General features: G+C 33.9%; 41 protein-coding genes, 4 tRNA genes and 4 pseudogenes (1 of these 49 running past the window's edge). 43 read left to right on the top strand and 6 right to left on the bottom strand.

From position 1 onward, the window contains the following. Positions 1-51, bottom strand: partial view of an N-acetylmuramoyl-L-alanine amidase family protein gene (locus tag ACZLO7_RS14505; RefSeq protein ID WP_464939130.1) — the 5' end (the start) only. It extends 699 nt beyond the left edge of the window; 51 of the gene's 750 nt are visible here — the first part of the coding sequence; its start codon is at positions 49-51; its stop codon lies off the left edge, out of view. 305 nt (positions 52-356) lie between these two features. Between ACZLO7_RS14505 and ACZLO7_RS14500 the strand changes: the two genes are divergently transcribed. After that, positions 357-1,196 (top strand): polysaccharide deacetylase family protein, encoded by an 840-nt coding sequence (locus ACZLO7_RS14500; protein ID WP_464939131.1) that lies wholly within the window; start codon positions 357-359, stop codon positions 1,194-1,196. 872 nt (positions 1,197-2,068) lie between these two features. Here the strand turns inward: ACZLO7_RS14500 and ACZLO7_RS14495 are convergent. After that, positions 2,069-2,836, bottom strand: a complete 768-nt coding sequence (locus tag ACZLO7_RS14495) for a glucosaminidase domain-containing protein (RefSeq protein ID WP_464939132.1) — start codon at positions 2,834-2,836, stop codon at positions 2,069-2,071. A gap of 463 nt (positions 2,837-3,299) precedes the next feature. Next, entirely contained in the window at positions 3,300-4,265 is a 966-nt protein-coding gene (locus ACZLO7_RS14490; RefSeq protein WP_464939175.1) for a DMT family transporter, read from the bottom strand. Positions 4,266-4,444: 179 nt separating this feature from the next. Between ACZLO7_RS14490 and ACZLO7_RS14485 the strand changes: the two genes are divergently transcribed. The 9 genes from ACZLO7_RS14485 (at position 4,445) to ACZLO7_RS14445 (ending at position 10,741) form a co-directional block, all read left to right on the top strand. Next, complete coding sequence (locus ACZLO7_RS14485) at positions 4,445-5,011, top strand: helix-turn-helix domain-containing protein (protein WP_464939133.1); 567 nt, start codon at positions 4,445-4,447, stop codon at positions 5,009-5,011. 106 nt (positions 5,012-5,117) lie between these two features. Then, a complete protein-coding gene (locus ACZLO7_RS14480) occupies positions 5,118-5,810 on the top strand; it encodes a DUF4163 domain-containing protein (RefSeq protein ID WP_464939134.1) in 693 nt (230 codons plus the stop codon). Between the two features lie 472 nt (positions 5,811-6,282). After that, a complete protein-coding gene (locus tag ACZLO7_RS14475; RefSeq protein ID WP_464939135.1) occupies positions 6,283-6,681 on the top strand; it encodes a hypothetical protein in 399 nt (132 codons plus the stop codon). 217 nt (positions 6,682-6,898) lie between these two features. Further along, on the top strand, positions 6,899-7,120 hold the full coding sequence (locus ACZLO7_RS14470; RefSeq protein WP_464939136.1) for a sigma-70 family RNA polymerase sigma factor: 222 nt from the start codon (positions 6,899-6,901) through the stop codon (positions 7,118-7,120). A 40-nt stretch (positions 7,121-7,160) separates the two neighbouring features. Then, positions 7,161-7,736: a DUF6434 domain-containing protein gene (locus ACZLO7_RS14465; RefSeq protein WP_464939137.1), complete on the top strand. Its 576-nt coding sequence runs from the start codon at positions 7,161-7,163 to the stop codon at positions 7,734-7,736. Positions 7,737-7,897: 161 nt separating this feature from the next. Beyond that, a complete protein-coding gene (locus ACZLO7_RS14460; RefSeq protein ID WP_464939138.1) occupies positions 7,898-8,392 on the top strand; it encodes a S4 domain-containing protein in 495 nt (164 codons plus the stop codon). Positions 8,393-8,572: 180 nt separating this feature from the next. Next, a complete protein-coding gene (locus ACZLO7_RS14455; RefSeq protein ID WP_464939139.1) occupies positions 8,573-8,818 on the top strand; it encodes a HEAT repeat domain-containing protein in 246 nt (81 codons plus the stop codon). Between the two features lie 404 nt (positions 8,819-9,222). Next, entirely contained in the window at positions 9,223-9,696 is a 474-nt protein-coding gene (locus ACZLO7_RS14450; RefSeq protein WP_464939140.1) for a hypothetical protein, read from the top strand. Positions 9,697-10,216: 520 nt separating this feature from the next. Next, positions 10,217-10,741 (top strand): tubby C-terminal domain-like protein, encoded by a 525-nt coding sequence (locus ACZLO7_RS14445; protein WP_464939141.1) that lies wholly within the window; start codon positions 10,217-10,219, stop codon positions 10,739-10,741. Positions 10,742-11,332: 591 nt separating this feature from the next. Here the strand turns inward: ACZLO7_RS14445 and ACZLO7_RS14440 are convergent. Beyond that, on the bottom strand, positions 11,333-11,830 hold the full coding sequence (locus ACZLO7_RS14440) for a TetR/AcrR family transcriptional regulator (RefSeq protein ID WP_464939142.1): 498 nt from the start codon (positions 11,828-11,830) through the stop codon (positions 11,333-11,335). A 138-nt stretch (positions 11,831-11,968) separates the two neighbouring features. On the opposite strand from ACZLO7_RS14440, the gene ACZLO7_RS14435 reads away from it, so the two are divergent. Beyond that, positions 11,969-12,100 (top strand): hypothetical protein, encoded by a 132-nt coding sequence (locus ACZLO7_RS14435; protein WP_464939177.1) that lies wholly within the window; start codon positions 11,969-11,971, stop codon positions 12,098-12,100. Here the strand turns inward: ACZLO7_RS14435 and ACZLO7_RS14430 are convergent. Beyond that, positions 12,051-12,174, bottom strand: a pseudogene (locus ACZLO7_RS14430) (YhgE/Pip domain-containing protein); the annotation flags it as partial. The gene ACZLO7_RS14435 and the pseudogene ACZLO7_RS14430 sit on opposite strands and share 50 nt — an antisense overlap. Between ACZLO7_RS14430 and ACZLO7_RS14425 the strand changes: the two are divergent. The 6 genes and pseudogenes from ACZLO7_RS14425 to ACZLO7_RS14400 all read left to right on the top strand — a co-directional run. Beyond that, positions 12,153-13,018, top strand: a pseudogene (locus ACZLO7_RS14425) (ABC-2 transporter permease); the annotation flags it as partial. The pseudogenes ACZLO7_RS14430 and ACZLO7_RS14425 sit on opposite strands and share 22 nt — an antisense overlap. A gap of 220 nt (positions 13,019-13,238) precedes the next feature. Continuing rightward, positions 13,239-13,724, top strand: a complete 486-nt coding sequence (locus ACZLO7_RS14420; RefSeq protein WP_464939143.1) for a DUF2975 domain-containing protein — start codon at positions 13,239-13,241, stop codon at positions 13,722-13,724. Positions 13,725-13,734: 10 nt separating this feature from the next. Continuing rightward, a complete protein-coding gene (locus ACZLO7_RS14415; RefSeq protein WP_464939144.1) occupies positions 13,735-13,953 on the top strand; it encodes a helix-turn-helix domain-containing protein in 219 nt (72 codons plus the stop codon). Between the two features lie 456 nt (positions 13,954-14,409). Next, on the top strand, positions 14,410-14,958 hold the full coding sequence (locus ACZLO7_RS14410; protein WP_464939145.1) for a MarR family winged helix-turn-helix transcriptional regulator: 549 nt from the start codon (positions 14,410-14,412) through the stop codon (positions 14,956-14,958). A gap of 93 nt (positions 14,959-15,051) precedes the next feature. After that, positions 15,052-16,245, top strand: coding sequence for an MFS transporter (locus ACZLO7_RS14405; RefSeq protein ID WP_464939146.1), 1,194 nt, complete (start codon positions 15,052-15,054; stop codon positions 16,243-16,245). 211 nt (positions 16,246-16,456) lie between these two features. Continuing rightward, on the top strand, positions 16,457-16,636 hold the full coding sequence (locus ACZLO7_RS14400) for a hypothetical protein (protein WP_464939148.1): 180 nt from the start codon (positions 16,457-16,459) through the stop codon (positions 16,634-16,636). Positions 16,637-16,783: 147 nt separating this feature from the next. Here the strand turns inward: ACZLO7_RS14400 and ACZLO7_RS14395 are convergent. Beyond that, positions 16,784-17,065: pseudogene (locus ACZLO7_RS14395) on the bottom strand (IS110 family transposase); the annotation flags it as partial. Between the two features lie 729 nt (positions 17,066-17,794). Between ACZLO7_RS14395 and ACZLO7_RS14390 the strand changes: the two are divergent. The 26 genes and pseudogenes from ACZLO7_RS14390 to ACZLO7_RS14265 all read left to right on the top strand — a co-directional run bounded on the left by ACZLO7_RS14390 (position 17,795) and on the right by ACZLO7_RS14265 (position 57,479). Then, a complete protein-coding gene (locus ACZLO7_RS14390) occupies positions 17,795-17,926 on the top strand; it encodes a hypothetical protein (RefSeq protein WP_464939149.1) in 132 nt (43 codons plus the stop codon). A 1,188-nt stretch (positions 17,927-19,114) separates the two neighbouring features. Continuing rightward, positions 19,115-21,013: an MFS transporter gene (locus ACZLO7_RS14385; RefSeq protein WP_464939151.1), complete on the top strand. Its 1,899-nt coding sequence runs from the start codon at positions 19,115-19,117 to the stop codon at positions 21,011-21,013. Positions 21,014-22,000: 987 nt separating this feature from the next. Further along, positions 22,001-22,237, top strand: a pseudogene (locus tag ACZLO7_RS14380) (IS3 family transposase); the annotation flags it as partial. Between the two features lie 1,103 nt (positions 22,238-23,340). Then, the gene (locus tag ACZLO7_RS14375; RefSeq protein ID WP_464939153.1) at positions 23,341-24,141 is read left to right on the top strand and encodes a ParB N-terminal domain-containing protein; all 801 of its coding nucleotides are present in this window, start codon (positions 23,341-23,343) and stop codon (positions 24,139-24,141) included. Positions 24,142-24,199: 58 nt separating this feature from the next. Further along, positions 24,200-28,114, top strand: a complete 3,915-nt coding sequence (locus ACZLO7_RS14370; protein WP_464939154.1) for a non-ribosomal peptide synthetase — start codon at positions 24,200-24,202, stop codon at positions 28,112-28,114. Next, positions 28,107-31,280 carry a non-ribosomal peptide synthetase gene (locus ACZLO7_RS14365; protein WP_464939155.1) on the top strand — a complete coding sequence of 1,058 codons (3,174 nt, stop codon included), beginning with the start codon at positions 28,107-28,109 and terminating at the stop codon, positions 31,278-31,280. The genes ACZLO7_RS14370 and ACZLO7_RS14365 overlap by 8 nt, the downstream gene beginning before the upstream one ends. Positions 31,281-31,312: 32 nt before the next feature. Further along, entirely contained in the window at positions 31,313-42,319 is an 11,007-nt protein-coding gene (locus ACZLO7_RS14360; protein ID WP_464939156.1) for a non-ribosomal peptide synthetase, read from the top strand. 88 nt (positions 42,320-42,407) lie between these two features. Further along, positions 42,408-45,491: a condensation domain-containing protein gene (locus tag ACZLO7_RS14355; RefSeq protein ID WP_464939157.1), complete on the top strand. Its 3,084-nt coding sequence runs from the start codon at positions 42,408-42,410 to the stop codon at positions 45,489-45,491. A 149-nt stretch (positions 45,492-45,640) separates the two neighbouring features. Then, positions 45,641-46,600 (top strand): 2,3-diaminopropionate biosynthesis protein SbnA, encoded by a 960-nt coding sequence (sbnA, locus tag ACZLO7_RS14350; RefSeq protein WP_464939158.1) that lies wholly within the window; start codon positions 45,641-45,643, stop codon positions 46,598-46,600. A gap of 56 nt (positions 46,601-46,656) precedes the next feature. After that, entirely contained in the window at positions 46,657-47,646 is a 990-nt protein-coding gene (gene sbnB, locus ACZLO7_RS14345) for a 2,3-diaminopropionate biosynthesis protein SbnB (protein ID WP_464939159.1), read from the top strand. 92 nt (positions 47,647-47,738) lie between these two features. Then, positions 47,739-48,455, top strand: a complete 717-nt coding sequence (locus ACZLO7_RS14340; RefSeq protein ID WP_464939160.1) for a thioesterase II family protein — start codon at positions 47,739-47,741, stop codon at positions 48,453-48,455. Between the two features lie 26 nt (positions 48,456-48,481). After that, positions 48,482-49,174, top strand: a complete 693-nt coding sequence (locus ACZLO7_RS14335) for a 4'-phosphopantetheinyl transferase family protein (protein WP_464939161.1) — start codon at positions 48,482-48,484, stop codon at positions 49,172-49,174. 617 nt (positions 49,175-49,791) lie between these two features. Further along, the gene (locus ACZLO7_RS14330; RefSeq protein WP_464939162.1) at positions 49,792-50,091 is read left to right on the top strand and encodes a DUF3817 domain-containing protein; all 300 of its coding nucleotides are present in this window, start codon (positions 49,792-49,794) and stop codon (positions 50,089-50,091) included. Positions 50,092-50,600: 509 nt separating this feature from the next. Continuing rightward, positions 50,601-50,786: a hypothetical protein gene (locus tag ACZLO7_RS14325; RefSeq protein WP_464939163.1), complete on the top strand. Its 186-nt coding sequence runs from the start codon at positions 50,601-50,603 to the stop codon at positions 50,784-50,786. Next, complete coding sequence (locus ACZLO7_RS14320) at positions 50,783-51,499, top strand: group II intron maturase-specific domain-containing protein (protein ID WP_464939164.1); 717 nt, start codon at positions 50,783-50,785, stop codon at positions 51,497-51,499. The genes ACZLO7_RS14325 and ACZLO7_RS14320 overlap by 4 nt, the downstream gene beginning before the upstream one ends. 467 nt (positions 51,500-51,966) lie before the next feature. After that, complete coding sequence (locus ACZLO7_RS14315) at positions 51,967-53,574, top strand: M20/M25/M40 family metallo-hydrolase (RefSeq protein ID WP_464939165.1); 1,608 nt, start codon at positions 51,967-51,969, stop codon at positions 53,572-53,574. Between the two features lie 527 nt (positions 53,575-54,101). Continuing rightward, a tRNA-Gly gene (locus ACZLO7_RS14310) sits at positions 54,102-54,176 on the top strand. Positions 54,177-54,182: 6 nt separating this feature from the next. After that, positions 54,183-54,275: transfer RNA gene (locus ACZLO7_RS14305), tRNA-Ser, on the top strand. 32 nt (positions 54,276-54,307) lie between these two features. Further along, a tRNA-Met gene (locus ACZLO7_RS14300) sits at positions 54,308-54,384 on the top strand. A 3-nt stretch (positions 54,385-54,387) separates the two neighbouring features. Continuing rightward, positions 54,388-54,460, top strand: a tRNA-Phe gene (locus ACZLO7_RS14295). A 463-nt stretch (positions 54,461-54,923) separates the two neighbouring features. Then, entirely contained in the window at positions 54,924-55,142 is a 219-nt protein-coding gene (locus ACZLO7_RS14290) for a helix-turn-helix transcriptional regulator (RefSeq protein WP_511261343.1), read from the top strand. Positions 55,143-55,163: 21 nt separating this feature from the next. Then, positions 55,164-55,562 (top strand): hypothetical protein, encoded by a 399-nt coding sequence (locus tag ACZLO7_RS14285; RefSeq protein WP_464939167.1) that lies wholly within the window; start codon positions 55,164-55,166, stop codon positions 55,560-55,562. A gap of 83 nt (positions 55,563-55,645) precedes the next feature. Continuing rightward, positions 55,646-56,473, top strand: coding sequence for a hypothetical protein (locus ACZLO7_RS14280; protein ID WP_464939168.1), 828 nt, complete (start codon positions 55,646-55,648; stop codon positions 56,471-56,473). 64 nt (positions 56,474-56,537) lie between these two features. Beyond that, a complete protein-coding gene (locus tag ACZLO7_RS14275; RefSeq protein ID WP_464939169.1) occupies positions 56,538-56,777 on the top strand; it encodes a glutaredoxin family protein in 240 nt (79 codons plus the stop codon). A 403-nt stretch (positions 56,778-57,180) separates the two neighbouring features. Next, complete coding sequence (locus tag ACZLO7_RS14270; RefSeq protein WP_464939170.1) at positions 57,181-57,315, top strand: hypothetical protein; 135 nt, start codon at positions 57,181-57,183, stop codon at positions 57,313-57,315. Then, complete coding sequence (locus ACZLO7_RS14265) at positions 57,315-57,479, top strand: hypothetical protein (protein ID WP_464939171.1); 165 nt, start codon at positions 57,315-57,317, stop codon at positions 57,477-57,479. The genes ACZLO7_RS14270 and ACZLO7_RS14265 overlap by 1 nt, the downstream gene beginning before the upstream one ends. Positions 57,480-57,671: the final 192 nt, after the last annotated feature.

Here is a 57,671-nt window from a genome sequence, read left to right as displayed (position 1 = left end):
ACTAATACCTATTAAAGAAGCTAATAGATATTTCAAATTCTTTTTCTTCATATTTCAAATTCTCCTTTATCTTTTAAGCTCAAATGATTAACATGACCAATAATAAGATGCCGATATAAAGATGAAATGAAGACAAGATAAATATGAAATAAAACTAATTATTGTCTCTAACATTGGAGAAATACAGCTGTACGAATTATAGGAGAGTTGGTAATCCCACACGGATATAGTGAGAAGAGTAGACTAGAATAGAAAGATTTGAGATAACTTTTGTTCTTTAATTTAAATCGACACAATCTGCATTTTATCTTTATATTGTTCAATTACTCTATTCTTTGTAAAGGAGAGATTGAGCAGTGAAAACACCACGAAAAGAACTTAAGCAAAGTTGGATAAAAAAAGGATTAATATTGTTAGGAGTTGTTCTAGCTACTATTTTTCTAATGTTCTATTTTAAAGGAAAATTCACTACAACGACTGTTAAAGTAGTAGAAGAAAGTATTAAACAAAATACTACACAAAAGCAAAATGATTTAAGTAAACAGCATCCTATAAAAAAGGAAAGAGCAGCTAGTAAGCCGTTAGGAAAAGTTGTTTACCTCACGTTTGATGATGGTCCTAGTCAATTAACAGGGCAATTTTTAGATATATTAAAAGAACATGATATAAAAGCGACTTTTTTCATGCAAGGGGTTAATTTACAGAATAAGAGTTTCGAAGAAAGTGTTAAGCGAGCAACGCAAGAAGGACATTACATAGGGGGGCATAGTATGTCACACGATAGTAAACGTCTTTACACCGATGGACAGTTTGTACCGGAAATGATTGAAACATTGACTCTTATTCATGATATTACTGGTACAAATCCTAAATTGGTTCGACCTCCATATGGTTCAGTACCGGGGTTGAACAGTAAACAACTTCGTAATGAAATAGCAGAAGCGGATATTAAAGTATGGGATTGGACAATCGATTCTTTGGACTGGCAATTAAAAGATAACCCCAATCGAATTGTAGAAAATATTAAAAATGGAACCGTAAGAGATGTAGAAGTCGTTCTCATGCATGAAAATACTCAGGTACTGCAAGTACTTCCAGAAATCATTTCTTTTTATAAGGAAAAGGGTTATCATTTTGGTGTATATGATGATAGTAACCATTTCATTCAAAATTTCCAAAATGATAAACGGTTTTAAAATATAGATGTCATTCTTTTTAAATTCTTTCAGTAGAAGTCTCCCACCTCTGTAGGTGGTGAGATGAATGCGGATTTAAGCTGCTTTTCAGCGGGTGTCCAAACACCCGCTGAAAGAAGTGCGGATGTCACGGAATCGGAAAGGAGTTCTTTGTGCAAGCACAAAGCCGATTCCGGACGCAATTATGCCGAGGCATAATTGATCAGTGCGATTTGTAATGATATAAAAAATAGAATAGAATAAGCACAGCAAAGAAGCAAAGAATAGCGGAAAATGGATTAGAAAATGAAATCAGTTTTTGTTTATTTTGATGTGTTGTAGCTTTTGAAAAAAGTTTGATATTTAATAAAAAAGATTATCATTTTAAAGAAAGAACGATAAATTATTATAAAGTTGATTAAAATCACCTCTTTAGAGGTGATTTTTCCATTTTAATAAAGCTTCACTAATTGTAATTTGAATGCGGGTGTTGAAATAGAAATCCTCTTTAACAGAAAAATTCAACAGTTTACTTTAAATTGAATTTGATGACATTCAATACTTAATGCGAGAAGTTAATGAAAAATGCGTTAGGAAAACTTGGATAGAAGTTAGTTTACAAGTTTATAGAATTAAGAAAGAACACTGCTGAGAAATCGGTGGTGTTCTTTTGTATTGTATATTCCTTATGAATTTTTCTATTACTAGAGAAAGTAAGGTTTATGGTATTAAAAGGATATGGTTGCACACTACTGAAGGTGGAAAGCATCTATATGAGAAGATGGGCTTTACATTGAACAATAACGAGAGGGGATATTATTATTAAGGATTTTTTCTGGTTAATATGGAAAAGAAAGAAGAAGCTGACCCACATTTTTCTGGGTCAGCTTCTTTTAATATTGAAAAATTTCTAACTGTTGTCCAGCTTCAATATTTTCTGTGTTCAATTTATTCCATTGTTTAATGGAAGTAACGTTAACATTATAGGTTTCAGCAATATGATTAAGTGAGTCGCCATCTTCTACTTTGATGGTAGTTTTATTTTTAACTGGTTTGTCATATTGAGTGAGGTCATATTCAGCGATGAGTTTATTAAGTTTTTTGTTGTATTTTGAATCGGTTGCGTAGGATCCTGTTAAATGCTTTGTAGCATCTTTATAGGATTTAGTATTACTTTTGAAAACGCCTGTGTAAAACTTTTTATTCCAAGAAAGACCCTTGCGTAGTAAACGTACGTAATCCTCTAAAGATTCTTCATAGGAAGGGTATTTGCGGAAATCAGCCATAACGGTTGTCATTTTCCCCTTGCCATCATCTTCAGACGTTTCAAGTTTCACTGAGTCGTTTTTATACTTTCCCTTAATGCCAAATAAATTATTATTTGGTGAGGAACCGAGGCCGCTTTGACCGTATTCACTCTCAAGAGTTGCTTGAGCAATCATAACAGAAGCGTATAGATCATTTTCTGCAGCAAGTGTACGCGCTGTTTCTGAAATGGAACCAATGAACTCTTCGACACTTTTACTTTCTTCAACGTATTCTTGCTCAGAATCAGCATGGTTTCGTGAATTTTCAAATTGTTGCACTAAAACATAAATAGATATACCGATAAAGGCGAGGAATATAACCATACCTATTAGTAATTTTGCTAGTAGTTTCATTCATTTGATGGTATTGCAAATTTGCAAAACCTTCCTCCTTCCATATATTATCTAAAAATATTAAAGTCTTACTATTCTACTATTGTAAAGCAATTAGATAAAAGAAAGCAAAGATATCTTTGCATAAAGTTTGTATTTACTAGGACGAGCTTGAAAGTGAGATAGTTCCGTATTTTGTTGTTTACTTTTGTAGAATAACAAAAATATTTAATGACCATAAAATGGGAGGTTTGTAATTGATGCTTTTCAATTTAATAGGTGGATTTTCATTTAAGGAGTAAACTCATTGAAGAGAAGATATTGAAAGGGGAATCATGAAGAAAGCGACCAACCTTAAAAAAGTTGCTCGCTTTAGTACTAGCCGTATTTTTCAAATTAGTCTATCCAACTAGCGCTTTTGATAGTTGAATCTATCATCAAATTGATAGAGTGAATGATTAAAGGAGGGGGAGTTTACATTTACCTATCCCAGTTTTCTTTTATTAATAGTTCTTTGCTTTCCATTGACCAAACTATTTACAACCATCCCGGTTATAACAAGAATCATGCCAAACAATGATAGACCTTTAGGGAATGACCCATTTAATAATATAACTTCACCAATAACAGTAAAGATCATGGCACCAGCTTGTGTAGATTCAACAGCTGCAAGTAAACCCATATTGTTTTTTGCCATATCCGTTGCTAAAAAGAAGAGAAGACTTGCAATTACACCAGATGATAAAGCCAGTAGTAATGCTTGACAGAATTGTGAACCGGTCGGTAACCCAACTGTAACAGTTCCATAAATACCAAAAGTAATTGCGACTGGTAAACTACTAATCGCCATTCCTAATGTACGTTGGAAAGTATCGATTCTCCCTTGACACATCTCCATCATTTTACGGTTACTTAATGGATATAAAAAAGCAGCAATGACAACTGGTATAAAACCTAATGTAAACTCTTTACCACTTATATGTCCTGCCTGATTTACTTGCATTAAAATTACACCAATTAGAATGATAACAGACACACGTAAGCTCTTAAAAGGTATTGCTTGTCGAACTTTTTTATCTCCATCCACAGATGGGACCGTTACAAAGAATAGTGGAGAAAGTAAAGCGCCAGCTAAAATGGTTACTTGCCAAGTACCTGATGTTAACCATGACGGCCCATAAACTGCCGCGAAGCTTAATAATGAATAAAAACCTACGCCACCAAGTGTTCCCCATAATAACCATTGAAAAGGATTCTTCGCCATTTCACGAATTAATTGTTCTAAATTTTTTCGGAATGCCACGATAAGTAGAAGGAATGGAATTGCTAAAATAAAACGTAAAGAAGCTGTCCATGCCCAACTTGTTCCATCAAGATTCATCGCTCTATTTATTATAAAAGTAGCTGAAAAAAATAGGGAAGATAATATCCCAACTAAAACCGCTCTCATCATTTATCACCTCTTTTTTCTTTATCATGGTAATATATACTATACCTTTTATTAGTTGAAGTAAAGTATATTATGCTTTGAATTGGTTTGTATATATTATAATTGTCTCGAGAAGATATGTTATAATTTATTAATAATTATAAAAAGTTAAGTATATATAAATTAAGGAGTGAAAAAATATGAGTTCAAATAAGGATGAAACACAGCAATTAATTCAATTTGTTGGAACGAAACTTCGTGAACTAAGAAAGGACCAAAAATTAAGTTTAGAGGATTTGGCTACAAAAACAGGAGTAAGTAAATTAACACTAGGAAACATTGAACGTGGTGAAACAAATCCAACATTAGGTATGATTTGGAAAGTTGCGAATGGTCTTTCAGTACCTTTAATGGCACTTTTGAAACCGGAGAATAATATCAATATTTTACGTGCGGGACAAGGTCCAAAATTATTTGGAAGTGGCCAGGAGTGGATTATTGAGCCTTTATTTAATGACGTTAGAGGAAGTACGGAAATGTATCGAGCTTACTTACAGCCTCGTTGTAAATATGAACCAGAAGACCATCATCCAGGTGCTATAGAAATTGCTACAGTTATGTCGGGAGAAGTTGAAATAACGATTGGGGAATCATCTTATACGCTAAATAAGTTTGATACGATACAATTTGTTGCGAGTGAAAAACATTCCTACAAAAATTTAAGTGATGAACAGGCAGTTCTACATTTAGCGATAAATTATAAATGATCAAGTGCACATAACTGTATAAATAGTTTTGATTTTATGAAATCATCGAAAAAGTAAACTAGGGTATACTGAAAGAACATTAAAAGTGAGGGGCGTGGCGTAGCGTATGAAAAGATTACTTACCATAATGTGTGGTTTGCTTATGGCGATGTTATTAATATTTTCTTTTAGTCCTTTATCAATGCATGCTGAAACGAATAAGGCAGTGTCGGTCAAAACCCACAAATATATGTTTAATAGCAATATAAAATATCCACAAATCAGTGGCATGAAAAATAAACATAGACAAGAAAAAATCAATGCTAACTTCAAAAAATTAGCGAAGCAAGAATATAAAGAACGAAAGAAAATACTAAAGAGATACGATAAAGACCGAAAAGAACTCGGTTTATCAAAATTAGAATATACATCATATGAATACAAAACCTTTTTTACAGTTAAATACAATCAAAATAACAAAGTTAGTATTGTGAAAACAAAGTATTACTATACTGGCGGTGCACACGGTGAGTATTACAGTGAAAGCTATAACTATAATACAAACTCAGGTAAAGAAGTTACACTGAAACAAAATTTCAAAACAACCACTGCCTATAATAAAGCAGCCACTTGTACAATCAAAAAAATACTTGCCGATAAAGAGAAATATCCTTTAGCTGATAAATATATGAATTTAAGTATGACACCTTATTACTGGACTAATGCTCAGTCAGGGATCAACCTCATTTTCCAAATATACGAAATTGCTCCTTATTCGTCTGGACAAATTGAATTGCCGATGGCAAAAACATGTAGATAAGTTACCAGATGGCTACTATGATACTTGATTTAAAATAAGGCTTTGTTAGAACTCAATGTTGATATATTATTTTATGAACATATATTCCGTTGTGAATGTAAGAGTATATGTTCGGAGTTTAGGTAATGAAATTGGTAGAGATTATTAATGCAGTTAAAAGTTTAAATTCTACCAACCAACAGAGTTTAAGGGGATTTTTCATTGTGAATTAAAACCAGAGCTGATTTTTAATGAAATTTTGACCATAAAATGTTGAGAGCTATTTGTCTGTCTCCAATAAACTGAAACAAATAAAACCTTAAGATTGGTACGATTTGTAGGTTAAATTTATTTAATAGAATCATGTGTTAGAATAGTTAAATAGAAATCGTTATATTATTAATGGTTAATCTTTATATATAATAGAAAATATTACTATTTGTAATGTGGTACGTCTGATAAACAAAGAATATATATTTTTGGAGATGGTCTTTTGAAAAAGTCTTTATTCCATATCTTAATGTTAAGTTTATTTATACTATCTGCTTGTACTAGTCCTAAAACACAATCTTTAGAAGTATTTTATAAGGATGCAAAAATTGAAAATGTAGATAAAGTCATTATTCAAGATGGTTCAACTGGTGCTTCAAAAGCGATTTCTGAGCAAGAGCAAATTGATGAATTTCTATCTCTGATTAAAGATATAGAGTTTTCTCCTCAAGATAATCAAGAAAAACTTAAAGGATGGCAATATGGCATTACTCTTTTTGATGGCGAAAAAGAATTTAAATTCACATTAAGTGAAATTGGTGATACCTATTACGATTCAAACCCAGATATTTATCCAATTGTAGATAACTACTACAAACAGTTGGAAACTGTAGATAAATAGAATATGAAATTTTTAAAAGTAAACAGCGTGATTCTAGGTGACTTAGATTCAATGCTGTTTTAAATTTCACCTGTTTAACAGAGCCTAAAACAAAAAGCAATGAAATTACTTTGAATGACCGAGTAGAAGATCTCTTATCTATTCGGTTTTATTTTTTGGTTTTTTTTGTAACATAATGAGATTTTAGAAGTTATATAAGTGAAAGGGGTGAAAAGATATGAAATTTGAGGAAATCTATCACGTATATTTTCAAGATGTATATTTATATATCAGGTCATTAACGCATAACGAAAGTATCGCTGAAGAAATTACTCAAGGAGATCTACAATGTCAAGGGATTTTACAACATATGCTGTTATTGAAAAAGAAAAATGTTTATAGAGGGAGTTTAGTACAAGAAGAGTTAAATAAAATATTAGCAAGGACATTCGGGAACTAGTGTTCTATAATGGAGTTTAAATACAAAAGAGGTGAATGAAATGCGGCCCGTATTATCAAAGGATTTGAATGAAAAAGATTTCAGGGATTTTTACTGGTTAAAAGAAGAACTACAGGTTTTTTGTAGAGAAAATGGGTTAAGTACTTCAGGTTCAAAAGTTGAAATCACAGATAGAATTGCTTTCTTTCTTCAAACAGGAAAAATCGTTAAACCATCGAGAAAACAAAATTCTTACCAAAAGTCTGCCAAATCAAAGGAATTGAGCCTAAATACAATTATTACAGAAGAGCATCGTTGTAGTCAGGCAGTAAGGGCATTCTTTAAATCACAAATTCCTAAATTTCATTTTTCCACACATATTCAAAACTATTTTAAAGAAAATGTAGGAAAGACATATCAAGAAGTAATTGCTGCCTGGTATGAAGAAGAGGATCGTAAGAAAGACCCTTCATACATCACAACAATTAGTTCTCAATTTGAATATAATCAATTTACGCGAGATTACTTTACTGATCCTGAAAACAAAGGGAAAAAGCGAGAAGATGCTATTGCTGCTTGGAAAGAGATAAAGAAGTTACCAGGAGAAAATAAGTACATATCGAAAAGTAATTCTTGACCCCTTCTTCTTCTATAACTAATGGGGCAGAATAGTGTGAGAAGAAAGGAGGTCCTTGTAGGGGATCTCCTTTTTAATTTTTTCAATTTAATTTTATACTTCGCTGCAAAATATCCAAATAGATCCTTGCATACCATTATCTATTAAGAGGTGAAGGATTAATGCTGAATATAACATTCCACTGGGAACTTTCTCAAATCCCAGAACGAGCCGTAAAGAAGCATTGCAAAATGTGTGGCAAATTATCGGTTTTTACGGACACTAATGTGCGAAGGCATAACGCAAACGGAAAAAGCATATACAAATATGCGATTTATAAATGCGGAAAAAATCATACGTGGAACAAAAAGTTAGCTATTTATAAAACGTTCTCAGAGCATGTTGCTAAAATTGAGGAGCAGGAAGAAGAATCTTCAATTATGTCAGCCATTCCAATAACCAGCTTAAAAGAACAAGGAGTAAAGATGATACACATTGTACTAGATGAAGTGATAGGAAAACATCGAATTGATAAAGTGCTTGCAAACCAAATCGAGGATTGGAGTCGATCACAGATTATAGAAAAGATTGAAAAAGGAACGATTCAATTAAATGACCAAGTCATTAAACCTAGTTCAAGATTGTCAGAGGGAGAACGTATTTCCATTTTTATTTGATGAAAAACATTTAGCAACCGAACTAAACTTCGGAAATTATTAACTACACTCAGGTTTTTTCTTATTGAACTAACGGAGTGCTTTAGTAGAAAATCTTTGAGCTACTCAAACGGCTCTTTTTTCGTCTTTAACTAAAGCAGCAGGTTAGTTTAAAAAATTGCAAAAGGCTGTTCAACCATATTGAAATTTATTAAAGATGAGCGTTGGCTTGTCAGGCAGGGGGCTATCAGAGCATTAAGGGGATGTAAGAGTTCTATTGCAGAGGAAGCACTCATTAAAATTATATCTGAGACAACAGATGAGTACGACTTAACCTATGCAAATTCTGTATTATTTGAGATTGGTACATATAAAGCTATTCCTCACCTTTTAAATTTACTTGATCATCTAAAATGCGATGTTAAATGTTCGTATTTATCGACATAGGGATGCTTCCTTACTTCCGACTTTTTTAGAGGATTTACAAGACCGGTCTGGTGCAGTTAAAGGATATGCCATATTAGGTTTCAGTAGCCATGGATAGAAAACTGCCATTAAACCTGTTATAGAGCGTATAAAGAATATGTTAAAAAGAAAAGGAAATGTCGTAAGTGATGACATAATTTCAGCAATAGGATTTCTTATTCGATTTGAAGAAGGTAATGAGGAAATTCATAAGTTACTTAATTGGATAAAAACAAAAAAATGGGACTTCAGGAAAATCTAGTCTAGTAAGAAAATTTCCTAGTAGTTCATATATAGTATGACAACAATCCATGGTATAGTAACTGTGGATTGTTGTAATTTATTTAGTATAAGCAAACGCTAATTAGGGTAAAGGGGAATTATTTATGGCTTTATTAAAAGATTATTTTAGTCAATCAAGTTGTGAAGTTGAAATAAATTTAAAATTAGTAAATGATGCGAGTGTAAAATTCCACATTCATTTCCGCTCTGGTCCTGCTTTTCCAGAGGTGCATACAGAAATCGCTTGCTTAAAGAGAGATTTCTTAAAGTTATTAGATGATTTAAAACAAATCGATATTGTGTATCTAAGTATGCTAGAGCCTCATGATCCAGGCTTGTGTATTTATCATATTCCTCTATTTGGTAATTATTATTATCCTGGACATGGTTTTCTTCAAGTGCCCGAACATGAAAGAGATGAATGGGAACCTTATTATAGATTAATTTTTGTGTTAGATGCAGGGGAGAAGAATAATCATAGTGCATCAGAAGGTGGTCCTGCACTATGTCTAAAAGTAAAAATGGAACAAATTAACGAATTTGTAGACAGTTTAGAATCAGAGTTAAATAGTTTTTGAGTTTATAAAGAAATCATTGGTGTAGTATAACTAAGTACAACATAGAACGTTAATCAAGCCCTAAGAATTACTATTAAGTCACCAAAACAAATAACCAGGCGCTCATTTTAAAAGTGAGTACCTGGTCTTTTTTGTTTATTCATCATATGGTCTGAATTTTTTTCGAAGTGATTCTAGTTCATTTTTTTCTCTAGTTGTTTTCCAACTTCTTCTCGTTGTCGAGCCACTTAGAATGAAGTTGTAATGCAACGAACGCTAGGGCTATTATTGTTCCTTTGCAATGCTCCACCTCTTTAGATGGTTATCTAAAGGAGTGTTTTTATAGTGAAAAGGAAAAGAACATCTGAATTGAAAGATAGAAGATAGATTAAGGAACTGTTGAGTTGCAATAAGTTATTACGTTGAAGGGCCAGATTGTGAAGTAGCGATATCACGAAATTGGATGTTTATTGGAGAATTACACAAAAATTTTATATAATTATATGAAAATACCATAAAAACATTAATGAGGGATATTCAAATGCAGAAGTACACCTATTCACCTCCTAAAATCAAAGATTCCACTAAATTGGTTGATGTAATCGACCAACAAGGAAATGTTGTATGTAGGTTTAAAAGAAATTACAAAAATATATTAACAAGAATGGCAACCTATGTGTGGAATATTGATTGGAACGTCCAAATCGACGTTTATTCCAACGATAGAGATATAGTTTATCAGTGCATAAAGAATACCAAATCGTTGGGAAGTCCTACGTATAAAGTTATTAACTGTCTTACGAGTGAAGAATATGAAGTAAGTTATATTTCATGGCAAAAAGTTGTCCCTGAATTTCGTATTATAAATAGCTTGAATGAATACATAGTTAAGAAGGAAATCATGGATTGGGTGAAGGTTTACTATAAAGGGAAAGAAGTAGCAAGATGGAAAATGAAAACAACTGAATTGTTTAAGACATATTTAGAAATTCAAGAAGATTGCCCAATCCAAGAACCGGAGTTTTTTGTCTGTTTATTTCAAAATATTTTCTTTGTCGGAGATTAGAAAATTATGGTTTCAATAGTAACAATGATTTGGTTTAAAGAACTGCTGAGTGATATCAAAGTTGTTCCGTTAAAGGAAGCGAACGGGGTGCTTTAGTGGAAGTTCAAAGTTCTCTGAGCGGTTCAGATAGCTCTTTTTTCCAACTATCGGAGCAGGGTAGCCGAAGAATAGAAAATTAGAGAAGGTGTTCAGAATAGAATACAGTTATGAGGAATTTCTTGAAGATTTAAGTATGGGAAGGGAGATTCATTTTATTTATAAAGATGAAACATTCTATATCGGTTTGTGGAACGGGTCAATTCATGTTTTGGAAATTCAATGATTCTTCCAGCGAAATCATAAGAGAAGATGTTGAAGGTTTACTTCGAAAAGTTAAGCTTGATGGGAAACTACTTAAGGAAAATTGGGCTTTAATTAAAATTGATACTATTTACTAGTCGAAATGGATAATTAGTTGTTGAACTCACGGGGTGCATTACTGCAAGAAGTAGTAAGGCCTTTTTTCTTATTGAATTAAAGAAGAGGTTTAGTTAACAAGTATATAAATATAAAAGAGACAGTACTTGTTTTTTTACTGTCCCGAGTATTAAATTACTTTTTTAAACCAGCGGCAAAGAATGGCCCGTTCAAAGTAATTGTGGATAGTATTCGAGCCATTTCTTGAGGTGTTTCTTTCCGGCCACTATTCATCCATTGTTCCTTTAATCTTGTTTGAAATGATAAATCTCCTTTTGGGCCTAATACAGCTTTCATAAATCCATTATTTTCATTTAAATACTCAAATAATAAAACTGTTAGTTGAAATGGTTTTAAATTTGGTGAATCAGTTTCGAGTGAAGCAATAACTGCTGGGTAGTTTTGTTTTGCAATTCTGGATATTTCAAGCATAATTTCTTCTTCGCATTTCGTCATTAAGTCATATTTGTCTTGATAATGTGAATAAAATGTACCCCTATTAATTTTGGCTCTCGTTGTAATGTCTTTTACTGTAATTGCTTCAAAACCTTTTTCTTCGATTAATTCTACTAGTGCTTCTCGGATTGATTCTTTTGTCCGAATGATCCGCAGGTCCGTATTATTATTTCGCACGTTTCTTCCTCCTTAATTTTATCCAACACATTTATAAAAGCTGTTCCTTAACCAACATATTTGCCATTTTTGATTATTGAACATAAGTGGATTGGAGACTAAGATATTAACTATAATAAAATTCAGGGAGGCTATAGTATGTTGAAAAGCAAACTATTACTAGTTTCACCCATTATTGCATTGGCAGTTATTTTTATTTTTTCACTAACATTATTTCCAACGGTTGCTTGCTTTACGCTAAAATCTTTTGGAATCACTAATGCAGCGTAATATTTTTGATCATCTAAACCCTTTTCTACTGCCTCACTACTTTTTACTTCTATCCACTTTACAACTGGGTCTTCAGCTTTTGAAGATTCTGAAGTTTTAGTACAAATATTTATCAATCAGGGAATGAATACGGCTGCTTCAACGATGGCAGGACAGATTTTAAATGGAGTAGTGGACAATATGAATAATACTGTCCGAGAGCAATTGTTTAATGGATTTGAAAAGCAAGGAGCACTTTTAACGGTAGAACAGGCTACAAACCTTACTGTTCCAATCGAGAAGAAAGTGACAAATGTGAATGCAGTTGGTAGTAATAGTGCAAACGGAAATGCGCCTGTTTCCTTATTCCAGCCACTATGGATTGCAAGTTTAGCTAGTGCAGCAATTCTCTTTATTGCAGTTAGCAAATTGCCAATCAGCACTCGAAAAGAAAAGCTTATGTCAAAGGCTGGACAAATTTTTATGGGTGTTATTGTATCACTAGTAATTGGATTTGGCTTTACATGGCTAGCAGAGGGAATGGTAGGACTAAATATACCAGATTATATTGATACAGCATTATTTTTAACAATTTCTTCATTCAGCTTTATCTTAATGATTTTAGCTGTACTTTCATTAGTTGGGATTAAGGGGATTGGAATCTTTGCCTTACTACTATTCTTCGGAGGGCCGTTACTAGCATTAGCACCTGAAATGATGTCTTCATTCTATAGAGATTGGATTTACTCATGGTTGCCAATGCGATTTATGATAGAAGGTCTTCGAAACTTATTTTTCTTTGGTGAAGGGTTAACCTGGAACACTCCACTTTCTGTACTTGTTTGGATTGGATTGATTAGCATGATTGTCATACTTGCCTCTGCTTTAAAGCGTAATAAAGTTAAGGAAGAAATAATTTTGGATTCCGATATAGCTTAATTGTAATGGCCTTTATACAAAGTTAAAAAAGTTTATCCTAACGAGTCGTTTCTCTCATAGAAAACGACTCGTTTTTTAATAAGTGGAAAAATGTATTTAAACTAAACGGGGTGCTGTGAAAGAGGTGGACAAACTTGAGTGCCGCATTCAGCTTTTTGGAAGGCGAATATAATAACGGCTTTATTATTTTTAGTCATACATTATCCAATTTGGATATACAATGAATGTTAAACGGGGTTCAACAACTTTCTTAAAGGTAATTATTTTTCTGGCTGGAATTGCAGTTCTTGCTTTATGTATATTTTTAGTACCCCATGTGGCGAATTTCGCATCAAAATTGTATCCAAATATTTCCCTGATGAAATATCTCATTTTCATCGTGATGTATGGATCGGCTGTGCCTTTTTACTTTGCTCTCTATCAGGCTTTTAATCTTTTACGGTACATTGACGAGAACGCAGAGTTCTCGGAATTATCAGTAAATGCGTTAAAGAACATAAAGTGCTGTGCGATTATAATCAGTGGTTTGTATGTATTAGGTTTGCCGATCTTCCATTTTATAGCAAAGGAAGTTGACCCTCCTATTGGAATAATGGGACTCATCATCATTATTGCTTCGTTGATTATCGCCGTTTTTGCTGCCATCCTCAAACGGCTTCTACAAGAAGTGATTAATATAAAATCAGAAAATGATTTGACGGTCTGAGGTGGATGGTATGGCAATTATTATTAATATTGATGTGATGTTAGCAAAACGAAAAATGAGCGTAACGGAGCTTTCAGAAAGGGTTGGAATTACTATGGCGAATCTTTCTATTCTGAAAAATGGGAAAGCAAAAGCGGTTCGATTTTCAACATTAGAAGCGATATGTAAGACTTTGGAATGTCAGCCAGGTGATATTTTGGAGTACAAAGGTGACGAAGACACTCAATAAAAACAGACAACAAATTTATTTAACCTCTTTGTGTGAAGGGGATGGACTTGGATTCCTTGCCCAACCATTCGTAATCCAGGTAAAATGTGCAAACAGAGATATCAGGTACGATGTAGTAAGACAAGAACAAGTAGATTTGGAGTATATGCAGATTTAACATATCCTGCTAGTGTAGAAGAATTTACAAGTAAAGAAATTGAACGTTGCCATCTACTTGCTTCAACTGCTGCTGGAAATGTTATTTATGGGGCTGCTACAGCTATACTTTTGGGGTCAATCCCATTTTCCCTTCTTTCTTTTTTTATTGCAAAATTATTGATATTTAATATATTCCACTTCAAATCTAACTTTTGATGAACCTCGACTGGCACAACTTTAGGACCAGTTCCTTCGGTAATAATACTTCTTGCAATAATTTAGATTTATAGTTAGATAATCTAATTTAAAGGTGATTAAATGACAAAATTCAAAAAAATGTTCACTAATGAAGATGATTTACCAGTATTAGGCGTAGAGCCGTATATTGAGCTGATTCAAACGTCTTCTTTGGGTAATACGAATCAAGAAGATGCAAAATTAGGATTAATGTTGTTGTGGTTAAGTGACTACGTTTTAGATGTAATGGATATTGAGCTGGCCCCTTTCGGAATTACAGAAAGTAAATTAGACTTACTATTATTACTTACACTACATGGTGAAAGACGAGCGACTCCTTCTGCTATAGCTGAACGATTAGGGATTACGAGGGCATCGGCAACTTCAATGATAGATTGGTTAGAAAAGAGAAATCTTGTCGTGCGGAATCATAGTAAAGAAGATCGTAGGAAAATTTATGTGAGTTTAACAGATGAAGGTCGTACTTTTGTTGCTGAAATTTTGCCAAGTTATTGGTCGTCTTGTGCTTCTAACATGATTGGTTTGGAACCCGATGAACGAAAAGTCTTTGAGAAGCTGGTTAATAAATTATTAAAATCTATACAAAGAAGACTTGAGGTTGAACGTTAAACTGTAGCTTCGTTGATGCAGTTTAATTTTTTTAATCATTTAATTAGATTGTCTAACTATAAGTTAATCAAATTAAAAAGGGTGATTTATTTTATGAACAAAGAAATTACAGGAAACCAAGCAAATTATTCTCTGATGACAATTATTTTATCTTGGTCAGGGATGGTAGTTATGTCTAGTTTATATTTAACAATACCTCTTATTAGTCTTTTCAGTGATTATTTTCATATTTCATTGTCCAAAGCAGGCACCACTTCAAGTATTTTTTCGCTTGGATTTGCTACAGGGTGTTTTTTCTATGGAGCTATATCAGAAAAATATGGACGAAAAAATGTGATTGTTATGGGACTTTTTTCATTAAGTATTATAACGTTGCTACTAGGAATGGTTAATGATTTTTCTTTAATTCTACTACTAAGAGGGTTACAGGGACTTGCGGCCGCTACATTTTCACCAGTAGCACTTGCGTATACTCTTGAGGTATTTCCAAATGATAAAAAAGTAGGAGCAGTTGGTTTTATAAGCACAGGTTTTCTTGTAGCTGGAATTGTAGGTCAGGTATTTAGCGGATATGTTAGTGAACATACTCATTGGCATGTAATATTTTATGTTCTTTCTATAGTGTATATTTTTACTGCCTTCCTAGTATCGTGGTTATTGCCAAAAGGAGTGGCTCTTAACCAAACCAAAAATATATGGGAGCCCATGAAAAAGATCGGTACAATTTTTAGCAATGGAAATTTAATATTTAGTTATATGATTGCATTCGTTCTATTACTTTCTTTTGTCAGTATGTATATTATTTTGGGTGAGTATCTTACGAGTGCTTCTTTTGGAATGAGTAGTCAGAAACTAATTTACATTCGATCTTTTGGTATTTTAGGAATGATAATGGCACCTTTTGCAGGAAAATTAGCAAAACGATTCAATGTGTTGTTTGTACTTAAAGTTGCCTTGACTCTTTCGATTATCGCACTAATCATGATGAGCGTTATTTCAAACATAATTGGTTTAACCATAATTAGCATCATATTTGTTAGTGGCATTGCTCTTGCTGTCCCTTCATTAGTGACACTTGTTGGTCAATTAGCGAAAATGGGTGGCATTGCAGTCTCTATGTATACGGTTATGTTATTTGCTGGAACAAGTGTTGCGCCAATTATATCTGTTTACTTTATGAAAACTGGTAGCTTTACAGTAGCGTTCATTCTTCTTGCTACAACACTTAGTATCGGATTAGTTTCTGCAATATTGATAAAAATGCAAACTAAGAAAATTCTAAATTGATTATTGATGGACTATTGTAGATTTGAAATAAAGTTGCACCGATTATAAAAAAGTTAAACCGTTTTCCCCCTAACCGGGCAGTTTAGTTGAATAAACTCAGGTTCTTTTGTATTTTAATTTCAAATAAAGGGAATTAATGTTAATATTAAAATGAAGTATCAATAATCTGAATAGTAATAGTACAACTGCTATTAAGGTGGAGGTATAACTTATGAAATATATTAAAGGCTTATATGTATCACTCGCACTAATGATGTTAGTTATTTTGGTTAACACAACAATATTTGATGAAGAATATTCAGCGATTGCTATGTTCGTTTGTTTAGGCATATTTATAATAGGAACAGCATTTTTTATAAATACCAAACAATTAAAAAATTATGATGCGTAAAGCGAGTTGCTAAACTAAACCAGCTAATAGAATGTCAAGAAAAACATTGATAACCAAAAAACACTTCATGTTATACTAAAAATGCGCAAGACAAATAACCTCCTCATTCAGTGTGGAAGGTTTTTGTTTTATTTGAAAATGCTGTTATTAAATAGTTTCTTGGAATGGTGCTTTCGTTTTTAAAATTGCATAAATCCAGTGTAAAAGCTTATTAGCACAAGCAATAATGGCTACTTTATACGGCTTTCCTTCCTCACGTTTAAAATCGTAGAAGGCTCGTAATCGTTTGTTTCGGGCAATAGTTTCATCTATTGTTTTCTTTTTACGGCTATCTCGAATGGAACAGCGAACGGCTGTATAAAGCATATGGCGAAGCCTAGCTGAGCCGCGTTTGGTAATGTGATTTTTCGTGCCTTTAAAGCGACCTGATCGGAGAAACGGAATTGAAGGCAGGCATGAAAATTGTTGCATATCATTCCCCGGTGATGACGAAATCGTTACCAGGTATTACGAATGCTAAAATAGTGATCGTAACTTCTGATGGCAAGCATTAGTGCTTAGTGCGTTAAATAATAGCTAGATTATTTACATCACTACCCGCACCAACTCCATTCACCAGTTGAATTTAGAGGAATTTACAGAGCGGTAGCCAATGATGGCCGTCGCTCTTTTTAAGTTGTATTTTTAGAATTATATACGTGCCTGCAAGCTCTGTTTTTGCCAACCATCAATTTTATGGGCCACCAAAAAAGTTCCCTACTAGTAATGAGTGGTAATGAAAGAGATAGCCATACAGAAAATAAATAAAATTCCAGACGTTTTTCAGAAAGAGTGAGTACGATTAACAAAAGAAAGGTGATTGAACTGATTGTCATTACATCCATTATAGTAGTCTATTTTCCAATAGCACTTCTCCTTGCTGGTTAATAAATATAAGAGTGCTTCTCATAGATTGATCCAACTTGTGGAAAGCTTCTTTTTTATACAGGAAAGAATCGAATGTAGGATATATATTCTTTTATAGTTGTTATTTTCTCTTAAAATAAGTTGTTCCAATTGCTATCAACGTCGGTTTTTTTATGCAGCAGGTCTATAAGATGGGATTCTATTTTTAATAAAACAAAACTACTAGTAGTAAAACATCAAGGAGCTAAAACAATGAAGAAAGTACAAAAATTGTTTCCTAGTATGGACGGGAATGACATTCAAAGAGAGGGAATATTGTCCTACTTTAGGACGATTTTAACGAAAATAGATGAATTAAAGGATCCTAACAAACTAACGCTATGAGAAATGCCCACATACACAGAGGATTACTATAATCGTGTCATTCAAAAGGCAGATGTTCCGAAAGCGGATGTGCCGATGGAGGAATTGAATTGCTAGTATTATTGGGAATTTAGTAATGGTGCTCAATGGGAACAATATTTGGGATGTGAAAGCCCAGCAGCGGCTATAGCAGAAATCGAAGTAACTAGTATGCTATCCAAACTTATCGGATACTACGTAAGCATCAGTGCAGGATATACAACTTGGGGAGGACAAGGGGCTGTCTTTAACTCTTTACGTCTTAACAGTGCCTGTTACGCGCTGTCTTCTAATTAAATGATGTACCGCAAAATCTCTATTGCTTCTGTTCAGAGCTATCACACTATAGTCTGTATAAATCTGTAGAAACAACTGGGATTGGAGTAGATTCTTTTGAAATACAAAAAAGAAGCGTCTCGTATAAGCAGCAAACTCAAACAAGTGGATATCCCTATATGCTCTTTTTTGCAATCTCGCCATACACAACAATAGAAGAGGTCCAACGTTATGTTAGATTTCTAAAAGAACACCAAGAATTTTTCTTGAAAACAAGAAGTAGTGAAAATATTCTTATTAAATCCTAAAAAGGTAAAAAATATATCAACAGGTTAGATACCTTAGACTTTAGCGTGGAATGAAACGTTTCGATTGGGGAATTATCAGTTGGCGTGCTTTTGTGGGACACGCTCAGGTAATTCTCTTTTCTTTGATTGCTTCTAATAAGCATAGCATGAATAAATGGAACCTTTTGCTGATTTTCTTTATGTTGATTTTGTAGAACATTATAGCTATGGAAAATGATATTTCTATTACAGTTATGACCATTTAACGCTGACGTGTGTTGATTGGATCTATACTTTATGGCGACTATTCCTGATGAACCCGATTCACTTATTGCGTTGCATATTGTAAAACGCTAATAGATTGTGTTTGTATGGGGATTGGTCTTAGTAGTTCTTTTTCTCCTTTAACAGTTGTAAAAAATAAATGTAAATAAAATTTGAAAGGAGGCGATAACGTCAAACCCTTACCTATCTGTCTTGAATTGGTATTATAGGTAATAATGTTAAATTATTCTTATTTAGTTCTTGAAACTGACAACCCTGTCATTTTATAATAATGACAAGGTTGTCAGTTTTGATATTATTTTCATTAATGGGGGGAATAAGGATGACTAGTGGTTCTGATTCAAAACGTCTGTATAAAAATAAGGATTTTTTGTATTTGATTGCCTCCCAAACCGTTTCGGCTATTGGGAACTGGTTGGATATTTTAGCTGTAATTACTTTGGTTGCTGTAAAGTGGAATACTTCACCAATAGCAGTATCTGGTGTAATGCTAGTATTTGTAGGTCCTATGGTTTTGTTTGGTCCAGTTAGCGGGGTACTAAGTGATCGTTTTGAACGACGCTTAATTATGTTGATTTCCGATCTATTCTGCTTGGTCCTTGTTCTTGGAGTTGCATTTTCAACCCAACTATGGCAAGTATATGTTTTGTTATTTTTAAAAAGTTCGTTTGTAGCATTATTTATCCCTGCGAAAAATGGTAAATTAAAGGAAATTGTAGAAGATGACCAAATTCAAGCTGCAATGGGAATCAGTGGAATGATTGATAATGGGGCAAAAATCATTGGTCCAGTACTTAGCGGTATGTTTGTTGCTACTGCAGGCGTTCAATTGGCATTTTATATCGATGCTCTTACGTTTGCTTTGTCAGCACTCTTTTTACTTGGTGTACCAAAGCGCCATCGAAATGCTGTAGTTGAAGAAAAAGAACAGCAAAAACTGAATATCATTTCTAATTTCCTAGTAGAACTGAAAGAAGGATTCTCTTTCCTAAAAACAATTCCTGTCATTTTAGTTAGTTTAATTATTACCACATTGTTGCTTCTCGTTTTACAAGTCGCCGATACTCAATTCATGGTCCTTTTAAGGGGTATCTTTCAAGATCCTGTAACCGTTGCGGGATATAGTATGGCCGCTAGTGGCGGTGGTATGTTTATAGCATCAGCTATATATACAAAAAAACATATTCGTTCGACACTAGGTTGCATGTTTTTCGGTGCTTTAGGACTTGGAATTTCACTTACAGCGCTTGCTCTTATGTCTCAACTTTCCCCTACATTTCTTTCAATTGCATATCCCATGCTATTTTTTCTAGCTGGTTTTTCTTTTGGATCGGCGATTATACCTTTAAACATAATTGCACAAAAAAATACTCCAGTAGATAAAACTGGTCGTGTCTTCGGAATGATCAACAGTATGACTACACTTGGGACATTGATTGGAATGGTTTCAGGTGGAATTCTCTCCGAATTGTTTGGCGTTGTTACGACATTTATTGTGTCAGGCACATCTTTGATTGCAGTCAGCTTGTTAACGATTATAATTAAATCTCCTTTTGAAAGAAGGTTTGAAATGTCACCTAAAGTATCGAAAGAATACAAAGAAAAACGTAAGCGTGAAATACTGAAGGCTGCAGAAACTGTGTTCTGTCAAAAGGGTTTCGAACCTACAACTATGAAAGACGTTGTTGAAGTATCTGGGATGAGTCGAGGTGGAGTATATCAATATTTTTCTAGTACAGAAGAAATGTTGAAGAGCATCCTGAATGAAAGGGACGAACAGTTTGAAAAGAAAATTCATAATCTTATCCAAAGTAATCAAACTGTTTGGGAAACTATAGAGTCTATTTTAGATGAGTACAGTAAAGATTCAATTAATAAAAATAAAATTAGTGCAGTTACTTTTGAATATTTCGTTACAGGATGGCGTAGCGAAGGAATGGAGCGTATGCCGTATTTACTTACACGTTTCAATCGTGCAAGAGAGAACTATATCAAAATGCTTCAAAAAGGAGTTGATACAGGGGAATTTTACCCAAAACAGCCCCTTAGTACGATTGCCACCTTTATGATAAATGTTACCGATGGTATCTTATTGGAGACAAATCTTGCTGGAAAAAAAGAAGCTGACACAGAGGGACAGATTAAAGCCTTAAAATTATACCTCAAAACGGCGTTGCAAATTGAAACTAATCTCTTAGAAACGGGCGCATTTTCGAATTAGGCTTAGCGTCTTTTATGCATGAAATGGCCAAATTATCAGAACAACACATTTAGAAAAAATCGGAAATTTATATTAAAATGTAGTGGGATTGTGATGATTAAACGAGAGCAAATTATGGAACTATTTTCATTCTCGGATAAATAAGAATAGTCTAATATTAAGAAAAACTTTTGACCTAAACGCAGTCTATAGGGGATGTTATGGACCTGAATACCACAGGTTAGAAATTATCGAAAGACGGTTTAACGATGGGAATAAGAGAGGAGCAGTTTTGTTAGGAAATATAATGCAATTTATTCATCAATGCAATTTAACTGCTGTTAAATGGTGCTTTAAGTGTGAGTATGAAGTAGGAGAATTTGATGGTGTATCATAAATTGAATTTAATAATGATAACTACATGTGAACTTAAAAGAATTCCAATCTAAAATACCACATTATTACCTATACAAGTAAAATGGATGAAATAAGCCCACTCTTCCTTAAAATGTACCCTATAAGATAGACATTAAAAAAAGTCTCTCTTATAGGGTATTTTTATTTATAAGACGAATTGTAATATTAAGTGCAGCACCTAAGACAAAATTAAAGAAGCTCATAACAACACCTTGTAAAATGAAAGTTCCTATACAATACAAACACCGGGGCGCTACTATGAGCTAACATCTTACCGTATCAGAACGTGCGAAAATAAAATGTACAGTTGAAGTAAAAGAAGTTATTCAAGAAAAGTTAAAAGCAACTTTGTCACCAACAAATTGTAGGTCACTTATTTCAAACCATTGTTTCTTCACGTGGTACAAGGGGATGTTTGGCTGGAAAACTGTACACGAATGTTTTAAGGAGCAAGTGCTGAGCTTAATTTGACAAACTTTCATAATGAAAAAACAATTAGATGGAGCAGTATTTATGTCAAAGAAATTATTCACTATTCAAAATCAAAAATAGAAGAATGGGGTTAAACTAGCTGAAGTTGCGTTCATTTAATCGAATCAGGTTTTCCACTATACAAATCCTCAATTCCAAAAACTTGTCAAGAAAATGGTATTAGGTCAGACCATGCCTCGCTGTGGAAACTGTCGGGTTAATGCGCCACGAGAATCTTTCTTTGGTCATTTTTAAGGGAAAATAGATATTAAATCATGTGAAATATTAAAAGTTGTAATAAAGTGTTATATGACCTATTACAATCATTATCGAGGTCAATGGAACTTAAAAAGATGACGCCTGAACAACAGACATCATCCTCAGGTTGCCTAGCTTTTTTGAAACGTCCTTTGTAAAGGGTACACTTTACTTAATGAGTAGGCTTTTATTTAATACAACTATTCTTTTTGTTTGGACTCAGTCACCCAAGAAGGGAATTTTATCGCTATCAAATACAGCTTATGTCACCATAATGAAAGAGTTCTTCTACTTTGGGGTTATCCGTCTAACCTTGCCCAAAAATCTTCTCTTACCTCATCCAGTAAAGAACAACGATTTTCACATAGTCCTCATCCTTATACGGGAAATCAGTATATGCTGCCACTTTTAAATTTTACTATCAATTATTTTGGTTTAAATCTTTCTCATCAGGACACCCAATAATAATACCGAAATGCTTGCTATTAAGCTTGCGCAGATGAAACTAGAAACAGAGCAATATGAGAGGGGCATTCAAGTTTTGCGTGTTCTTTCATGCATGGTGTTCCTTCAAGCAACTTTACTTTATAGGTAAATTATATATCTCCTTGTTTTTATATTTATATTAGATTTTATTGAAGTTTTACAAGTACTTGTTAAAAAATATATTGCGTTTCTCGTTCACTTGGAACTTTAAATTTTTTTATAGCTGAATTTTCTAATGTAGTCAATTTTTTTGAGTTGTATTCTCTATATTTAAATAATATTTTAATTATTATCGAAATTATCTAAAAGTATATTGTATATATAATAATTGAAAATATCTTAATAATTGAAATTAATTTAATTTTTGTGTAAAATAGGGAATAATAGAAAAAAATGGAGATTTATCTGAGTGTAGTTACCTATCTTTAAATCAATTTCTAATATTGGAAAGGGGTTTGTTATCTGATATAAGCTAATTTAAAATTTAGTAACTATTTTTATACTAACTGACAGTTTAAAATCACGTTTCAAAAAATCAGAAAATTTGATTTATTTTAAAAAACTGTGCTTTATCTTTGAGTAAAATTATTTTCTACTACAAGTTGGGAACCATTTACTTTAATAAAAAAATTTTATTGAAAAATCATATAAACGTTTGTTATGAGCTACTGTTACATCTTTTAGTTTACCTATAGTGATGAAAGGGGCAAGTAGAAATGTCTATTAACACAATACCAGAGAATATTTTAAAAACGCTGAAATTCATTCCAGTCGAGGATATCTGCTTTCATGAAAAATACAGTCACCATCATATAGAAAATATACGTTCAACACTCGAAATTGATGGAGTTCTAAAAAATCCACCATTAGCTTTATACATCGAGAATGGAAAATACTTGATTTTAGACGGAGCACATAGAACATCAGCTTTGAAAGAACTAGGTTGTAAAAATATATTAGCTCAAGTTGTATCTACTGAAAATCTTGACTCTTTAAAAGTTGAGACATGGTATCACTTAGTTCCTTTAGGTGATTGGATTCAAAGATTAAAAGAAAGTTTAGAATTAGAATTCGGCAATGAAAGTGAAGATAGACAATCTATTGCTAAATTGTACTTTAGCAAAAATAAGCTAGAGAATATATTTGGGGATAAAGAAGGCATCTCATTTGAAAAAAAGGTAGAACTATGGAACTTAGTTGTAGAGTCATATAGCAAAGATTATAAGGTACAAAGGCTAAAATCCTTAAACAATTTATATTTACAAAACGATAATATGGTAGCTGTAAGCTTTCCTAAAGTTGACATAAATTTCATGAAGACTGTTGGTCTAAAGAACCTTCTTTTACCACCAGGTGTTACTAGATGTATATTGAGTGGGAGAATTCTCAACTTAAATATTCCCTTAGAACTTCTAAAGAAAGCGGAACCTCTCGATAGAGATTGGGATATACTTATTAGCAAATGGTCAAATGGTCTGAGGTTTTATGAAGAGCCTGTTTTTATTCAAGAACTCTAAAGCTTAGTTTCCCTTAAAGTATATTAATTACACTATAAATAAAATGAGGAGATTTAGAATGATGAGTAATCTAAATGGAAGAGAAACATCAGGAGTCCCAATAAAACAAGGAAATAAAGAGTATGAAAAAAAAGATAGCCTTACATTTGATATACCTAAAAATATACGTCAAAGTCTGTTGAACATGGCAGATAAATATCAAACTAAATTGGATCATATTTTACTATCATCTTATGTAATTCTACTTTATCGCTATAGTAATCAAGAATGTATAGTAATTGAATCAACTCTATCACCTAAAAATAGTGTAGGTAACCCCTTAATACTTCGAATAGATTTAAATAAAGATTTATCTTTTTTAGAATTATTGTCATTAATAGAGAAAAAACAATATGAAATAATGCAATATAGTCAAATAGATTTAAATGAGCATTTTTTAAAAGCGCCTAATCAATACAAGAATATAAAGTTTAGATATCCAATTAATTCTATACATAATAAACTAAATGAATATTTTGAGATTTCACTTGGTTTTTCATCGAAGGGTGGACGGATAACTGTTCAGCTTTATTATAATGCAAAGATGTTTGATGTAAGGATTATTGAGAATATAAAGAAGTGTTATTTAAATATTTTGGAAGAAGTTTCAAATGATCCTGAACAAAATATTTCTGGTATTCAATTATTAAACAAAGAAGAAATCTTTTCAATTATTAATAATAACATTCCTGACAAATGTGTTCTAAACAATCACTGTGTGCATCAGCTATTTGAAAAACAAGTAAATGCTACTCCTTATAATATAGCAGTTGATTTTGAGGGAGAGATTCTAACTTATCAACAATTGAATGAAAGAGCAAATCAAATAGCATACTTTCTTAGGGAGCAAGGGATTGGTCCAGATACACTAGTTGGCATTTATGTAGAACGATCTTTGGAAATGATCATAGGCCTTTTAGGAATTTTAAAGGCGGGTGGTGCCTATGTGCCAATTGATCCTACGTATCCAGAAGAAAGAATACAATACTTACTTGAGGATACAAACGTTTCAATAGTTTTAACGCAAGAACATCTTAAAACTAGAATAATTAAAGACGGTGTTCAAGTAGTTTGCCTTACTTCACATACTAATTTTTTTAAGTATAGCGGTGAGAATTTAGATAATGATGTCACTCTAAAAAACTTAATATATGTGATATATACTTCAGGCTCTACTGGAAATCCCAAAGGGGTTATGGTGCAACATGAAGGCATTGTTAATTATCTAACATGGATGCAAAAAAACTTTGAATTAACTCATGAGGATAAAGTCATTCAAAAGGCACCTTTTAGTTTTGATGCCTCAATAAGAGAGATATTTTGGCCATTAATATCAGGGGCACAACTAATAATTGCCAAGCCAAACGGTCATAAAGATGCCGATTATCTATTAGAGCTAGTAATTAATAAAGAAATCACTACCATTGTTTTTGTACCTTCGATGCTTAAAGTCTTTTTGCAACAAGAAGGAATAAAAAGGTGTACTTCCTTAAAAAGAGTGTTTTCGTCAGGAGAGGCTTTATCTATCAGTTTGCAACAATCTTTTCATAACGTTATAAAAGCGGATTTAATTAATTTATACGGACCTACTGAAGCTTCTGTTACAGCAACTGCTTGGAAAAGTAAAAGGGATAACCAGCTTAGTTTCATCCCTATTGGAAAATCGATTGTTAATGTAAAAGTATATGTTCTAGATAACAAATTAATACCTGTTCCTAATGGAGTTCCTGGTGAAATGTATATAAGTAGTGTTGGTTTAGCAAGGGGCTATCTTAACCGATCTGATTTAACTAAGCAGGCTTTCGTTCATAATCCTTTTAATGATGGTTTGTCACCATATTTATATAAAACCGGTGATATAGGGCGTCTGCATTTGGATGGCACCATAGAGTATTTAGGAAGAAAAGACTTTCAAGTGAAAGTAAGAGGTTTTCGTATAGAACTTAGTGAAATCGATTATGCTTTATCACAGTATCCTACTATATATGAAGCTGTTGTTGTAAAACAAAATTTTAATGAGGATGATAATCGTCTTGTAGCATACATAGTACCGAGGAGTAAAACATCTGATTTAAAAATAATAGACATTAAAAAATACCTTAAAGGGAAGCTTCCAGAGTATATGATTCCATCGAGTTTCGTTTTTTTGGATGAATTGCCTCTTTCTCATAACGGAAAACTCGATCGTAAAGCATTACCTAAACCTGAATATATATCGGATCAAGAATATATTGAACCTAGAACAGAGTCTGAAAAAATTCTGGCAAAGGTATGGGGTGAAGTTCTCCAAACTAGTGATATTGGAATTGATGATAACTTCTTTGAGCTCGGTGGAGATTCTATACTGGGAATGCAGATAATAACAAAATGCAGAAAGCTAAGTCTGTATTTTAACTTTAACCATCTTTTTAACCAGCCTACTATAAGAGAACTCTCTAAACATATTCAAACTTCTTTCTTATCAGAACTTATTCAGAAGCAAACTAAAGTAACAGGTACGAATATTTTGACGCCTATACAGCGATTATTTTTTGAAAAAAAATTACTTAATTTTTCTCATTACAATATGTCTCTATCATTAGACTTACACGAGGAATTAGATATTGAATTGTTACAAAAAGCTCTTAATCATTTAGTAGATCACCATGATATCCTACGGTCAAAATTCATATATAATACAGCGAATTGGGAACATTATTATGATGAAAGCATCAATGATATTCCACTTTCAGTTCATAACTTTTCTGATTTAGCCATACCTGTTCAGAATCAAATGGTAATTGAAACAGCAAATAGTAAACAAAAATCATTAAATATCACAGAAGGTCCGTTAATAACTGCCGAATATTTTAAATTATATCCTACACAGGGGGATAAGTTATTAATAGTTATTCACCACTTAATTATGGATGGAGTGTCTTGGAGAATTTTAATTGAAGACTTAGAAAGCCTCTATCTACAATTGAAGACAGGTAGTGAAATTAATGTACCTTATAAAACGACTTCGTTCCAAGAGTGGACATTAGAGCTCAAAAAGTTAGTCGTCTCACGTAAACTGGATAAAGATTATCAATATTGGAGGAGCTTTAATCCAAAGCAAGTGCCATTTCCTAGAGATTTTACTAATGGAGAGAATTCACTAGTTTCAGCAAGAAATATAAGCGTTTCTTTATTAGAAAATGAAACTGAAGAATTACTGAGATTGGTACCTAAAACCTTTGGATGCCAAATTAACGATATACTTTTAGCTGCCTTATTAATTACCTTTAAAAATGAGATAGGACATCAGAACTTGTATATAGATTTAGAGGGACATGGTCGAGAAGAACTAATTGATAAAGTAGACCTATCAAGAACTATAGGTTGGTTCACTAGTATATATCCTGTCTTTATAGATGCAAACAAAGTTAGAGAAGATCAAGACTTAAAGAATTTAGTAAAGATTGTTAAAGAAAATTTACAAACTATTCCTAACAGAGGAATCGGATTTGGGTTGCTTCGATATCTAAATGATTCTCAAGATGAGAGTGATAGACTAAGAGATTTACCAGCAGCAGAAGTTAAATTCAATTATTTAGGTCAATTTGATCAAACTTTTAATAGTTCTATCTTTAAGATGAATCAAAGATATAAAGGGAGAGAAATAGATGAACAGGGGATTAGAAGTTATATCTTAGATATTCTTGCTATGGTGACGGACCAAAGATTAAAGATAAATTGGGAATATTGTTGTAACATCAATCAACAAATCACCATTCAAAAACTTGCCGATAATTATATAGATAATTTAAGAAAAATGATAGGTTACTGTAAAGAAAATAAAGAGTTAACATTTTCTAACCCTGAAGAATTTCCAGAGGCTAAAATTAGTCAAAAGGATTTGAATACATTGATGGGTATTTTATCAAATAAAGGAGCGTCTAAAAATGGATAACATTGAAACTTTATATGAACTATCACCTTGCCAGCAAGGCATTCTATTCCATTCAGAATATGAACCGGAACAAGGGTTATATATCGTGCAATACTCCTGTGAACTTAATGGGAATTTAAAAGTATCACTATTAATAGAAAGTATTCAACAAGTAGTGAAACGCCATCAAGCACTACGAACTGATTTTTTCTGGAAGGGACTTGAAAAGCCAGTTCAGGTAGTTTATACAGATATAAAAATACCATATGAATTTCACGATTGGTCTAACCTTTCCAGTGAGAACTATGAGAGTAAACTACAAAAGTATCTAGAGTTAGATAGAGAAAAGGGATTTACAGGAGTACCTTTATTTCGATTTACTTTAATAAAAAAAGGTGAACAAAATCATCAATTAATATTTACACGTCATCATCTCTTGTTAGATGGATGGAGTCTATCTTTATTATTAGAAGAGATAGGTCAAGGTTATAAGAATTTAATTAATGATACACATATTAGATATAGGAGTAATAGTCAATACAAGGATTTTATTCAATGGCTTCAACTGAGAGATGTGTCAAATGATGGTAATTTCTGGGCGGATGAACTTAAAGATTTTAAGGCGGCTACAACTATCAAATTTGCGAAAAAAACAAATCAGGGTAAATATACCTACGAATATAATGAAGCAGAACTAAAGTTATCTCTTAATTTATCTGAGAAAATACGCCAGGTTGGACGATTGAATCATTACACAATAAATTGCTTACTACAGAGTATTTGGGCCCTTCTTTTACATCGATATAGTTTGGAAGAAGAAGTCGTTTTTGGAACAACTTTTTCTGGAAGACCTGCAGAATTTGAAGGCGCTGAATCGATTTTAGGAATGTTTATTAACACTCTCCCTTTTAAAGTGAAAATTAAACATACAGAAACATTCTCAAATTGGGTAAGAGAAGTTCAAAAGCAATTTCTTAAGATAAGAGAATTTGAACATACTCCACTAATCAAGCTTAGAGAATGGGCTGATATTCCGAATGATCAAGCTTTGTTTAATAGTATATTTGTATTTGAAAGCTACCCAGAAACAACTAATAAAAATGAATGGGGAAATGTTAAGATTCAAAATCCTTTTATAATAGAGAGAACAAATTACCCTGTTGCATTTATAGTAAAGCCAGGCAAGGATATTACTTTACAAATAAAGTATAAAACTGATGAAATCTCAGATGAAACAGCTAATTTAATATTAAGCCATTTCGAGAAAGCATTAAAATGTATTGTTGAAAATCCTAATCAACAAGTACAGGATATATCTATTTTGTCAGAGATGGAAAAAGAGAGAATATTAAAATACTCAAGAGGCAAAAAAGTCTCTATTAAAAAAAATTTACCCGTTCATAATTTATTTGAAGAACAGGTTCAAAAAACACCGAATGTTATTGCAGTTGTTGATGATCAAGACAAGATAACCTATAGGGAATTAAATGAAAAAGCCAACCTACTAGCGTATTATCTAAGGGATAAAGGAATAGGACCTAATTGCTTGGTGGGGGTGTGTTTTAATCATTCAATAGATTTAGTTGTTGGAATATTAGCAATATTGAAGGTAGGAGGAGCATATGTCCCTCTTGACCCTAGCTATCCCTTAGAACGCCTAAAATTCATTGTAAAAGATGCAAAGTTAGAGATTATATTAAGTCATAGTGACCTCTCAGTTTTAATAAAAGAGAATCAAGCTGAAATCATTTATCTTGACTCGCACGAGTGGAAACAAGACTTAAGAAATTTGGGGAATTTCCCTTGTAAAGCTGGCACTGAGGATAATGCTTATGTAATTTATACTTCTGGTTCTACAGGTACACCTAAAGGAGTTGTTATTTCAAATAAAGGACTTGTAAATTATTTAACGTGGGCTTTGGAGGCCTACAAGACATCGGAAGGTAATGGTGCTCCTGTACACTCTCCTATTGGTTTCGATTTAACAATTACTAGTTTGTTTTTACCGTTGTTAGCTGGTAAAACGGTCAGTTTTGTATCAAATTATCTAGGATTCGATTCACTAAGCGAAACATTGAAAAAAAGTAAAAACTTTAGCCTAATAAAAATTACACCTGCTCATCTTCAAATGCTTAGCCAGCAGCTATCCAAAAATGAGTTAAAAGAGGCAGCGAAGCGAATTGTAATCGGGGGAGAAGCTCTTTACCACGAACATATAAAAGTATGGCAGGAACATGCACCAGAAACAATCTTAATCAACGAGTACGGGCCAACCGAAACTGTTGTTGGTTGTTGTATCTTTGAAGTTCCTAACGACTATAAGGAATCCTACTCGCTCCCGATTGGTCGTCCTATAAATAATACTAATATATATGTTTTAGATAAATTATTAAGATTAGTTCCTTCTGGAATAACGGGTGAGATCTATATTGGGGGAGACGGAGTTGCGAAGGGCTATCTTAACCGCCCAGAGCTCACACAAGAAAAATTTATAGATGATCCTTTTCTACCAGGGGAACGACTATTTAAAACAGGTGATTTAGGAAGGTTCTTACTTGATGGGAATTTGGAGTATTTAGGGAGAATGGATACACAGGTAAAAGTTAGAGGGTATAGGATAGAGCTTGGTGAGATTGAAGCGGTACTGAATCAACATCCAGGAATCAATAAATCGGTAGTAATACTAGATGATGATAATTCGAAAAACAAAAAAATAGTTTCATATATAGTTTTAGAAAAAGGTTTAAAAGTTGAAACAAAGGCAATTTATGATTGGCTTAGTAGTATCTTGCCTAGTTATATGGTTCCGGCTCATATGATTCAGATGAAAGAATTACCTATCACCACTAATGGAAAGGTAGATAAAAAATCTTTACCTAAACCCCAAATAGTAGCTAATGAACAAATAGAGGAGACTCCAAAAACAGAAGTAGAAATATTAGTTGCTGATGTATGGTCTAACGTCCTAGAGTTTGACCATTTCAGTAAAAAAGATAATTTCTTTAGTTTAGGGGGGCATTCATTACTTGCTATGCGCATTGTTTCCGATATAAATGAGTTATTAAATATAAATTTACCTATTCGTTCTATTTTCGAGACACCAACAATTGAAAGCCTTTCGAAAGTAGTTGAAAATTTATTGCTAGAAGATGAAGAAAAACATGTAGATAACTTGGAGATATATTAACGGATAATAACAGAACAAAGGGGGAAAACTAGTTGAAAAAGGAAGATGAAAATATAAATAAAAATAGACTTATTGAAAAAAGATTAAAAAGATTGGGAGCACAAAGAAGAAATAAAATTGGTAGAAGGCCTGATAGTGTTGATGCTCCACTTTCTTATGCACAACATGGGGTGTGGTTTGCTAATCAAATGAATCCGGGTGATTCAACTTACAATGTTTCAAGGGTTTTTAAAGTTGAAGGCCAGCTTAATATTAAAGTGTTGGAATCATCGATACAAGAAGTTATAGACCGCCATGAAATTCTTCGTACCTCTTTTTCTAAGGGAGAAGAACAAGAAGCTGTGCAAGTAATTTCTCCTAATCTATTGATAAAAGTGAATCATCTTGATGTAAGCCATATTAATGAAGAAGAAAAGAAAATTGCTTATGCGCAAAATATTTTAAAGGAGGAAGCAGATAAACCTTTTGATATAGAAAAGGGTATGCTATTTCGAGTTAACCTACTAAAGATCAATGATTATGAGCATTGGCTACAATTCATCGTACATCATATTATTTTTGATGGAACATCTGCTGGATTATTAGTAAAGGAAATTAGTGCTTTATATACTGAAATTCTAAATAATAAACCTTCGCCTCTTAAGCCTCTTGGAATTCAATACGGGGATTTCTCTTATTGGCAGCATAATGAGTTTGATAAGGCATCTTTAGAAAGACAATTGACCTATTGGGAGAAGAAATTAGAAAACGTTGAGCCTTTATTAGAACTCCCAACTGATTATAAACGACCTATGATCCGAACTTCAAATGGAGCTTTATTGAATATTAATATACCTAACACTATATATAGGTCGCTTAAGGATTTAAGTATTAAAAAACAAACAAGTTTATTTATTATAATGTTGGCTGCCTTTAAGACACTTCTTTTTAGATATACATCTAGAGAGGATATCACATTAGGGTGTCCTATTTCAAATCGTAACAGCCAGACAGATGACCTAATTGGTTTTTTCATTAACTCCGTTGTCTTACGTACTAATTTTTCAAAGAATATGTCATATCAAGAGCTTCTTGATTTAGTAAAGGAAAATATGTTTGAAGCATTCTCAAATATTGAGGCGCCTTTTGAAAAAGTGGTGAAGCGTGTACAACCAAAAAGAGATTTAAGTTATACTCCATTATTTCAAATTGAATTTCAAACGGAAGTTCCGCTCAAGTTCGAAATTTCAGATTTAACAATAAATGAATTGAAGGTGGATTTTGGAAAATCTGAATATGATATGACAATCTCAATTATTGAGGAAGATGAAAATTTAGATATTTCTTTTAGATATAATAAAGACCTCTATAGTTTAGAAACTATAAAAAGTATGGCAAACAATTTTAAAGTATTGTTAGAGGCTATCGGGAATAATCCAAATAAAAGGTTAACTGAATATCCTTTAATAACAGAGATGGAGAGAAAACAGCTTTTAAGAGATTGGAACGAAACAACTTTTGATTATCCAGAGGAAAAACCTCTTCATGTGCTAATAGAAGAACAGGTAGCACATTCACCAAATAATGAAGCTGTTATTTATAAAGATAAACGCCTCACCTATCATGAACTTAATCAAAAAGCTAACCAGGTGGCCCATTACTTGCGTTTAAAGGGGGTGGGGCCTGATAAACCTGTAGTCGTATACATGGATAGATCATTGGAAATGGTCATCTCCCTTTTAGGAGTTTTAAAAGCTGGTGGAGCCTATTTACCAATAGATACGGAGGCACCTAAAAAAAGGATTTTAAAGCTTATAGAGAACTCTCGAGCAGTCGTATGTTTAACTCAAGAAAATTTAAGCGGAAATCTATCAAATATAAAAATCCCTTATATATCAGTTGAAACTAGTTGGGGTGAATTGGAGAATTTCTCCACTAACAATCCTGAGATAAACGTGAAATCAGACAATTTAGTATCCATCTACTATACATCTGGATCTACTGGAGAACCTAAAGGGGTGGCTAATTTACACAAAGGTTGGGTAAATAGGATTTGTTGGATGCAAGACTATCATAGATTAAGTCCATCAGATACAGTTTTACAAAAAACTATATTAACTTTCGATGATTCTGCTATTGAGTTTTTCTGGCCTTTAATGATTGGTGCGCGGATCGCAGTCTTGGAGCCGGGACTTCACAGTGATGCTGAAGCAATACTAGAGGCTGCAATTCGATATAATGTTTCATTTATACAATTTGTACCAAGTGTATTAAAGTTTTTCCTAGATAGTATTAAGGATCAAAACTATGAGGAATTACTACGTTTAAGGACAGTGATATCTAGTGGGGAAGCTCTGAAATCGGAACTTATTCAACTACACTTTGAGAAATTACCACATGTTAATTTATACAATCAATGGGGACCAACGGAAGTCTCTATTGATGCAACTGTTTATAAATGTTCTAAGGAGGATATTGGTAGGGATAACCTCCCTATTGGTAAACCAATTCATAATACAAAATTATATGTTTTAGATGAGGAATTGCAACCTGTTCCTGTCGGAGTCATTGGAGAGATTTATCTATCTGGGGTGGGGCTTGCTAAGGGATACTTAAATGATGCTGAACGAACAAAGGAAGCATTCATCCCTGATTTATTTGATGAAAAAGATGCTTTTATGTATAAAACAGGTGATAGAGGCTATTATCAACCTGATGGAAATGTAGTCTTTATAGGAAGAAAAGATGATCAAGTCAAGATAAGGGGTGTACGTATAGAGCTTGCAGAAATTGAGAAAGCTCTAAATGAACATTCTTCTATTAAAGAGTCAATTGTAATTGCTCATGAAGTAGCAACAGGAGATAAACGCTTAATTGCTTTTTTAGCCCCTAATGACAAGATTGTAATTTCTTTAGAAGAAATACAGAAGTTTTTAAAAGATAAACTTCCTCTGTATATGATTCCTAACCATGTATTTATGGTCGAGAAGATTCCGCTAACATCTAATGGGAAAGTTAATCGGAAGAAATTAAAAGCATCAATTGTCAATATTGTTACAGATGAAGGAAAGGGATATTTAGAGCCAGTTACGCCTACACAGATTAAATTAAGCCAAATTTGGTCACTTGTACTTAATAAAGAAAAAGTCGGTCTTAAAGATAACTTCTTTGAAATTGGTGGTCATTCGTTAGTAGCAGTTAAGGTTATAAATCGTATAAAACAAGTATTTAATGTAAAAATTGATCTTAAGGATATATTTACAAACGGTACTTTAGATCAATTAGCTTTACATATTGAACAGTTTTATAACGAGGCGAATATCAATAATGAAGAATCAAAGATTAAGAAGTTACCGACTAAAAAGAACTATGAGTTGTCCCATTCTCAAAAAAGGTTATGGTTTTTATATACTCTCAATCCGTTAAATGAATTTTATAATGTTCCAATGATAAAGGGAATTAATGGTTATCTAAACATTCATACGTTTAGAAGATCGTTAGATAAATTAGTAGCACGTCATGAAACATTAAGAACTATTTTTGTTGAAGAAGAAGGTATACCACGACAAATTATTAAAGAAAATAGTCCTTTCCAATTTAATTATATCGATTTAACTTTAGATAACTTTGAGGTTCAAAACAGGAAAATTAGTAGTTTAATAGATAACAATAATAAAGTTGCTTTTGACTTGTCTAAAGAACTTCCTATAAGAGCGATTTTATTTAAATGTGCTGAGAAAGAATATAGATTTTATGTTAACATGCATCATATTATTACAGACGCATGGAGTTATAATATTTTCTTCCGTGATCTGTCAGTAATCTACGAGGCACTATTAAAGGAGGAAGAGCCAAGCCTAACTACTCTTCCTATCCGCTATGTCGATTACGCAGATTGGCAGAATCAAGAGATCAAAAAAGGGACGTGGAAAAAACAAGAAGACTATTGGCTGGATAAGCTGAAAAAGCCTTTGCCAGTTTTAGACCTATCGACTGACAAAGTGCGTCCTGAAGAAATGAGTCTTAGCGGATCTGTGATACGTTCCGAAGTCTCCAAAGATTTGACTAAACAGCTTCGGACTCTGGCGAACAAAGAAGATGGCTCACTATATATGCTCCTGTTTGCTGCTTATAATATGTTACTGCATGTTTTGACGGAAGATCAGGATATTATTGTGGGAACACCGGTTACCGGTCGATCTGTAGAGACACTAGAGGATATGATTGGATTTTTTGTAAATACACTCCCGATTCGAGTTCGATTTGATAAGGTGAACACACTTAGGGATCTTCTGCAGGAGGTAAAACAGGAAATATTAAGCGCGTATGAACATCAAGATTACCCATTTGACTTATTGGTGGAGAAGGTAAACCCTCAGCGAGATTCTAGTCGATTTCCGTTGTGTGTCACTATATTCTCCTACCACGATAAAAATGGAAGAGAAGATAAACAGTCGGGGTTAAATTTCGAAGCCGTGGATGAAGAAGTTTCTCATACTACTTCAAAAATGGATCTTACCCTGTTTGCAACAAATACTCCAGAAGGAATTAAGCTTTCTTATGAGTATAGTACGGACCTGTTTTTAAAGAAGACCATCGAACGATTCGACGAAATGTATCAGAAGATATTGGTGGCCTTGGTGAACCAATTCGATGAGCCGATTAGAAATCTTGATTTACTACCAGAGGTAGACCAACTGTTGCATAGGCAGTTAAATGATACAACTATTCCATTTGATTTGGAAAAAACCATTCCGGACCTGTTTTACAAACAAGCCGATAGCTATGCAAATCGGACAGCGTTATCTGATGCCCAGAACAGTTTTACGTATAGAGAGCTTAACGAACGAAGTAATCAACTTGCCCATTTCTTACGGGAAAAGGGTGTGGGACCTAACCAACCTGTGGGTATTATGATGGATCGAGGGGCAGAAGTTATTCTTGCCATGCTTGGAATACTGAAAGCAGGTGGGGCTTATATGCCTATTGATCCTGGTTATCCGGAAGAACGTATCCAATATATGTTGAAGGACAGTGGCATAAGGTTACTGCTTACTCAAAAACATTTAAAGAGCAAATTAGTTCATCATCTTGAGACCGTCACTTTGGGGGATATTCCGGATAAAACAAGCATTGATAATCTTCCCATTTACAACACTTCGAATGATTTGGCATATGTAATCTATACGTCGGGTTCCACAGGCCAACCAAAAGGTACAATGTTAAGGCACATGGGTGTCGTGAATCTGATAGAAGATTGGAAATACAGATATAACGATTTTGTAGACCAAGAAATAGTTTTACAGTTTGCTTCCCACAGTTTTGATGGTTCCGTATGGGAAATCTGGCAGACTATCTTATGCGGTTCACGTCTGCATATCTTGTCTGATGAAGAGAGGCAATCCATTGATAAATTTGCGGATGTTGTTCAGCAAATGAAAGCTTCCATGACTTTTATGCCGACGGCACTCTTCCATCAATTTGCGAAATTACTGCCAGAGAGTGACTTAGGCAAATTGTCAACTATGAAGCGAATTGTGGTCGGAGGAGAGGCGTTAAAATCAGAGTTTGTACGCGAATGGTGGCGTCGGGGAGGGCATATCGAAATCGTTAATTTGTACGGGCCGACTGAAGCCACCGTCTTTGTAGCTGCACAGTTAGTAAATGAACTTGGGGATAGCCAATCTAACATTCCAATTGGAAAAGCGATAAGCAATGTAAAACTTCATGTTTTAAATCAGTATATGAACCCTTGTCCAATAAATACACCGGGGGAATTATATATCGAAAGTGAAGCAAACCTGGGAAGGGGCTATCTAAACAAACCAGAGAAAACAAAGGAAGCGTTTATTCAGCATCCGTATTATCCAGAAAAACAACTGTATAAAACAGGTGACATTGTCCGTTTAACACCTGCGGGGACCATTGAATATGTAGGAAGAAAAGATGGCCAAATCAAGGTACGAGGATATCGAATTGAGATTGGTGAAATTGAGTCGCACCTTCTGGAACATCAAGATATTCATATGGTAGCTGTGATACCTAAAAAAGAAAACGAAATTGTAACATTAATTGCTTACTATACAACAACAGGAGAAGACTTTAGTGAAAAAGATATCCGTTCTTACGTTGTAGACAAGTTACCTACTTATATGTTACCTGCGAGATTTATAAAATTAGAAAAAATGCCACTTTTACGAAGTGGAAAAGTGGACCGGAAGATGTTGGAGAAGTATGAATCCCAAAATAAGAAGATAAATCAGGAAGCTATAAAACCTTTAACTTCTACTCAATCTATATTAGTGAAAATTTGGGAGGATATTCTCCAATACAACACAATTGAACTTTCCGATTCCTTCTTTGATTTAGGAGGGCACTCTTTATTAGGAATTCAGCTACTTAATCGTGTAAATAACAAATTTAAAATAACATTTAGTATGAAAGACGTATACCAATATCCTACTTTAAAGGGAATGTCCGAACGTATAGAACAATTACTCAGTAAGTTATCTATATATGGATATGGTGAGAGGAAAATCAACAGGTTATTAGAACAAGATAGATATGAGCTATCGCACTCACAAAAACGTTTATGGTTTCTTTATAAATTGATTGCGGATAACAGAAGCTATGACGTAGCTGCCATGTACACATATAAAGGAACTCTTGATGTACCAAAATTTGAGCAAGCTTTTAAAAAAGTTATAAATCGTCATGATTCTTTACGAACTTCTTTTACTGATGTGGATGGACAGCCATACCAATCAATTAAGTCAAGGATAGATTTTTTATTAGAATATCGTGATTTAGGTGGAATGGCTTCTAATGATCAGAAAGAATATATAAATTTAAAAACTCGAGATGTTAACGCAGAACCATTTGATTTAGCAAAAGCTCCTTTACTTCGTGCAATTCTTTATAAATGTAGTAAAGAGGATTACAAACTTTACCTTAATATGCATCATATTATTACAGACGCATGGAGTTATAATATTTTCTTCCGTGATCTGTCAGTAATCTATGAGGCGCTAATAAGAAATGAAGAGCCAAGCCTAACCCCTCTCCCTATTCGGTATGTCGATTACGCAGATTGGCAGAATCAAGAGATCAAAAAAGGAATGTGGGGGAAACAAGAAGACTATTGGCTGGATAAGCTGAAAAAGCCTTTGCCAGTTTTAGAACTTCCAACTGACAAAGTACGTCCTGAAGAAATGAGTCTTAGCGGATCAGTAATACGTTCCAAAGTCTCCAAAGATTTGACTAAACAGCTTCGGGCTCTGGCGAACAAAGAAGATGGTTCACTATATATGCTCCTGTTTGCTGCTTATAATATGTTACTGCATGTATTGACGGAAGATCAGGATATTATTGTGGGATCACCGGTTACAGGTCGATCTGTAGAGACACTAGAGGATATGATTGGATTTTTTGTAAATACACTCCCGATTCGAGTTCGATTTGATAAGGTGAACACACTTAGGGATCTTCTGCAGGAGGTAAAACAGGAAATATTAAGCGCGTATGAACATCAAGATTACCCATTTGACTTATTGGTGGAGAAGGTAAACCCTCAGCGAGATTCTAGTCGATCCCCGTTGTTTGCAACTATATTCTCCTACCACGATAAAAATGGAAGAGAGGATAAACAGTCGGGGTTAAATTTCGAAGCCGTGGATGAAGAAGTGTCCCATACTACTTCAAAAATGGATCTTAGCCTATTCGCAACGAATACTCCAGAAGGAATTAAGCTTTCTTATGAATACAGTACGGACTTGTTTTTAGAGAAGACCATTGAACGATTCGACGAAATGTATCAGAAGATATTGATGGCCTTGGTGAACCAATTTGATGAGCCGATTAGGAATCTTGATTTACTACCAGAGGTAGACCAACTGTTGCATAGGCAGTTAAATGATACAACTATTCCATTTGATTTAGAAAAAACCATTCCGGAACTGTTTTACAAACAAGCCGAAAGCTGTGCCAATCGGACAGCGTTATCTGATGCGCAGAACAGCTTTACGTATAGAGAGCTTAACGAACGAAGCAACCAGCTTGCCCATTTCTTACGGGAAAAGGGTGTGGGACCTAACCAGCCTGTGGGTATTATGATGGATCGAGGGGCAGAAGTTATTCTTACCATGCTTGGAATACTGAAAGCGGGTGGGGCATATGTGCCTATTGATCCTGTTTATCCGGAAGAACGTATCGAATATATGTTGAAGGACAGTGGCATAAGATTACTACTTACTCAAAAACATTTAAAGAGCAAATTAGTTCACAATCTTGAGACCGTCACATTGGGAGATATTCCGGATAAAACAAGTATTGATAATCTTCCGATTTACAATACTTCGGATGATTTAGCCTATGTAATCTATACGTCGGGTTCCACAGGCCAGCCAAAAGGTGCAATGTTAAGGCACATGGGTGTCGTAAATCTGGTAGAAGATTGGAAATGCAGATATAACGATTTTGTGGACCAAGAAATAGTCTTACAGTTTTCTTCCCACAGTTTTGATGTTTCCGTATGGGAAATCTGGCAGACTATCTTATGCGGATCACGTCTGCATATCTTGTCTGATGAAGAAAGGCAATCCATTGATAAATTTGCGGATGTTGTCCAGCAATTGAAAGCTACCATGACTTTGATGCCGACGGCACTCTTCCATCAATTTGCGAAATTACTGCCAGAGAGTGACTTAGGCAAATTGTCAACTATGAAGCGAATTGTGGTCGGAGGAGAGGCGTTAAAATCAGAGTTTGTACGCGAATGGTGGCGTCGGGGAGGGCATATCGAAATCGTTAATGTGTACGGGCCGACTGAAGCCACTGTCTTTGTAGCTACACAGTTAGTAAATGAACTTGGGGATAGCCAATCTAACATTCCAATTGGAAAAGCGATAAGCAACGTAAAACTTCATGTTTTAAATCAGTATATGAATCCTTGTCCAATAAATACACCGGGGGAATTATATATCGAAAGTGAAGCAAACCTGGGAAGGGGCTATCTAAACAAGCCAGAAAAAACAAAGGAAGCGTTTATTCAGCATCCGTATTATCCAGAAAAGCAACTGTATAAAACGGGTGACATTGTCCGTTTAACATCTGCGGGGACCATTGAATATGTAGGAAGAAAAGATGGCCAAATCAAGGTACGAGGATATCGAATTGAGATTGGTGAAATTGAGTCGCACCTTCTGGAACATCAAGATATTCATATGGTAGCTGTTGTTGTTACACAAGACTCTATAGGTAATAACAAGTTAGTAGCCTATTACACAAGCACCGGCAATTATATAGATGGAAAGGAAATGCGTCAATTTATAAAAAGAAAGGTACCGGCTTATTTAATACCATCTGATTTTATACCATTAAATAAAATGCCATTTTTACCAAGCGGAAAAATTGATCGCCATAAGCTTATTAAACAGGAATTTGAAAGAAAAGCTCCTATTCAATTAAATAATAATGGTGGCAATTCTACTTTAAATCAATTAGAGGAGATATTACTTAATATTTGGGCTGAGGTCCTAGGAATAGACCCTGAAGGGATTAATATAAATGACAACTTCTTTGATTTAGGTGGCAATTCTTTATTATTAATGAAAATGAAAGAATCTATTAAAAAGAAGATGGAAGTTAATGTCTTAGTAACTGATCTTTTTAAATACACAACTATTTCATCTATAGCTCAAGCTATTGGACAAATTACTAATACAAATATTGCTCTATCTAGCCAAAAAGAACAAATACCAACTTCTAAAACTGAGTCAATTGCAATTATTGGTATTGGATTGCGCTTCCCAGAGTCTAAAAACACTTATGAATTTTGGTCAAATTTAACTAAAGGCAATGAGCTAGTTAAGGATATTCCTTTAGAAGAGCTTCCATACTCATTAGAGTCTCTTGATTCAGATATTTTAGAACGTTTAGTACTTAGGGGTGGATATTTAGAAGAAATAGATATGTTTGATCCTGATTTCTTCCAAATGTCGCATAAAGAAGCCAGTGATCTAGATCCACAACAGCGCTTCTTCTTACTTTGTGCTTGGGAAGCAATCGAAAATGCTGGATACAATTTAGAAGAAATTGGCGCTGGGACTTCTGTTTATGCAGGAATTTCAGAGACTAAATATTCGCCACGGGGTTCGAGAAATAGTGACGAAGAGGCATCTAATGAATTTCAATCTGATATTTCAACACTAAAAAAATTCGTTGCAACACGTACTTCATACAAGCTAAACCTAAAAGGAGAGAGTGTTGTAGTTGATACAGCTTGTTCTACTTCATTAGTAGCAGTTCATATGGCATGTCAAAGCCTCTTAAGCGGACAATCTGATTATGCACTTGCTGGTGGAGCTTGTGTACAGGTACCAGAAAAAGAAGGATATGTTTATGAGCCAGGATTTATTCTTTCACCTGATGGTAAGTGTAGACCTTTTGATGAATCCGCAAACGGAACAGTTGGTGGAAATGGAGTTGGCGTAATTTTATTAAAACGTCTTTCTGATGCTCAAAGAGATAATGATCCAATCTATGCAATAATTAGAGGCTCAGCAATCAATAACGATGGGAATGAAAAGATAGGGTATACAGCTCCAAGCCCTCAAGGAGTTGCTGATGTAATTCGAAAGGCACAAGCAGCATCGAATGTTGATCCCTCTTCAATTAGCTATATAGAAGCACATGGAACGGGAACATATCTTGGTGACCCTATTGAAGTTTCAGCTTTAAAAGAAGCTTTTTCTAATGTACACGAAAAAGCATCCTGCGCTCTTGGTTCTGTTAAAGGAAATATTGGTCACACCGATTCAGCTGCGGGGATTGCGGGTTTAATAAAGACGGCCCTTTGCTTGAAATATGACAAGCTAGTTCCAAGTATTAACTTCGAAAAGCCAAACCCTGACTGTGGCCTTAAAGATAGTCCGTTTTATGTAAATACAGAATTAAAAGTTTGGGATAGTAAGAACGGTATCCCACGTCGGGCTGGAGTTAGTTCCTTAGGAATTGGAGGTACAAATGCGCACGTTATTTTAGAAGAACCTCCATTAACCTGATTCCTAAATTTATTTAAGAGATTACCATGCCAAAAGTAAAATCTTTTGGCATGGTAAAGTTTACAAAAAAACATTTAAGGATGATTTTATGAATCAAAAAAATTCTATTGGGATCGAAGAACGTTCACATCATCTGTTTAATTTATCTGCTAAAAGTCAAAAAGCACTAAAAAATGCTGTAATTAACCTTGGTAGGCATTTAGATTTAGAGCCAAAACAAAATTTGGGGGATCTAGCTTTTACACTTCACGTTGGTCGAGTAACTTTTGATCATTGTCTCACAATTGTTGCTGAAAATAAGGAGAAATTAAAAGAAATTTGTCATCAATTAGGTAGTAGCTCAACATTAGATTTCCAGTATTCCGCTAACTATGGGCAAAAAATGAATAAGAAACACAAAATAGTATTTCTTTTCAGTGGGCAAGGTTCACACTATAGTGGGATGGGATATGAACTCTATAAAAGCTCTCCTTTAATAAGAGAGATATTTGAAGAATGTTTTGATATTTTGAAACCTTACTATCCGATCCATTTCTCAGAGTACATGTTCAATTCTGATTACAACTCAAGCTTAGACCATATTAACATCAGCTCATTAGCTATGTTTATAGTCGAATATGCTTTAGCAAAAAGTTGGCTATCTTGGGGAGTTAGACCCGATTATGTTATTGGTCATAGTCTTGGCGAATACACGGCAGCTTGTATAGCAGGTGGCCTATCTCTTAAAGACGCACTCCTAATGTTAGTTAAACGAGGTTATTTAATGGAAGAAAAGACTGAGAGTGGTGCATTACTATCTGTAAATAGTCCATTAGAGATTATAAATAGCTATTTGCTTCAATATAATAGTGAACTTACTATCGCAACAATTAATGGTCCGCAACAATTTGTAATCGGTGGTAAGAGACCATTAATTGAAGAGTTAATGCAACAATTGGAGAATGATGGGATAATAAATAAACTACTGCCAATATCTTCAGCATCACATTCTGTACTAATGGAACCAATCTTAGATACCTACCATAAATATATGAATGATAATATAACTTTTACACCTTTGCAAATACCTTTAGTATCGAACCTTACAGGAAACATTATTATGAATCAAGTGCTTGACGCAGACTATTGGTGTAAACATTTAAAGGAGACTGTTCATTTCGCTTCCGGAGTTGAAACTCTAATCTCAAAAGAAATTGATATCTTTTTAGAAATTGGCCCTCATCCAGTATTAAAAACTTTTGTAGAATCAATGGTTACGGATGACAGCCAAATTATATTATCTTCAATGAATCGTAAAGAGCCAGCATGGAAAACTGTTCAGGAAAGCTTGGGGAAAATATGGAGTACTGGTGTAATTGTAAACTGGCGAGAATTCGATAAGCAATTTGCACGTAAACGTGTACATGCTCCAACCTATTCTTTTGATTTAGTCTCTTGTTGGAGTAATTTTGATCAATCTTCCATGTTTAGCAGAGAAGGGGTATCAACAAATAAACAAACAGATAACAATGATAAGAAAAATTCTAATAGGATTACAACAGTTAGTGTAGATAGTAAAACACCCGAAGAGTGGTTAAAGATTATTTGGAGGGAAGTACTTGGAGTCGAAGACGTCTCTTTTGATAACGACTTCTTACAACTTGGTGGAGAATCATTACATCTTATTCAAGTTCAATCACGTATTAGGAAAATATTTAAAGTAACTATTCACCTAAAGGACTTATTCAAAAATACGAGTTTTAAAGATTTAACTGCACATATTAATAAGTTATTAAAGCAAAGTGAAAAAGATTCAACACAAAGTAATTCAATCGCTAATACCAATATTTCCATGACTGGTGAAGTTCCAATTTCCCACATCCAGAAAATGGCGTTTGGAATGTCAGAATATGATCCGGAATTCTTTTTCTTACCTATTTGTCTACAAACCAGTAAGCAAATCAATCCTAATTTACTTAAAAAAACTATAGAGATACTCCATAAACATCATGACATGTTACGTGCTACCTACCCGTATAAAGACGAGAAATTCATACAAGTAATTAAACCGTCTGAAAACATAAAGGTGAATTTTGAGCAATACGATTTGACAGCATACAAAAATGAGGAAGAAAAGGAAACTGCTTTTAAGGATATACAGCTAAGTTTAGCAGAAAAGACTAAGTTTACTAATGGGTTAATGAACAGAGCTGCATTAATTAGATGGGAACATAACACCTATAGGGTGCTATGGATTGTATCTCATCTTTATTCTGATAACATTAGTAACCGCATTTTACAGCAAGACTTAATTGAAACATACGAACTTTTAGAAAAAGGGTTAGAGCCTACTTTTGATAAAGGAACAACATACAAAGAATGGGTAGAAAATTGCCAAAATTTTATCAAATCAGAAAAGGTATCGAGTGCTCAGGGATATTGGGTTAATACTTTAAATGAAATTAGTGGATATAGAATAAATGTTGATAAATCATCATTTAGTAACACTTATAAAGACATTAAAACAGTTAGTCTTACTTTAAGTAGAGAAGTTACACAAAGTTTGCGTACATCTTTAACTACATTCTATAAAACAAATTTAAAGGAGATCCTATTTACGCTAGTTTCACGTTCTTTAGCTAAGTGGCTAAAGAAAGAGAAGGTAATCTTCAGCGTCAATGGTCATGGACGAGATATATTGGATTCTGAGTTAGATTTAAGTCGAACAGTCGGGTATTTTGTGAATAATTTCCCTTTTGTTTCGAAAGTTACAGAAACAGAATCTTTTGTTACAACTAATAATTTAATAAAAAATCAGCTTAATAGTATGCCTCATAGAGGTAATTCATTTAATATACTTCGGTATTTAGATGAAAATCAAGATACCCGTGAAGCGTTTAACAACTATCAAACGCCAGAGATACTATTAAATTATCATGGTGTATTAGACAATGATATAAATGAATGGACAGATTGGCATCCAGTCAAAACAACTTTTCTAGAACAACCGATAACCAGAGAAGTACCATATAAGCTTATTATATTAAGCTATATTAAAGATGGTCAGTTATCTCTTTACTTCAATTATGCTGGCAATTATTTTGATGATACTAGTATAAACAGACTTAAAAACACATTCTATAAAGAGATTAATACCGTAACCAGAGGTCTTGTAAATCTACAAACAACTTAGCTATGAGAGCTTTATTGTATGGTTTTTATTTTTCCATTATATCTTCAAAAGTTAACTACCCATCTTCATTATTATTCAAGGGTCGTTTGCTGTTCTTGATAAATTTGTATTTTAATCGTTTACAATCATAAAGAAAGGTGTCTTGAGACATGCTAAAAAAATTAAAAGAATTAGAACCTTATATTGGGAACACCCCTATTGTAAAACTTGAAAATGATTACATTAATTTATTTGCTAAGTTAGAGTACCATAATTTAATGAATAATATCAAAGCGCGAACAGCCTATAATATACTGAAATCTGCTATTGAAAGGGGAGATATTACTGAGCAATCAACTGTAATTGAATCATCCTCTGGTAACCTAGCTGTATCCCTAGCTATATTATGTAAAAAAATAGGGATAAAGTTTATCCCGGTGATTGATTCTAATATAAATCCAGCATATGAAAATATTTTAAGAATACTTTCACATCAAGTAGTAAAGATTACAAATCGAGATGAGACTGGGGGGTTTTTGATTTCTAGACTTGAAAAAGTCAATGAGTTATGTAAGGAAATCTCCACTGCATATTGGACTAACCAATATGCAAATGATGATAACTTTTTGGCTCACTTCGAAGGTACAGGTAAGGAGTTAGCTGATTATTTTAATAGACTTGACTATGCCTTTATTGGTGTAGGTACTGGTGGGACAATATCTGGTATTTCTCAACGCTTAAAAAAGACTTTTCCTCAAATTAAAGTAATAGCTGTTGATAGTGAAGGGTCCTTGATATTTCAGAATGTTCCGAGGAAAAGATACTTACCGGGTATTGGTTCAAGTATAAAACCTTCCATACTTAAACATGCATTAATTGATGAAGTTATTCATGTAGAAGAAGTTAGAGCAATTGAAGGTTGCCACGAATTATTAAACAAACACTCTATATTTGCAGGAGCCTCATCGGGAAGTGTATATTTTGCAGTTCAAGAATATTTCCAAAAGGTTCATCTTTCAACAAAACCAAATGTAGTCTTTCTTTGTCCAGATAGCGGTATGCCATATACAGATACAGTTTATAACCAGGAGTGGGTCAATTGGTTAAAACTACAACTTCAACATTTATAGTAGAGTCTTTCATGGTAAAGCTATAAGAGCAACTATATATAAGGATGTGGATAAAAGTGTTGTACTTAAATACGCAAGACATTGAAACTTTGGGCATTGACTGGAACAGAACAATAGAAGTAATTGAGCAAGCAGTGCATGCTTTGCAATTAGGAGATTTCGATCAACCCATTAAACCCTATTTACGTTACAATGATCTCAATAATAGAATTATAGCTATGCCAGCCTATATTGGTGGTAATACAAATTTTGCTGGTATTAAATGGATCTCAAGTTTTCCGAATAATATACATCAAGGTATGAAGCGTGCTCATTCTGTTACAATTTTAAACCACTCCGAAACTGGAAAGCCTTTGGCATTCTTTAACACCGCTTTGATAAGTGGTGTAAGAACAGCTTCTGTATCGGGGCTAATGATAAAACATTTCGACAAATCACGACTTCTTCAAGATATTACTGTAGGAATCATAGGTTTTGGCCCGATAGGTCAACTACACTTAAACATGATCAATTCACTTTTAGGGGATAGGATTTCCGAAATTATTCTATATGATATTGAGGGAATAAAACCTGAATTAATTCCATGCGAATTTAAAGATCGCGTAATTATTGCTGAATCATGGGAGGAAGCTTATTCTAATGCCGATATCTTTATTACTTGTACAGTATCCTCAAGTAGATATATTGACAAAGAACCAAAGAGAAACTCTCTTTTACTGAATGTTTCTCTACGTGACTTTCAACCTAGTATACTAAATTACACAAATTCCATAATAGTAGATGAATGGGAAGAAGTATGTCGAGAAAATACGGATATAGAATTGATGTATAAAACAAGAGGATTACAAAAGGAGCATACTTATTCTATTGTAGATGTAGTTTGTAACAATCAGATGGAGAGGTTACCTTTAAAAGAATCTATTATGTTTAACCCAATGGGAATGGCTATTTTTGATATAGCAATAGCAGCTTTTTATTATAAAGGTGCTATTACTAATGGGGTAGGAACTATACTTGAGGAAGATAGTTTAACTCTTTTGCCTTAAACGATAATACTTTGAATTCAATTAAAATGTTTAAACGTATATAATTTGACCAATTGAATAAATTTGGGATATAAAGGAGAAATTTTCATAAAATGATTGGCACCTTAAAAACGCTTAAAACTACTCAAGAAACTAGAGCACTAATTTGCTTTCCGTTTGCTGGAGGATATTCTGCTTCTTATCGTCCACTTTCCCAAGCCATTGAATCTAATTGGGAAATTTTTGCCGTTGAGCCTCCTGGACATGGAACTAATTTTTCTCCATTGCTTAATAATATTATTAAGCAAGTTGAGCTATACGAAGAGATTTTATTAGAGCGCTTCAGCAACCGATCCTTTGCCTTATTCGGTCACAGTATGGGGGGAATTATAGTTTACGAGCTAACCCAAAGGTTAGAGAAGAGAGGAGTCTATCCTGAAGTCATATTTATTTCAGGTCTAGTACCCCCACATTATAAAAAAAGAAAGATTTCTCACTTAAATGATGACGAATTGCTAGAGTTCATCGTATCACTTGGTGGCTTTAGTCAAGAGATACTACAAGAAAAAGAATTATTAGAATATTTCTTACCAGTTTTTCGTAATGATTTTTTTGCGGTGGAAAGTCATGTATATGATTGCTCTAGAATTATTGAAACACCTACCCATATCTTTAGTGGAGAGAAAGATCCATTTGCTACACCGGAGATAATGAAGGAATGGGGAAAGTATTTCGAAAATTCAACTTTCCATACTTTTAACAGTGGGCATATGTTTCCTCTTACTAATACCACTGAGGTAGCAAGTATTCTAAAAAAGTGTCTAATGTAAGTAACATTTAATTTTGGTGATACAGTATGGGCATGATTAAAGTATATTGGCTCTCAATACCCAAAAGTCTAAAGCTAGAGGACATTAGCTCTTGGGTAAAATTATTAGATTTAGAAGAACAGACAACCTATAAACGTTACAAAGTAGATTTCAAAAAAAAGGAATTTCTTGTTGGCCGTCTATTGTTAAAACATGTTATTAGTAAACATTTAACCCTGGATTTGTCAGATGTAAGATTTCAAAAAAAACAATATGGAAAACTGTATTTAAAAAAAGTAAGAGAAGAAACTACCAACTTAGATTTTAATTTAACACATTCAGAAGGGATTGTTGCTTGCGCTATAGCTAATCAAGTAGTTGGGATAGATGTAGAGTTTATGAAAGAGATTAATCTTGATATATTAAAACAAGTACTTAGTAGTGACGAAATGCTTTTTTTGCAAGCATACCCAAATGAAATGTGGAAAAAGCTCTTTTATCAAATTTGGACGAGGAAAGAAGCATATCTAAAAGCTATAGGCACTGGTTTTATTTTTGAACCTAATACGCTTAATATTCCAATTAGTGATAACTTAGACAGCGCAGGATGGGGATATTTTACAACAATGATAAGAGATAATTACCTTTTATCTGTTGTAACACCTGAGAATCAAGGGGCGTACTCTAGTCTAGAAGTCCAAGAATTAAATATATATGACTTACTAACAAGCATAGAGTAGTAAATTAGGAGCGGACTTTTCAACAAAAAGAAGATTAATAAAGTGTACGCTTTGTAAAGGACATTTTGAAAAAAGCTAAGCAACTTGTAGAAGCTGCTGCCTGTAATTGCAGGCGGCAACTTTTTCAAATCACATTGCCCTAGAAAATGGTTGTAGTAAATCATATAACTCTTCACTTCTCGTTTTACATTTTCTAACCAATCTACAACTATTTCTCCCCAGCATTCTTTTTTTTAATAGTTTCTCTTGAGGGAGTTGATTCTTATCCCTATATCTCTTTGCTTTTCGATGTTCCATAAACATGTTTAGTCACTCTCCTACGTCTAACATCTACAATTTACATACCTATGAAATGAATTTTAGTTGTTGCGCGGAAAAAGATACATAATCTGTGATTATTCACTATTCATTAGCGTTGAAAAGTATGATTAAACCTTACAAATGCTTTAATAATTATCGCGTCTTCATTTTGGAAAATGAATCCGCATTCTTTAGTCAATAATCAGACACAATCTACTTTCTTTTTAAACAAATAATATTGTTAGGTAATGTAAAATTCGATAAGCTAGTAGTAACTTCGGATTTTATCCGTGTAAATTGTTTGTAGGAGAGAAATTATGCTAAAAAATCCTGTTGGTCAGCTGAGGTTAGCTGGCTATTTTGACGGCATTTCGTTATTAATATTGTTATTTATTGCGATGCCTATGAAGTATATGTTAGATATTCCGATGGCTGTTCGCATTGCTGGAGGAGCACATGGTTTCATTTTCGTTGCTTACGTTTTAGTTGTTTTATATGTAACAATTAGTGTTCGCTGGAATGTTCTTTGGTCATTGCTAGCATTTGCTGTAGCATTTATTCCATTTGGAAATTTCATATATGATATCAAATTAAAAAAGCTTGAACAGCGATATTAAAAAGCCTGACAATTAATTGTTAGGCTTTTTTGGTGTGCCGGGCATGTCCGGTAACTAGGTGATGAAAGTTCACTGTGGGCGTTGGGATATGCGAACCACTAGCCAAGAGCAAGGGTGTCCGTGGCGACAAACCTTGGTCCGAGGTACACGAATCACATTCGAGGTTGTTCTGGTTGGACGAGATTGCCAAACAAATCGAAATCCTAAATATCCACGGAAATCAGAGCAATAAATGTGACGGATAGATGAGGTGAAAGTGGGGGGACTTACCCCGGGGATATACACCGCAACCGGTAAGACGGGTAGAAATTCCGAAAGGAAATGACGATACAAGAAAGTTAGGGATTCCAACTGTAACAGACCGCGTTATTCAACAAGCGGTTGTTCAAATCTTAACGCCAATCATCGACCCGACTTTCAGTGACTATAGTTATGGTTTACGCCCAAATAAAAGCACCCATCAAGCAATTGCACAAGCACAATTCTATATGAATGAGGGCTACTAATTCGTGGTAGACATGGACTTAGAGAAATTTTTTGACCGTGTTCAACACGATAAACTGATGTCTCTAGTTGCAGGATATATTAAAGATAAACCAACGTTAAAGTTAATCCGTAAATTTCTAAACGCAGCTACAATGGCAAATGGAATCATAACCCATAGCCAAGAAGGTGCGCACAAGGCGGCCCATTGAGTCCATTACTTAGCAATATTTTTCTCCATGAACTTAATAAAGAGCTTGAAAAGCGTGGTCACAAATTTGTTCGCTACGCGGACGATTGCAATATCTATGTAAAAAGTTTAAAGGCAGGAAAACGTGTAAAAGTAGGTATGACAACATTTATCGAAAAGAAATTAAGGCTTAAGGTAAATGAGGAGAAATCAGCGCTGGGAAAGCCGAACGCACGGATATTCTTAGGAGTGAGTTTCTACCGAAACAAGAAACAAACGAGTGTATACGTGTCGAAGAAAAGTAAACAGAAATTGGAAGATAAAATTCGGCGCCTCACAAATCGCAATTGGAGCGTTCGAATGGACGAACAAATTAAATGCCTCAACTACCTAATTCAGGGGTGGGGTAATTACTTTAAAATCGGAGACGTTGGCACATACGCAAAAAAGATGGACGCTTATATACGCCGAAGACTAAGAGCGTGTCGGTGGAAAGAATGGAAGAAAACCTCAACCAAGTATCGCAACCTCAAGAAACTCGGTATCCATCCGAACGATGCTTACAGGATAGCAAATACCCGAAAGAGATATTGGCGTTCATCTAATAATCCAATCATTGATAGATCCCTAAATAATAAATATTGGGATAAACAAAATCTAACAAGTCTCTCCCTGGTCATTTTAAAAACCATAAAACAGTTCCAATTGGTTTATTTAAATAAGCTTTTTCATTGACGATATTGGCCAAGAGATTTAATTCAGGACGAATGGTCGCTACATAATCGAAGCGATCATAAAGTTGAAAACCATATTCTTATCAAAAATTTCCTTTCTGATATTTTTTGTCTCAATATCTCACTCCTAACTTTATTTCCTGATTTTTTAAAATATATTGACGTTAAAATGTATTTTTCATATATTCTAAATATATCGTTTCCTTTAACAGAAATTTTTTCCGGTGAAAGGGAAAGGATCGGTAATTTTGTATCGTGATTCAATGTATACACCTTTGGACCGTGTGATTGATAAACGTCCCTAAGCAGCGTATCAATCAACAGCATCTTCAGGACAATTGGAAGAAATAATTTTGTCTTAGTAAGCCAAAATTATAGAAGCTATAAATGAGTATGATTCATTTCTAGAAAGTGAGACTAAAAGAGAAATCTTTTGCACCTGAAGAGTATTTAAAAGGGGAGTGAGACATGATGTGGGGTACATCCAAGCAATTACGAGATTTATTATGTGAGTTAGTCGGATGGGAAAGCCAGACATTGACGACTGGAGAACAACAATTTTCAAAGAAATTACAAGCTAAATTACAACAGTTACCTTATTTTGAACAGAATCCACAATATATTGAACTATGTGATGTTGATAAAGGACGCCAGGTAGTATCTGCATTGTATAAGCACCCTGATATACAAGAAACGGTTGTTTTAATTAGTCATTTTGATACGGTACAGATCGAAGAATATGGTTCTTTAATGCCCCTTGCAATGATACCTGAAGAACTTACAAAAGCTTTTTTAGCTAATCCTACTTTACTACCTAAATCAGCACAGAAGGATTTACAATCAGGGGAATATTTATTTGGACGAGGCGTAATGGATATGAAGATGGGACTTGCACTTCATATGCAATTGATTGAGCGAGCGATTGAAGAACAATGGAAATTGAATTTATTGTTAGTAACAGTACCAGATGAGGAAGTAAACTCTGCTGGTATGCGCCAAGCAGTAAAACATATTACACAGTTACAAGAAAAAGAGAATCTAGAATTAGTATTATTTTTAAATAGCGAACCTTCATTTTCACAAGGACCGGCAGATTTACAGGAATATATTTATTCCGGAACAATCGGTAAAATCATGCCTTCAGCTCTTTTCTATGGTAAAGAAACACATGTAGGTGAGCCACTGAAAGGTATAACTGCTCCCTATATGAGTTCTTTCCTGACGCAGGAAATGGAATGGAATGAGCGATTCTGTGAAGAAGATTACGGTGAAAAAACACCGCTCCCTGTATCGTTGCAGCTAAAAGATTTAAAAACTCAATATTCAACGCAAACACCTTATCGCGCTGTAGCCATGTATAACGTTTTTTTATTGAAACGAAGTGCAGGTGAAATCATGTCGATCTTTGAATCTGTTGCAAATGAAGCGATGGCACAATGCCAAGCACGATACAATGAATTGTGTCAAAAGCAAGGTATTGACGGAGTAGGGAATATTCGTGTTATCCAATTTGAGGAATTGCAGAGCCATGCGATTAATAAACTTGGTGATACGAAAGTGGCTTCTATAATCGAGGAAGTCATTGGGCAGGAAGAGTGGGATGATCGTGAGAAATCATTGCGCATTGCAGATCAATTAATGATTCACTGCCAAGAACTAGCACCAGCAGTTGTATTGTTATTTGCACCACCATATTACCCGCCTGCGAATTCTTCAGAGAATCCATTAATAAAAGGGGCAATTTCATTATTGTTAGAAGAAGCCAAGAAATATGATATTCCATTAGAACATATTCATTATTTCAACGGTATTTGTGACCTAAGTTACTGTCAATTTACAGCAGATAAAGATTGGGAAACGTATGAAAATAATACGCCTGTTTGGGGACAAACATATTCAATTCCATTTAAAGAAATGGAACAATTCACAGCGCCGGTACTAAATGTAGGGCCTTTTGGCAAAGATGCACATCAAATTTCGGAACGTTTACATGTGAAAAGTGCATTTGAAGAAATGCCTGAATTGTTATACAATTTAATACAGTATATAAGTTCAAGTAAGATGGTAAAAGGTTAAAGTTCAAGTGATTAAATGCGTTAGCATTAATATGATTAGTTGAATAAGATAAAAGTGCAATTGTTGATCCACCAACTCTTCAAATTGAGAGTAACGTCTTGTCATCAGAAAATTGATGTATGAGACGTTTTTTTATTAGAAAAATACGAGTGAACATGATTAAGGAATAGCTTGAATTCTATGTACTTTATAATTTGTAGAATCTGGGAAGTCATTACGGAACAATAGATGTTTTACTATATAAAGATAATACACTTCTTATTAAAGAAGATGAAAACTAGTCTAAACGAAATAGTCTAGAAGTATAAATTGGATGAAGTAAAACAAATGAAAACGTCTCGAAAACTATATTAAAATGGTCGATGAGACAATAAGAAATATATTAGGAGTAGTGCAAAAGGGAGCGCTTTGTTTTTGTTATTTTAATATATCTTAAAAATTAAATATTCTAACATATTATTTACCTGTTGACGGATAAATGTATTATGTGTTAAATTAATTTATGTACTAAAGAGCACATAACATATGCGGAAGTAGTTCAGTGGTAGAACACCACCTTGCCAAGGTGGGGGTCGCGAGTTCGAACCTCGTCTTCCGCTCCAAAGTACGGAGGAATACCCAAGTCTGGCTGAAGGGATCGGTCTTGAAAACCGACAGGCGGGTCATACCGCGCGGGGGTTCGAATCCCTCTTCCTCCTCCATTTTTTATAAATAGAGTTTTCAATAATATTATCGCGGGGTGGAGCAGTTCGGTAGCTCGTCGGGCTCATAACCCGAAGGTCACAGGTTCAAATCCTGTCCCCGCAACCAAACGGGTCAGTAGCTCAGTTGGTAGAGCATTAGATTGAAGCTCTAAGTGTCGGCGGTTCGATTCCGTCCTGACCCATACATAAGTAAGAGTTATCCTTAAAAGTTGAATTGACTTTTAGGATAACTCTTTTTTGTTGTTTTATGGATTGTAAATGTTGTTTTGTAGAATGAACAATATGGAGATGGTGTTTTTGACTCCGATTAAGGGAGCAAAAAATAGCATCAACTATCCACTTGCTCTCCTAATATAAGGAGCAAGTAAAACTACAATAATTAGATATCCCCAAAAAGGAAAATACTAAACCTTCATAACCAAAACAAAAGATAATGTAAAAAATAATTAAGTTCAATGGCTAAACAAAGAAGTATTAAAAAATTAATTTTAGAAATCCCCAAAAGAGAGTTGCCTTTTAGGTTATAAGAGGCGACTCTTTTATTTTTTTTATATAAACTCTAACCTGCTTCTTTCTGATTTTTTAAATAATGTATAGTTTACAATACATTTTGTATGTGATACTCTACATGTAGAGGTGGTTGGATTGAAAAAAGGCAAAGTAAACAATAATGTACGCTATTACCGACGATTACTCGATCTAACACAAGAAGAATTTGCCGAAAAAATTGGTGTACACAGACAAACGGTTATTGCGATTGAGAAGCAGAAATATGAACCTTCAATTGGTGTAGTTTTAATGATTTCTTCGGTCTTGAAGGAACCAATTGAAAAATTATTCTTTTTTGATGATGAAGTTGAATAAAGAGTTAAGGGGGAATTATACATGCGTTCGAAAAAATGGTTGATTCTAATTTTTTACTTATATTTATTTTTATCGTTTGGGTATACAAGTTATTCTGCGTATGGTCGAGGGGATAACTTTTGGGTTATCTGGGGCATAGTAACTCTAGTTTTAGGTTATCAAGTCATTCGATTCTTAATTGATAAGAAGAAAGATGGATGGAATAGTAGTTATGTAGTGGCCGATCATCGAATTTTAGGAAAGATTAAATTGTCATTGGCTATATCTTATGTGTTTATAATGGTTTTTTTATTAGTTGGAGCGCTTGGAATAAATCAAGGTATCTTTATTTTTGATCCGTTTGAAATGATGGTTGCGGCTATGATTTTTAGTTTTTTGGTATTTATGATTTCTCAAATAGTACAACAATTTATAAATTAATTAACCAAGGTTGTTATTTTTCATTTTAATTCTTCTTTATATGGTGTACGTACAACAAAACACCTACAAGGAGGAATTTTTTTATGACAATTATTAGCGTATTATCATTAAACAGTCTAGAACAACAAACAGTAGTGGAGAAAATTAAGGAACGGGTAACAGCGGAATTCAATCTTGCTGCCGATTTCTCTAAATTGAAAGCAAATAAAGTTGATTTCAATCCTGGAGAAGTTCAAACAAAGGAAAAATTGATTGGGAGCCAATTTACTGTTCCGGTCAAAACATTTGAAGGATTAGATGGGGAAGTGCAATATGTAGAATTTAATGATACTTATTATTTTAATGTTGCCACTAAAACTCAAAAGCCTGTGTTATTAAAGGCACTACAAAAGAGTACTACTCACGATAATGAAAACCTTGCACGAATTGTTAAACATCTAGAAGCTGAGGGTTATACAATTAAACATGACGAAGAGTATGTCATTCAAAATCAGAAAACCGCTTTTGAAAAAGAAGTGGAAGCTTATACTGAATCAACAACATTATTCGTTCTGCCTATTTACAAAAATGACGACGAGATTGGGTTACTTACAATTGATGAAAGCTCCAAAATTCCTGTTGGTCTTATTGGTAGCGAAAGAATCTTTATCAATGAAGACGACGAGATTGTATCAATACAGGCAGAAGGTTGTTCTCTAACTTGGTTTCAATGTATGGATCGAGAATTATGTTCAGGCGTTATCGACTGTGTAATTTTGGGTAGTTCTTGTATTGGTCTTTGCTGTGGCTGTGCTAACCCATTTCTTTGTATTGGCTGTGTTGCATGTGCAGTTAAAATAGTTTCTGCTGCTTGGACTTGCCGTATGTGCGTTGTAGGAGCGGCACGACCAAAAGAATGTCCGACGAAGTAAATAAAAATTTAGAACGCAACTATTTTCAGTTGCGTTCTTTTTGTCGTATAGAAAAAGAAATATATTGTCATTAAATATGAGTCAAGGTTGTGGATTTTGCATAAAACAAAAAGAGTTTTTATCTAAGAAAGGAATTGTTTTTGAGGAAAGAGATATTAATTCAAACGATCAATACTTTCAAGAATTTAAAGAATTAGACGGGGCAGGTGTTCCATTTGCTATTGTAAAAGAAGCCGGTGAGATTGTTTCGATGGTTATAGGGTTTAAAGAGGTAGAGCTTACTAAAATATTACTTCAACAATAAAAGAACGGTGGGTGAGAAATATTCTTATCCACCCTTGTATCTTGTGCTTCTTCAATAATGTGTACTAATGCGTTGCAAGCATTCACGAATTATACGTGTAAAAGATGTAATAAAGAATTTAAAAAGGGATTACAACATATGCGTGTATTAAAAACAACACACACTACGCTCAATAAAAACAGATAGTAGCTTGTTTTTATTTTTCTGCTGCTATCTGTTTTGATTTTGTTAAAGATGATATTAATAACCAGGAAAATCTAGATAATACTAAATAGCTAGAAGTATAAAAGACTTGAAAAATTTAGAATGCGGAATTTTGTTCAACACTAAACTCTTCAAGCACATCTGCTCCGATTATTACATACTAAAATAGATTAGATATTTATTGAAGGAGTGTTTATATATGACATCAAAATTTATTATCGACGATACTAAAGCCATAGTAGAAAATGTTAATCTCAAACTTAAATATAGGGGTATCACTAAAAAAGAATTAATCCTTAATACGGAGCAGCTCCTTATGTATTCGGAAGCTTAATGATTGGTGGTTTATTATTATCATTAATTCTAGCTATTTTTGCACCTGATACGAGGAAGGTCACACAATATGAGGATCTTGCAGAAGAGCAGGTAGTGGATGTCGAAAGATCTATTTTAACTTCGGCAATGCCTTTAGAAATAAAATCTAAAGTCAAAAATTAGAGTCAAAAAATGAACATATCACCAATATAATAAAAAGAATAAAAGTGGGGCTCGAGATTTTATTTAGTTCCATTTTTACTTTGTATTAAAAGATTTGAAGAAAGTGTATGGAATGATGAAAATAGAATCAAATTGTTATGTTTTTATTAAAAGGCTTTCGATATAACGTCGGAAGCTTTTTCATATGTTATG

The sequence above is a fragment of the Viridibacillus sp. d25.2 genome, from assembly GCF_055456015.2.
This window is presented reverse-complemented; position numbering and strand designations above follow the sequence as displayed.

Bases quoted from the DNA above. Each gene is read 5' to 3' on its own strand.
- ACZLO7_RS14495 (WP_464939132.1), bottom strand. From the start codon at position 2,836: ATGAAACTACTAGCAAAATTACTAATAGGTATGGTTATATTCCTCGCC.
- ACZLO7_RS14490 (WP_464939175.1), bottom strand. From the start codon at position 4,265: ATGAGAGCGGTTTTAGTTGGGATATTATCTTCCCTATTTTTTTCAGCT.
- ACZLO7_RS14485 (WP_464939133.1), top strand. From the start codon at position 4,445: ATGAGTTCAAATAAGGATGAAACACAGCAATTAATTCAATTTGTTGGA.
- ACZLO7_RS14480 (WP_464939134.1), top strand. From the start codon at position 5,118: ATGAAAAGATTACTTACCATAATGTGTGGTTTGCTTATGGCGATGTTA.
- ACZLO7_RS14470 (WP_464939136.1), top strand. From the start codon at position 6,899: ATGAAATTTGAGGAAATCTATCACGTATATTTTCAAGATGTATATTTA.
- ACZLO7_RS14465 (WP_464939137.1), top strand. From the start codon at position 7,161: ATGCGGCCCGTATTATCAAAGGATTTGAATGAAAAAGATTTCAGGGAT.
- ACZLO7_RS14460 (WP_464939138.1), top strand. From the start codon at position 7,898: ATGCTGAATATAACATTCCACTGGGAACTTTCTCAAATCCCAGAACGA.
- ACZLO7_RS14450 (WP_464939140.1), top strand. From the start codon at position 9,223: ATGGCTTTATTAAAAGATTATTTTAGTCAATCAAGTTGTGAAGTTGAA.
- ACZLO7_RS14445 (WP_464939141.1), top strand. From the start codon at position 10,217: ATGCAGAAGTACACCTATTCACCTCCTAAAATCAAAGATTCCACTAAA.
- ACZLO7_RS14435 (WP_464939177.1), top strand. From the start codon at position 11,969: ATGTTGAAAAGCAAACTATTACTAGTTTCACCCATTATTGCATTGGCA.
- ACZLO7_RS14420 (WP_464939143.1), top strand. From the start codon at position 13,239: ATGAATGTTAAACGGGGTTCAACAACTTTCTTAAAGGTAATTATTTTT.
- ACZLO7_RS14415 (WP_464939144.1), top strand. From the start codon at position 13,735: ATGGCAATTATTATTAATATTGATGTGATGTTAGCAAAACGAAAAATG.
- ACZLO7_RS14410 (WP_464939145.1), top strand. From the start codon at position 14,410: ATGACAAAATTCAAAAAAATGTTCACTAATGAAGATGATTTACCAGTA.
- ACZLO7_RS14405 (WP_464939146.1), top strand. From the start codon at position 15,052: ATGAACAAAGAAATTACAGGAAACCAAGCAAATTATTCTCTGATGACA.
- ACZLO7_RS14400 (WP_464939148.1), top strand. From the start codon at position 16,457: ATGAAATATATTAAAGGCTTATATGTATCACTCGCACTAATGATGTTA.
- ACZLO7_RS14390 (WP_464939149.1), top strand. From the start codon at position 17,795: ATGAAGAAAGTACAAAAATTGTTTCCTAGTATGGACGGGAATGACATT.
- ACZLO7_RS14385 (WP_464939151.1), top strand. From the start codon at position 19,115: ATGACTAGTGGTTCTGATTCAAAACGTCTGTATAAAAATAAGGATTTT.
- ACZLO7_RS14375 (WP_464939153.1), top strand. From the start codon at position 23,341: ATGTCTATTAACACAATACCAGAGAATATTTTAAAAACGCTGAAATTC.
- ACZLO7_RS14370 (WP_464939154.1), top strand. From the start codon at position 24,200: ATGATGAGTAATCTAAATGGAAGAGAAACATCAGGAGTCCCAATAAAA.
- ACZLO7_RS14365 (WP_464939155.1), top strand. From the start codon at position 28,107: ATGGATAACATTGAAACTTTATATGAACTATCACCTTGCCAGCAAGGC.
- ACZLO7_RS14355 (WP_464939157.1), top strand. From the start codon at position 42,408: ATGAATCAAAAAAATTCTATTGGGATCGAAGAACGTTCACATCATCTG.
- sbnA (WP_464939158.1), top strand. From the start codon at position 45,641: ATGCTAAAAAAATTAAAAGAATTAGAACCTTATATTGGGAACACCCCT.
- ACZLO7_RS14340 (WP_464939160.1), top strand. From the start codon at position 47,739: ATGATTGGCACCTTAAAAACGCTTAAAACTACTCAAGAAACTAGAGCA.
- ACZLO7_RS14335 (WP_464939161.1), top strand. From the start codon at position 48,482: ATGGGCATGATTAAAGTATATTGGCTCTCAATACCCAAAAGTCTAAAG.
- ACZLO7_RS14330 (WP_464939162.1), top strand. From the start codon at position 49,792: ATGCTAAAAAATCCTGTTGGTCAGCTGAGGTTAGCTGGCTATTTTGAC.
- ACZLO7_RS14315 (WP_464939165.1), top strand. From the start codon at position 51,967: ATGATGTGGGGTACATCCAAGCAATTACGAGATTTATTATGTGAGTTA.
- ACZLO7_RS14285 (WP_464939167.1), top strand. From the start codon at position 55,164: ATGCGTTCGAAAAAATGGTTGATTCTAATTTTTTACTTATATTTATTT.
- ACZLO7_RS14280 (WP_464939168.1), top strand. From the start codon at position 55,646: ATGACAATTATTAGCGTATTATCATTAAACAGTCTAGAACAACAAACA.
- ACZLO7_RS14270 (WP_464939170.1), top strand. From the start codon at position 57,181: ATGACATCAAAATTTATTATCGACGATACTAAAGCCATAGTAGAAAAT.
- ACZLO7_RS14265 (WP_464939171.1), top strand. From the start codon at position 57,315: ATGATTGGTGGTTTATTATTATCATTAATTCTAGCTATTTTTGCACCT.